Annotated in this window: 51 protein-coding genes and 1 tRNA gene (1 of these 52 only partly in view); 22 read left to right on the top strand and 30 right to left on the bottom strand. The window is 36.4% G+C overall.

The genetic code is table 11. From position 1 onward, the window contains the following. Window positions 1-27: 27 nt before the first annotated feature. Window positions 28-477, bottom strand: a complete 450-nt coding sequence (locus tag G9H65_RS01380; protein ID WP_235927433.1) for a winged helix-turn-helix transcriptional regulator — start codon at window positions 475-477, stop codon at window positions 28-30. Between the two features lie 66 nt (window positions 478-543). Here G9H65_RS01380 and G9H65_RS01375 point away from each other — a divergent pair, with 66 nt between their 5' ends. Beyond that, a complete protein-coding gene (locus G9H65_RS01375; protein ID WP_166373564.1) occupies window positions 544-1,308 on the top strand; it encodes an SDR family oxidoreductase in 765 nt (254 codons plus the stop codon). Next, the gene (locus G9H65_RS01370) at window positions 1,308-2,318 is read left to right on the top strand and encodes an NADP-dependent oxidoreductase (RefSeq protein WP_235927432.1); all 1,011 of its coding nucleotides are present in this window, start codon (window positions 1,308-1,310) and stop codon (window positions 2,316-2,318) included. The genes G9H65_RS01375 and G9H65_RS01370 overlap by 1 nt, the downstream gene beginning before the upstream one ends. 58 nt (window positions 2,319-2,376) lie before the next feature. Here G9H65_RS01370 and bla read toward each other — a convergent pair whose 3' ends face one another. The 3 genes from bla to G9H65_RS01355 form a co-directional block, all read right to left on the bottom strand. Further along, window positions 2,377-3,126, bottom strand: coding sequence for a subclass B1 metallo-beta-lactamase (gene bla, locus G9H65_RS01365; protein ID WP_166373563.1), 750 nt, complete (start codon window positions 3,124-3,126; stop codon window positions 2,377-2,379). A gap of 103 nt (window positions 3,127-3,229) precedes the next feature. Then, window positions 3,230-3,970, bottom strand: coding sequence for a GLPGLI family protein (locus G9H65_RS01360; protein WP_166373562.1), 741 nt, complete (start codon window positions 3,968-3,970; stop codon window positions 3,230-3,232). 3 nt (window positions 3,971-3,973) lie between these two features. Then, window positions 3,974-6,784, bottom strand: a complete 2,811-nt coding sequence (locus G9H65_RS01355; protein ID WP_166373561.1) for an outer membrane beta-barrel protein — start codon at window positions 6,782-6,784, stop codon at window positions 3,974-3,976. 304 nt (window positions 6,785-7,088) lie between these two features. On the opposite strand from G9H65_RS01355, the gene G9H65_RS01350 reads away from it, so the two are divergent. Then, window positions 7,089-7,682 carry a DUF7010 family protein gene (locus G9H65_RS01350; RefSeq protein WP_205753211.1) on the top strand — a complete coding sequence of 198 codons (594 nt, stop codon included), beginning with the start codon at window positions 7,089-7,091 and terminating at the stop codon, window positions 7,680-7,682. A gap of 121 nt (window positions 7,683-7,803) precedes the next feature. Here the strand turns inward: G9H65_RS01350 and G9H65_RS01345 are convergent, their stop codons facing one another. Next, complete coding sequence (locus tag G9H65_RS01345) at window positions 7,804-8,604, bottom strand: cation transporter (RefSeq protein ID WP_166373560.1); 801 nt, start codon at window positions 8,602-8,604, stop codon at window positions 7,804-7,806. Window positions 8,605-9,127: 523 nt separating this feature from the next. On the opposite strand from G9H65_RS01345, the gene G9H65_RS01340 reads away from it, so the two are divergent. The 4 genes from G9H65_RS01340 (at window position 9,128) to G9H65_RS01325 (ending at window position 13,906) form a co-directional block, all read left to right on the top strand. Beyond that, a complete protein-coding gene (locus G9H65_RS01340) occupies window positions 9,128-10,033 on the top strand; it encodes an alpha/beta hydrolase (protein WP_235927431.1) in 906 nt (301 codons plus the stop codon). A 394-nt stretch (window positions 10,034-10,427) separates the two neighbouring features. Further along, on the top strand, window positions 10,428-11,093 hold the full coding sequence (locus G9H65_RS01335; RefSeq protein ID WP_166373558.1) for a DUF2202 domain-containing protein: 666 nt from the start codon (window positions 10,428-10,430) through the stop codon (window positions 11,091-11,093). A gap of 88 nt (window positions 11,094-11,181) precedes the next feature. After that, a complete protein-coding gene (locus G9H65_RS01330; protein ID WP_166373557.1) occupies window positions 11,182-12,231 on the top strand; it encodes a c-type cytochrome in 1,050 nt (349 codons plus the stop codon). Window positions 12,232-12,235: 4 nt separating this feature from the next. Continuing rightward, a complete protein-coding gene (locus G9H65_RS01325) occupies window positions 12,236-13,906 on the top strand; it encodes a bifunctional metallophosphatase/5'-nucleotidase (RefSeq protein ID WP_166373556.1) in 1,671 nt (556 codons plus the stop codon). Between the two features lie 197 nt (window positions 13,907-14,103). Here the strand turns inward: G9H65_RS01325 and G9H65_RS01320 are convergent, their stop codons facing one another. After that, window positions 14,104-14,718 carry a class I SAM-dependent methyltransferase gene (locus G9H65_RS01320; RefSeq protein ID WP_166373555.1) on the bottom strand — a complete coding sequence of 205 codons (615 nt, stop codon included), beginning with the start codon at window positions 14,716-14,718 and terminating at the stop codon, window positions 14,104-14,106. A 309-nt stretch (window positions 14,719-15,027) separates the two neighbouring features. On the opposite strand from G9H65_RS01320, the gene G9H65_RS01315 reads away from it, so the two are divergent. The 7 genes from G9H65_RS01315 (at window position 15,028) to G9H65_RS01285 (ending at window position 23,241) form a co-directional block, all read left to right on the top strand. Then, the gene (locus G9H65_RS01315) at window positions 15,028-15,621 is read left to right on the top strand and encodes a TetR/AcrR family transcriptional regulator (RefSeq protein ID WP_166233155.1); all 594 of its coding nucleotides are present in this window, start codon (window positions 15,028-15,030) and stop codon (window positions 15,619-15,621) included. Then, on the top strand, window positions 15,618-16,022 hold the full coding sequence (locus tag G9H65_RS01310) for a hypothetical protein (RefSeq protein WP_166233153.1): 405 nt from the start codon (window positions 15,618-15,620) through the stop codon (window positions 16,020-16,022). Before G9H65_RS01315 ends, G9H65_RS01310 begins: the two co-directional genes overlap by 4 nt. After that, entirely contained in the window at window positions 16,019-17,353 is a 1,335-nt protein-coding gene (locus tag G9H65_RS01305; RefSeq protein ID WP_166233151.1) for a TolC family protein, read from the top strand. Before G9H65_RS01310 ends, G9H65_RS01305 begins: the two co-directional genes overlap by 4 nt. Before the next feature lie 11 nt (window positions 17,354-17,364). Beyond that, window positions 17,365-18,435 carry an efflux RND transporter periplasmic adaptor subunit gene (locus tag G9H65_RS01300; RefSeq protein WP_166233149.1) on the top strand — a complete coding sequence of 357 codons (1,071 nt, stop codon included), beginning with the start codon at window positions 17,365-17,367 and terminating at the stop codon, window positions 18,433-18,435. A gap of 12 nt (window positions 18,436-18,447) precedes the next feature. After that, a complete protein-coding gene (locus G9H65_RS01295; RefSeq protein WP_166233147.1) occupies window positions 18,448-21,540 on the top strand; it encodes an efflux RND transporter permease subunit in 3,093 nt (1,030 codons plus the stop codon). A gap of 382 nt (window positions 21,541-21,922) precedes the next feature. After that, window positions 21,923-22,237, top strand: coding sequence for a transposase (locus G9H65_RS01290; protein ID WP_166373554.1), 315 nt, complete (start codon window positions 21,923-21,925; stop codon window positions 22,235-22,237). Further along, window positions 22,234-23,241 (top strand): IS3 family transposase, encoded by a 1,008-nt coding sequence (locus G9H65_RS01285; protein ID WP_235927430.1) that lies wholly within the window; start codon window positions 22,234-22,236, stop codon window positions 23,239-23,241. The genes G9H65_RS01290 and G9H65_RS01285 overlap by 4 nt, the downstream gene beginning before the upstream one ends. Before the next feature lie 20 nt (window positions 23,242-23,261). Here G9H65_RS01285 and G9H65_RS01280 read toward each other — a convergent pair whose 3' ends face one another. The 4 genes from G9H65_RS01280 to G9H65_RS01265 all read right to left on the bottom strand — a co-directional run bounded on the left by G9H65_RS01280 (window position 23,262) and on the right by G9H65_RS01265 (window position 27,417). Continuing rightward, entirely contained in the window at window positions 23,262-23,735 is a 474-nt protein-coding gene (locus tag G9H65_RS01280; protein WP_166373553.1) for a helix-turn-helix transcriptional regulator, read from the bottom strand. Window positions 23,736-23,740: 5 nt separating this feature from the next. Continuing rightward, window positions 23,741-24,247 (bottom strand): hypothetical protein, encoded by a 507-nt coding sequence (locus G9H65_RS01275; RefSeq protein WP_166373552.1) that lies wholly within the window; start codon window positions 24,245-24,247, stop codon window positions 23,741-23,743. 770 nt (window positions 24,248-25,017) lie between these two features. Further along, complete coding sequence (locus G9H65_RS01270; protein WP_166373551.1) at window positions 25,018-26,130, bottom strand: hypothetical protein; 1,113 nt, start codon at window positions 26,128-26,130, stop codon at window positions 25,018-25,020. A 471-nt stretch (window positions 26,131-26,601) separates the two neighbouring features. After that, on the bottom strand, window positions 26,602-27,417 hold the full coding sequence (locus G9H65_RS01265; RefSeq protein WP_166373550.1) for an SDR family oxidoreductase: 816 nt from the start codon (window positions 27,415-27,417) through the stop codon (window positions 26,602-26,604). 69 nt (window positions 27,418-27,486) lie between these two features. Here G9H65_RS01265 and G9H65_RS01260 point away from each other — a divergent pair, with 69 nt between their 5' ends. After that, entirely contained in the window at window positions 27,487-27,888 is a 402-nt protein-coding gene (locus G9H65_RS01260; protein WP_166373549.1) for a MerR family transcriptional regulator, read from the top strand. Between the two features lie 267 nt (window positions 27,889-28,155). Here the strand turns inward: G9H65_RS01260 and G9H65_RS01255 are convergent. The 4 genes from G9H65_RS01255 to G9H65_RS01240 all read right to left on the bottom strand — a co-directional run bounded on the left by G9H65_RS01255 (window position 28,156) and on the right by G9H65_RS01240 (window position 31,977). Beyond that, window positions 28,156-28,229: transfer RNA gene (locus G9H65_RS01255), tRNA-Asn, on the bottom strand. A gap of 85 nt (window positions 28,230-28,314) precedes the next feature. Further along, entirely contained in the window at window positions 28,315-29,706 is a 1,392-nt protein-coding gene (locus G9H65_RS01250; protein ID WP_166373548.1) for an efflux RND transporter periplasmic adaptor subunit, read from the bottom strand. 20 nt (window positions 29,707-29,726) lie between these two features. Next, complete coding sequence (locus G9H65_RS01245) at window positions 29,727-31,193, bottom strand: TolC family protein (protein WP_166373547.1); 1,467 nt, start codon at window positions 31,191-31,193, stop codon at window positions 29,727-29,729. A 94-nt stretch (window positions 31,194-31,287) separates the two neighbouring features. After that, window positions 31,288-31,977, bottom strand: a complete 690-nt coding sequence (locus G9H65_RS01240; RefSeq protein WP_235927429.1) for a M15 family metallopeptidase — start codon at window positions 31,975-31,977, stop codon at window positions 31,288-31,290. A gap of 72 nt (window positions 31,978-32,049) precedes the next feature. Here G9H65_RS01240 and G9H65_RS01235 point away from each other — a divergent pair, with 72 nt between their 5' ends. Next, window positions 32,050-33,285, top strand: a complete 1,236-nt coding sequence (locus tag G9H65_RS01235; RefSeq protein ID WP_166373546.1) for a nucleoside recognition domain-containing protein — start codon at window positions 32,050-32,052, stop codon at window positions 33,283-33,285. Window position 33,286: 1 nt separating this feature from the next. Here the strand turns inward: G9H65_RS01235 and G9H65_RS01230 are convergent, their stop codons facing one another. The 11 genes from G9H65_RS01230 to G9H65_RS01180 all read right to left on the bottom strand — a co-directional run bounded on the left by G9H65_RS01230 (window position 33,287) and on the right by G9H65_RS01180 (window position 46,622). Then, window positions 33,287-34,753, bottom strand: a complete 1,467-nt coding sequence (locus G9H65_RS01230; protein WP_166373545.1) for a capsule assembly Wzi family protein — start codon at window positions 34,751-34,753, stop codon at window positions 33,287-33,289. 46 nt (window positions 34,754-34,799) lie between these two features. Further along, window positions 34,800-35,279: a UpxY family transcription antiterminator gene (locus G9H65_RS01225; RefSeq protein WP_166373544.1), complete on the bottom strand. Its 480-nt coding sequence runs from the start codon at window positions 35,277-35,279 to the stop codon at window positions 34,800-34,802. A 15-nt stretch (window positions 35,280-35,294) separates the two neighbouring features. After that, window positions 35,295-36,548, bottom strand: coding sequence for a nucleotide sugar dehydrogenase (locus G9H65_RS01220; protein WP_166373543.1), 1,254 nt, complete (start codon window positions 36,546-36,548; stop codon window positions 35,295-35,297). Between the two features lie 3 nt (window positions 36,549-36,551). Then, a complete protein-coding gene (gmd, locus tag G9H65_RS01215; protein ID WP_166373542.1) occupies window positions 36,552-37,628 on the bottom strand; it encodes a GDP-mannose 4,6-dehydratase in 1,077 nt (358 codons plus the stop codon). 129 nt (window positions 37,629-37,757) lie between these two features. Then, complete coding sequence (locus G9H65_RS01210) at window positions 37,758-39,530, bottom strand: AMP-dependent synthetase/ligase (protein WP_166373541.1); 1,773 nt, start codon at window positions 39,528-39,530, stop codon at window positions 37,758-37,760. Between the two features lie 89 nt (window positions 39,531-39,619). Further along, window positions 39,620-41,137, bottom strand: a complete 1,518-nt coding sequence (locus G9H65_RS01205) for a tetratricopeptide repeat protein (RefSeq protein WP_166373540.1) — start codon at window positions 41,135-41,137, stop codon at window positions 39,620-39,622. A gap of 273 nt (window positions 41,138-41,410) precedes the next feature. Beyond that, a complete protein-coding gene (locus G9H65_RS01200) occupies window positions 41,411-42,970 on the bottom strand; it encodes an Ig-like domain-containing protein (protein WP_166373539.1) in 1,560 nt (519 codons plus the stop codon). Window positions 42,971-43,043: 73 nt separating this feature from the next. Further along, on the bottom strand, window positions 43,044-43,886 hold the full coding sequence (locus tag G9H65_RS01195; protein WP_166373538.1) for a class I SAM-dependent methyltransferase: 843 nt from the start codon (window positions 43,884-43,886) through the stop codon (window positions 43,044-43,046). 47 nt (window positions 43,887-43,933) lie between these two features. Further along, entirely contained in the window at window positions 43,934-45,796 is a 1,863-nt protein-coding gene (gene mnmG, locus G9H65_RS01190; RefSeq protein WP_166373537.1) for a tRNA uridine-5-carboxymethylaminomethyl(34) synthesis enzyme MnmG, read from the bottom strand. A 26-nt stretch (window positions 45,797-45,822) separates the two neighbouring features. After that, entirely contained in the window at window positions 45,823-46,245 is a 423-nt protein-coding gene (gene ybeY, locus G9H65_RS01185; protein ID WP_166373536.1) for an rRNA maturation RNase YbeY, read from the bottom strand. 23 nt (window positions 46,246-46,268) lie between these two features. Continuing rightward, a complete protein-coding gene (locus tag G9H65_RS01180; protein ID WP_166373535.1) occupies window positions 46,269-46,622 on the bottom strand; it encodes a YraN family protein in 354 nt (117 codons plus the stop codon). Between the two features lie 69 nt (window positions 46,623-46,691). On the opposite strand from G9H65_RS01180, the gene lipB reads away from it, so the two are divergent. Both lipB and G9H65_RS01170 read left to right on the top strand, forming a co-directional pair. Continuing rightward, on the top strand, window positions 46,692-47,429 hold the full coding sequence (lipB, locus tag G9H65_RS01175; protein WP_166373534.1) for a lipoyl(octanoyl) transferase LipB: 738 nt from the start codon (window positions 46,692-46,694) through the stop codon (window positions 47,427-47,429). 3 nt (window positions 47,430-47,432) lie between these two features. Further along, complete coding sequence (locus G9H65_RS01170; protein WP_166373533.1) at window positions 47,433-48,167, top strand: 3'-5' exonuclease; 735 nt, start codon at window positions 47,433-47,435, stop codon at window positions 48,165-48,167. Here the strand turns inward: G9H65_RS01170 and G9H65_RS01165 are convergent. From G9H65_RS01165 to G9H65_RS01155, 3 genes are read right to left on the bottom strand one after another with little or no spacing between them, the layout of a single operon-like run. Continuing rightward, entirely contained in the window at window positions 48,154-48,789 is a 636-nt protein-coding gene (locus G9H65_RS01165; protein WP_166373532.1) for a NeuD/PglB/VioB family sugar acetyltransferase, read from the bottom strand. The two genes, G9H65_RS01170 and G9H65_RS01165, sit on opposite strands and share 14 nt — an antisense overlap. 1 nt (window position 48,790) lies before the next feature. Then, on the bottom strand, window positions 48,791-49,990 hold the full coding sequence (locus tag G9H65_RS01160) for a M14 family zinc carboxypeptidase (RefSeq protein ID WP_166373531.1): 1,200 nt from the start codon (window positions 49,988-49,990) through the stop codon (window positions 48,791-48,793). Then, window positions 49,987-51,165 (bottom strand): chloride channel protein, encoded by a 1,179-nt coding sequence (locus tag G9H65_RS01155; RefSeq protein ID WP_166373530.1) that lies wholly within the window; start codon window positions 51,163-51,165, stop codon window positions 49,987-49,989. The genes G9H65_RS01160 and G9H65_RS01155 overlap by 4 nt, the downstream gene beginning before the upstream one ends. A 137-nt stretch (window positions 51,166-51,302) precedes the next feature. On the opposite strand from G9H65_RS01155, the gene G9H65_RS01150 reads away from it, so the two are divergent. The 3 genes from G9H65_RS01150 to G9H65_RS01140 are packed head-to-tail and all read left to right on the top strand — an operon-like array spanning window position 51,303 to window position 54,951. Next, window positions 51,303-52,715, top strand: coding sequence for a DEAD/DEAH box helicase (locus tag G9H65_RS01150; protein WP_394367182.1), 1,413 nt, complete (start codon window positions 51,303-51,305; stop codon window positions 52,713-52,715). Window positions 52,716-52,724: 9 nt separating this feature from the next. Beyond that, window positions 52,725-53,426, top strand: coding sequence for a tetratricopeptide repeat protein (locus tag G9H65_RS01145; protein ID WP_166373529.1), 702 nt, complete (start codon window positions 52,725-52,727; stop codon window positions 53,424-53,426). A gap of 16 nt (window positions 53,427-53,442) precedes the next feature. Continuing rightward, window positions 53,443-54,951, top strand: coding sequence for a GH3 auxin-responsive promoter family protein (locus tag G9H65_RS01140; RefSeq protein ID WP_166373528.1), 1,509 nt, complete (start codon window positions 53,443-53,445; stop codon window positions 54,949-54,951). 15 nt (window positions 54,952-54,966) lie between these two features. Here the strand turns inward: G9H65_RS01140 and G9H65_RS01135 are convergent, their stop codons facing one another. Together G9H65_RS01135 and G9H65_RS01130 are read right to left on the bottom strand one after the other, a co-directional pair. Beyond that, window positions 54,967-55,476, bottom strand: coding sequence for a gamma carbonic anhydrase family protein (locus G9H65_RS01135; RefSeq protein ID WP_166373527.1), 510 nt, complete (start codon window positions 55,474-55,476; stop codon window positions 54,967-54,969). Between the two features lie 6 nt (window positions 55,477-55,482). Continuing rightward, window positions 55,483-55,995: a KdsC family phosphatase gene (locus G9H65_RS01130; protein ID WP_166373526.1), complete on the bottom strand. Its 513-nt coding sequence runs from the start codon at window positions 55,993-55,995 to the stop codon at window positions 55,483-55,485. A gap of 73 nt (window positions 55,996-56,068) precedes the next feature. On the opposite strand from G9H65_RS01130, the gene G9H65_RS01125 reads away from it, so the two are divergent. Next, window positions 56,069-57,671 carry the start of a hypothetical protein gene (locus G9H65_RS01125; protein WP_166373525.1) on the top strand. The gene runs 3,071 nt beyond the window's last position, so the window shows 1,603 of its 4,674 coding nt (coding positions 1-1,603); its start codon is at window positions 56,069-56,071; the stop codon falls past the right edge of the window.

Genomic DNA, 57,671 nt, shown 5'->3' with positions numbered 1-57,671 from the left:
ACCATAGTCTGCCTTTCAGAAATAATATTAACTAATCACTTGTTTCAAGTTAGAAAGCGCTGTTTTAATGTATTGTTCCTTGTCTTTTTTTACTTCTTTCAACTCTTCCTTTCGTTTGGCTGGTAGTTCATAATACTTATCAGCCCACAAATTAATTTCGACCATCAAGGGTAGTAGATCTATTCCTTTTTGCGTCAGTTTATATAAGAATTTTGCTTTACTATCCGGATGGTCTGATTTACTAATTATTCCATTTTCTTCCAGGGATTGTAGCCGAGAGGCCAAAATGTTTGTCGCTATTTTTTCTTCCGATTTTAGCAAGTCACCATATGTGCATTGCTTAGCAAACATTAAATCTCGAACGATAATCAAGGACCATTTATCTCCCCAAATATCAAGTGAACTACTTATTGGACAATCTGACCTTTTTTTACTGTTTTTCATAAATAATTTATAAATATTACTTGCGATTTGCAAGTGTTTTATTAGCTTTGCACTTGCAATTCGAAAGTGAAATTATATGATTTATAAATCAAAGACAACATGAACTTAAAAAATAAAACGATTTTGATTACTGGAGGTAGTGCTGGTATTGGACTTGAAGCCACTAAGCAATTCCTAGAATTGGGAGCAAATGTCATTATTACAGGAAGAAATCAAGCTAAATTAGATACGGCAAAAAAACTTTATCCAAGCATTATTACATTTCAAAGTGATGTCGCAAAGGAAGAAGATGCCCTAGCACTTTACAATCAAATTGAATTATTGGGAGGAATTGATATATTATATAACAATGCAGGAGTTGGAGTTATGCCCTCTAATTTAGGCATTGCCAGCAATAAACATGTACAAGGAGCCGCTTATGAGATGGACATCAACTACATTGGTGTCATTCGACTAAATAATCTATTTATGACGATGTTGAATTCAAGAAAAGAAGGTGCCATTATCAATACAACTTCCGTACTGAGTTACGTACCTTCTTTGTTAGAAGCCACCTATTCCGCCACAAAGGCAGCATTAGGATTTTATACCAAGTCACTAAGAGAACATTTACGGATCATAAAAAGCCCCATTAAAGTTTTTGAACTATTACCTCCAGCGGTAGAAACTGAATTAATTGCACATAGAAAAATCCAAAAAATGAGCCCAGAAAAACTCATTAAAGGACTTATTTTAGGTTTACAAAAAGACCAATACACGATCCGAATGGGATATACTGGCACGATGTATTTACTGAATCGATTATTCCCAAAATTGGCATTTGCTTTAGTCAATCCAAGTGATACAGAAAAATTTTTAAAATAATGACCCAGATGAAAGCGTATATCATTAATCGTTACAACAAAGAAGATAAACTTCAATTGGCTGAAGTTCCTCAGCCCAAAGCGAAAGACCATGAAGTAATAATTCAAATACATGCTTCAAGTATTAATCCCTTAGATTTTAAACTTAAACATGGGGAATTTAAACTATTCATGCCTTACCAATTTCCATTGATTTTAGGCCATGATTTTGCAGGAACCATTACTGAAATCGGACCCAAAGTTAGTCTTTTCAAAGTAGGTGATGAAGTTTTTGGCCGTCCTGCCGATTTTCACATTGGAACTTTTGCTGAATTTATTTCAGTCCATGAAAATGATATAGCTTTAAAACCCAAAGATATTTCTTTTGAAGAAGCCGCTTCTTTTCCCTTGGTGGCATTAACCGCTTGGCAAGCAATCATTGAAAAAGCCCATCTAAAAAAAGGACAAAAAATCTTTATCCAAGCTGGGTCAGGTGGTGTAGGAACCATTGCTATTCAATTGGCGAAACATTTGGGTGCCCTGGTAGCTACTAGCACCAGTGTCGCTAATTTTGACTTAGTGAAAGGTTTAGGGGCAGATGTTGTGATTGATTATAAAACACAAGATTTCGAAACGGTCCTCCAAGACTACGATGTGGTTCTGAATAGCCAAGACGACAAAACATTAGAAAAATCGCTACGAATATTAAAACCAGGTGGTAAAGTCATTTCCATTTCAGGGCCACCCGATCCCGCTTATGCAAAGGAGCTCAATCTATCCTGGATATTTAAACTGATTATATTTTTAATAAGCAATAAAATCAGAAATCAGGCAAGGAAACGACAGGTTGATTATTCCTTTTTATTCATGAAAGCCAGTGGCCAACAATTGGCAGAAATTGGAAATTTGATTGAGTCAGGAGTTATACGTCCTGTGGTAGATCAAGTATTTTCATTTGACCAAGTAAATGAAGCGATGGACTATGTTTCCAGTGGACGAACAAAAGGAAAAGTGGTGGTAAAAGTCCTTTAACTTTCTGGATTGAGTCACATAAAATTGCCGTAACCGTGTTAAAAGCTATCAATTGCAACTACGGTGTTTTAAATAATTGAATGGTATAATCCAGAAGTTCTCTTCCGCCTGTTTTTCCATGCCCTGGAATAACGAGTCGAACATCAGGATAAGTCTGTTTTATTTTCTCCACCGTACTAGACCAAGCTCCTACATTCGCATCACCCAAATACCCTTTTGTGGCTTCTAATTCTTTTATTAAACAACCCCCAAAGAGTATTTTTTCTTTGGGAAAGTACCCTACCACATTATCCTTGGTATGTCCTTCTCCAAAAAAAGTAACCGTGGTAAATGTATTTCCAAGCTTCAAATTTTGGGAATCTTTAAATCCATTTTGTGGAGAAATAACTTGATTTGCTACCGTTAATTCAATCGTACTAAAATTCCCATAGGAAGGAATTTTTTTCTCATGAAAAGATGCTAAGCCGCCTAAACAATCATCATGAAAATGGGTGGGGATAATGGCATTTATCTTACATTGAAGTTTCTCCTGAATGTATTGAATTAAGGCATCAGCCGCTTTGTTATTGGTTGGAGTATCAAACACCACCACTTCTTTAGAATCCCGTATGATCATGCCATTACAAGGAACTTTCCCAAAATCATTCGTTTGTAGAAAAGAGGTGTGGACAAATGCATTCTCAGCAATTTGAATGATTGTTAAATCATCAGAATGATATACTTCAAGTGGCCTAAATGATTCTGAAGCTGCGGGATTTTGTGCGTGTAAATTTCCACAGAAAAGTAAAGCAAAAAATATATATTTCATGAATAGATAATTACTCTAAATATTGTGTCCACCAATTTTGAAAATTTAGACCACACTATTTATAAACGTGAATTGTAATCTACAAATTAAACGACATTTCGCATTAATACCTCAGGCCCCAATAGGGATTTCGAAATCCTTTGATGGATTCTTTAATGAAATCAGCAATGATTTTATTGTATTCTGCATCCGAGATTTTCTTGCCTTTTATTTTCTTCAAATTGAACTCGTTGGTTAATTTTTTAAATTCAACTTTACTTGCAATAATTGTCACGTCTCCATCATTAATATCCAATTCCAAGATTAAACCAGGAAGTCCAAAATAGCGCTCTGGGCCTGCTTGAACAGGAATGTCTTGCGCAAACCAAGCCGTAATTGTTTGCTTTTTCACGGTATCTACCGTCACCGCTTTCATACAAATATAACCTGCCACTTCTTTAATTTGGTTCAAGATTTTCCAGTTGGGCGCGTGTAAAGAGTCGTCGACCACATAAGTCTTTCCAAGTAAATCAATATAGTCCGTAGAATGTTCAGTAGCAAAATTCTTCGTTAAGAAAAAAGTCTCTTTTCGGCCAGACCAGCCCTGCTCCGCATTTTCCTCTCCTTGCATGTACAAGCTTTGGTTTTCATTAAACGCCAAGGTCATTTTTTGTTTCCAGCCTTCATCTGAGCTTCCCCATGTCAACTTAACACGATCCTTTTCCTCAGCACTTAAATATGTTAATCGAGTTACAATATTGGCCCAAAAAGTCGTCCGTTCGTATTGAACCATTCCTTCCTTTTTACCATCTTGAGAGAAGGATGAAAAAGAAATCAATATCATTAAAATTCCTAATTGCTTCATATATTATCTTTTACGAATGGGTGAATTTAATCCTCGCATATTGTAGGTATAACTCAACATGACATATTGGGAAAGCGTTTGGGTTTTTTCAAAACTCACAAAGTTTTGAAAAGCAAATTGATTCACCCCCAGGTTCTTTTTAAATACATCATACACGGTCAATCGAATCTCGGATTTTTGAGTCTTCCCTAAATATTTGAAAACCGAAACATTCAAAATAGGCATTTCTTGGTACAAACCTCTTGTCTTATTTTCATACACTTTGTAATCTAAATTATAAGACAAAAAGGTGTTCTTCCCAAAATTAACTGTCAATTCAGAACCAAACTGATTGTTGCGAATGGTTTGCTCTGGCAAAGCTGATTTATCGTAGCTTGTATTGTTCAAACCGAATCTAGCATTCATATAAAATGTGATCCGATCACTGGGGGTGAAAGAAATTCGTGCCCCAAAACTACCTGCATTCGTATTGGTATTAGACAAAACATCATTCAAAAAGAGTGGATTTTTTGCCAAATTAAAATCCGCGTTAATATTCATCGTACTAACCGTTTTTTTCAATGGAAAACCGAAACCGAAATAACCCACATAACTCTCTCCGCCAGAAATGTTAAAAGGTTTCGTTAATACAACACCATTCGAATTGATACTTTGGCTATATATCACTTGATTTACATTGTAATTGTAGGAAAGATTTGTATATAAGTTTAGGAAATTAGCGGCATCGAATAAGTTAAATCCAGAGCTAAGGGAGTGATTAAGGCTCGGCAATAAATTCGGATTACCTACCCGTAAAAACAAGGGATTGCTATTGTCAACGATAGGTTGTAAATCCCTAATACTTGGCTCCTGAACTGATTTATCATATGAAAAAAATAAATAACGATTGTTCTTTAATTCTAAGTCAACGCCCACTTTAGGAATCCAAGCAAAATAATTTAAATCAATAGCCGCTAAATTAGGTGCAGTAGCAGAGTTTCTAAAATCGCCTGTAAGATTGAACTGCTGAGCGGCTAAGCCAACCGTTACATTTACTCCGTCCTTTGAATAACGAAGGCTAGATCCTAGTCGATTGTAAGTTAAGTTATTATCATAATATCGGCTTAAACTGTCATTTCTAATTTCTGCTCCGCTAGTGCTACGATCTGAAAGGTCGCGATTTAAACGATTACTTTGGAAACTCGTATTAAAAAATGATTCCCAAAAAAATGCCTTGGACAAAGGCTCTACAAAAAAGAGGCTTGACTTAATTTGAGTTTTATTAGAGAAGTTATTGGTCAATTGATCAATCGCCTGAATCGAATCCCGAAGCGTTGTTGCATGTAAGAATTGGCTGAGCGATTTTTGGGTAGACGTACCATCCGAATTAGCATAATTATACCCAGCACTCGCTGAAAAACTACGTCCATTCTTAGCAAATTTATGCCTAAATATGGCTGTATTTTGTAAGGAAAAAGATTGCTGTCCACTTCCGTTTGCCAATTTTGTTTGGCGGGGATAAAGGTTATTTTGAACTAATAATTGTTGGAAAATTCGACTGTTTTGATCCGCATTTCCATAAGATATTTTACCATTACTTATTAAAATAAGCGTATTCAGCGTGTCGATTGATTTCTCATAGCGCATGCTCATGCGATGATTTCCCGAGAACGTTATTTGGCTAGTGGTATCTGCTGAATTTTGAGTTTTTTCTTGAAAAAAGCGTTGGGTACTTGAGATTTTATCAATGAAACGTTCGGACTGATTAAAGTAGTAATTCGAACTGAATTTGGTCTTTTTGGTATCATAATTGTAATTGGCTCCTCCCGAATAATTTTTTGAAAAACCATCCCGTCTGCCACCTATGGGAATCCCCATTTGATCGTCTCCATCATCAAAAGTGAAGTAACGTCCGTTTCCTGAAAAACCAAAATCTGCCTCGTTTCCCCAAGAAAAAGCTTGACTACCTCTAAAATCTTGGTAATCATCAAAAGACATCCCTGTTTGATTCGTATTATTACCTAAGCCAATCAAAGAAAGCTGGTTTTTGGCATCAAATTTATTATAATTCCCCTTTATCTCTTTTCTTCCTTCGGTCGCAATACCTCCCGTAATTTTACCAAATCCTCCCTTCTTGTGGCTCTCCTTTAACTCCAAATTAATCGTCTTCTCCTTTTTCCCATCGTCAATACCCGTCACTTTAGCCGCCTCTGTTTTCCCATTAAATACTTGAACCTTTTGAATCGCATCCGCGGAAATATTTTTAGTCGCTAATTTCGGATCCGATCCAAAAAAACTACGCCCATCTACCGTCACTTTTTTTACAGATTGGCCTTGTGCCCGAATACTTCCATCTGCCTCAATCTCCATTCCTGGAAGCTTTCTTAACAAGTCCTCCACCGTTGCTCCTGGTGGTACCTTAAATGAGGCCGCATTGTATTCTATGGTATCTCCCCGAATACTTAAGGGTGCTTTCGCTGTTCTTACCACGACTTCAAACAATTCCTTAGAAATAGGCTTCATCATCAAAGCACCTAAGTCTAATATCGCTTCTTGATCCGGCTTCACATCTACTTGCAAGGGAACATAACTCACATAAGAGGCTTTCAATATATAAGGCTGGCGCTTTACACTCTTGAATTCAAAAAAACCTTGATCATTAGCACGACCAAAATTTACTAAAGAGGAGTCTTTGGGTAGCAATAGCATCACCGTTGCCTGCGACAAAGGGTGACCACTTGTATCTACTAATTTTCCATGAACTTGGATGCGATTTTGACCAATTGAGACAAAACTAGATAGTAGAATGATACTAAGAATGAATGATTTAAACATGTAGGTTTTAGGCTTTTGCCAAAAGTACCTATTATAAAAAAAATTAAAGTACATAAAATGATGAATGGTTTCCGACAAACCAATAACCCTAAATTCATCAACTAATAAAAGAAAATTTGAATGGCTAACATCAATTTTTGGGATTCCATTGATAAAATGCTGAAGTATTTGATTAAAATCGCAGGTCACATCTGCACCAAGTAGATCACGGGTTAGTATTTCTAATCCAAAAGAACAAGAATTGTTAGTAGGCAATCAACATGATAGCTGAAAAAAGAATATTCTACTTAATCCAAATCTTAACATGATAAAAAAATTAACTAACGACTTTGAAATTATGGATGACACAATCAAAAAAGCTCAATTTGATATGTGTCAAGCTTATGCAAATGGTGCTATGGGTGTCATTGTATCAGGACTAATTTGGCTAACTGCCGCAAGTATTACATATCAATATTCTCCCCATACAGGTATTTGGACACTTTTTATCGGCGGTATGTTCATTTATCCTTTAAGTATACTCTTTTGTAAGTCCATTGGACTAAGTGGGGCACATACAAAAAGTAATCCTTTGGGTAATTTAGCCATGGAAGGGACAATCCTGATGATGATGTGTTTACCTCTTGCATTGGGACTTTCCATGCAACAAAAAGAGTGGTTTTTTCAGGCAATGCTATTAATTATTGGCGGTAGATATCTAACTTTTGCCACCATCTATGGCAAAAAGATTTATTGGATTTTGGGTGCTATATTAGGCATTTCGGCCCTCCTATTATTTAAATTAAAAGTCCCAGCTTTGGGCTCTTTGTTGACAGGCTCTTGTATTGAAATTTCATTTGGACTTTTTATGTTGATATCATTTCAAAATGAAAACAAAAAAAGCAATCAGACAAAATAAAACAGCCTAATCATTACTTTTTCGCTATTAAAATTAAAACACCGCCAAGCTTTGGTTAAAAAGATCTATGAATTACATGAATCATGATCTGAATAGACAGCAGAAGCTCTTTCGCCAGGACTTATTTCGATAGATTCAATATTTTGAGAGCTCCCCTTCCCACCATAAAAAATACAATTATCCCAACAAATAGGTCCGGGTATTTTGAATTAGTCAAGTAAACCAGTACGCCAGCAACAATGACTCCAAGATTCACAATCACATCATTGGAGGTAAATATCATACTTGCTTGCATATGAGCTTCTTTACTTTTGCTTTTTTGAAGCAAATACAAACATAATCCATTACCGAAAAGTGCTAAAATTGAAATGCTTATCATGATATGAAAAACGGGCATCTCTTCAATTCCCACAAATCTTCTAATAACTTCTACAAAACCAAAAATGGCCAAGATCCCCTGAAAATACCCTGCTACTTTCGCGATATTTTTTTTAAATACCAAGGTTCCGCCCACCGCAAAAAGTGCAAGTCCGTATACAATACTATCCGCCAACATATCCAGACTATCGGCTACCAATCCCATGGAATTGGCTAAAAATCCCATCGCAAATTCAAGTCCAAAAAAGAAAAAATTGATACCTAAAACTTGCCAAAGCAGCTTCTTTTCGCTTTCTGCCGTATTGTTGATTTTTTCGTTACTATTGATTGAAATACTGTTTATAAGTGAGGTATCAAATTTTAATTCGTCAAGACGCTGAAAGATTTGGTCGTATCCATCGGTATGAAATACGGTTAATTGTCTGTTTGAAATATCAAAGTCCAAGGAATTAATGGTTATCAAATCGGCAAGTTTCATCCGAATCATTTGTTCCTCTGATGGGCAGTCCATTTTTGATATTTTAAACGTCGTTTTTTGTAACATGCGAATATTTCAAGTTAAAATCTACTACACCAATTCCGGCTCGAATAAGCCTTTCCATTCATTCCATATATTGCCTCTTGCGAAATTTCTGGAATATTCTCCAAATTAAACAATTCTCTCATGTAGCATAGTAGCACATTCTTGACATAAAGAAAAAAAGATCGTTTTTTAACCAAAAGTTCCATGCTTCTGCTGAATTTTGTTTGCTCTCTTGTGCTTCAAAAAATGCATCGATAAGGTTTTGATTCAGTTGGTGACTCTCTAAAAAATCAAGGAGTCAACTTTCCTTTCTGTTTTTATTTTGGCCTATCAAATACTTTACATATTTCCTCAATTATGTATCATGTTATATGCCACTTTAGGCATTCAAGTATTTCCACAAAAAGAATTTGTCTGCCAATAATTATAAAAGAAGTAGAAAAATTTATATATTCAAGTACTTTAAACTATTTGGAAAAAACTCCATTGCTAAACTAAAAGGTGAGATATCATGCTAAAAATTGACAAAATTCTTATTGTACTTATGCTTCAATGCTTCGCGTTGAATACGATGGCACAAGATGGCACTATTTATCCACTTGAAGCTCCAAAAGAACCCAATGCCATTCCCTTAGGCACAGGTTCCGTGAAAGATCAACCCGCACCAGAGACTTGGTTTCGCCAATGGGGAGACCCAATGGCAAGAAATATTTCTAAAGCTACCTTAACGCCCTTCTTTCCTGAAAAAGGAAAGGCAAATGGCGCTACTGTCATTGTTGCTCCTGGAGGAGGTTACCGATGGCTTTCTATGGGCAATGAGGGATGGGAAGTAGCCGAAGCTCTTGCTAAAAAAGGAATAACGGCTTTTGTTTTAAAATACAGGTTGTTTCCTACGCCAGAATCTTTGACAGATTTTACGGCCTGGATGAACCGTCCGCGTCCGGCACCACAAAAACCGGATGACGTTTCAAAAAGTAATTCTCCCACTCCACCTGTTCAAATGGATCTGTCAAATCAGCTTGAAGATGCTGAAGCAGCCTATGCTTTGATTATTAAAAACTCCAAGGAATGGGGAGTTGATCCAAATCGTATTGGAATGATTGGTTTTTCTGCTGGAGCTGGGTTAACTATGCATGCAACGTTACATTCCAAAACAATGAAACTTGCTTTTATTGGACCAATTTATGGAGGCATGGGTCCCGTGAATGTACCTGAAAATGCTCCTCCCATGTTTAATGTCATCGCCTCAGATGATTTTTTATTTAAATCCCAATTTGGAGTCATTGATTCTTGGTTTAAAGCTGGTCGACCAGTAGAATTTCATCTATACCAAAATGGTGGACATGGATTTGGTTTAGGAAATCCAAATAGAACAAGCAATCGCTGGTTTGAGGCATTTATGCATTGGTTAGATGTAAATAAATTTCTTATCCCTAAAAAAGAGGAATAAGACATCTCCAACAAAAATTAATCCAACGGAAAATCGACCTATTTAACATAGAAATGATAGGGGATTTGATATGTAAAAATGTCAAATTAGAATACTTACATTTTTGAAACTGCTAAAACAGTAGCTATGGGACGAAATACCTTTTTCTTACCTTTTGGATAGGAGTTTAATTACCCAAAAATCAGGGAGGCCTTTTAGTGTTCTTAGTGTTTTGTTCATATTTTCATTCTTGGCATAATTTCTAAGCATCTTGTATATCAAAAAAAGCTAAACATATTACCGAATTGTCGCAACCTAGCATGCCATTCTTGTCCCAATTGGGATGTCGTGTGTTTAGTCACGCCGATTGATGAATTGAAGTATGAACTTTGAGGAATACTAACATATCATTCCCATGAGAAACTTCTTGAGTACCCTGTTTTTTCTTAGTTTATTTTTAAGCTTAGCTAGTTGTGAAAAAAATGGGCCAATAGATGATCAGCAAGGTAATTTGACGGTGAGCCTAGCTACGATTCAACAATCGGTGACGGCAACACCCAAAGAACCCTTGGAAGAGGCAGAACTTGCACGCATTCTATTTATCCGAGAGGAGGAAAAATTAGCTTATGATGTGTATAAAACCATGTTTGATAAATATGGCGTCAATATCTTTCAAAACATCCCCAATAGTGAATTAAGTCATATGGAGGCCATGTTAACGATTATAAGAAAATACGGATTAGTGGATCCAATGGATACGAATCCACGAGGGATATTCAAAGATTCTACATTGCAGGCATTATATAATCAATTAGTTAGTCAAGGAAATACTTCTGTATTATCCGCTTATCAAGTAGGTGCTCTGATTGAAGAATTGGATATTCATGATTTGAATAAATCATTGGCCCTTACAAATAATCAAGATGTGAGAATTGTCTATGATTTTTTAAATAAGGGTAGCAGAAATCACCTGCGGTCTTTTTATAAAAACATTAAAAAAGCGAATGGGTCCTATTCTCCTATTTACATTTCTCAAATAGAATTTGATGCCATTGTCAATTCTGAGATGGAGAAATTTTAATTGAAAAATGAACTAGTATGGTCTCAACGAGATCAATGTTAGATTGTAATACTGAAATAAGACTAAATTCGCAGAGATAATTTAAATTATGGCTACATCAAATTCGTCAAATCGGGGAACTAATTTTATTTCCGTATTTCTCTATACTATACTCATTGCTCTTGTGGGACTATTTTCCTACTTGGCCTATAACTCGTTTGACTCCCAAAAAAGTGCTTCTTCTGATTCAACGGCTGTTTATATACAACCTGATTCTAATTTTACACATGTATGGACAGCCCCTTCAGAATGGCGAATGATGTATTTAGCACCTGAGGAAAAAGAATTGGTGTCATACGGAAAAGAATTAATAGCCCATACCTCCGAATATTTAGGTCCCAAGGGGTCTGTTAGGGCCCTATCGAATGGGATGAATTGCCAGAATTGCCACTTACAGGCGGGAACCCAGCCATGGGGTAATAATTATTTTGCCGTACAATCTACCTATCCAAAATTTAGAGCCCGTTCGGGAACTGTTGAAGATCAAGTGAAGCGAGTGAATGACTGTTTTGAGCGAAGCCTTAATGGACAAGCATTAGCTACTGAAAGCAAAGAAATGCGGGCTATTTTATCCTATATCAAGTGGCTAGGAACAGATGTTGAGAAAGGAATTGCACCCAAAGGCTCAGGAATTTTTAAATTAAAAGGCTTAAAAAGAGCGATTGACCCTGTAAAAGGGGCAGAAGTTTATGCAGCCAAATGCCAGTCTTGTCACCAAGCAGATGGCGGCGGCGTATTAGCTGAAGGTGGTCATTCCTATACTTATCCACCGCTTTGGGGATCCCATAGTTATAATCATGGTGCAGGCCTCTTCCGTATGTCGAACTTTGCGGGCTATGTGAAATACAATATGCCATTAGGAGCGACTTACGAAAAACCGCAATTAAGTGATGAAGAGGCTTGGGATGTGGCAGCTTATGTGAATTCGATGCCAAGACCAGGAAAAGATTTATCCAAAGATTGGCCAGATATTTCAGGTAAGCCGTTTGATCACCCATTTGGCCCTTATGTAGATCCATTCCCAGAATCTCAACATAAATATGGTCCATATAAACCGATCAAGGAATGGATTAAGAAACACAAAAAATCAAAAAGCTAAACCGATGAACTCTAGAAGAAAATTTTTACAAGGCGGACTACTTTCCAGTGTAGCGGCCTTATCTCCTCTAGCTTCTTCGGAAGCAAAAGAAACTAAGAAATATTCCACTCCAGCAAAGCCGAGTTCGGGTCAAATAACTATTTTACAAACAACGGACGTGCATTGTCAATTGCATGCACATGATGAATTGTTTTGGGAGAAAGAAGAGCTCGTTTTCAGAAAAGCGGGTGGTTATGCGCACATGGCCACCGCCTTAGATCGCATGAAGCAAGTAAATCCTGAGAATACGATTACACTTGATACTGGGGACATGTTCCAAGGCTCGATGCTTTCCGTGAAAACGACAGGACAGGCTTTTGTTCCCTTGTTAAATGCAATGAATTATGATCTATACTTGCCCGGTAACTGGGAAGTGGTTTATTATAAGAAAAATATGCAAAAGCTTTTGGGCGGACTTTTAGCTCCCAAAATTTGTGCCAATATGTACCATGATTTAGGAAATGGCAAGAAGGGGGAATTGATCTTTCAGCCCTATCAAATCATGCACCGTTTAGGCGTTAAAATTGGCTTCTTGGGTTATACAGATCCTTTAGTCCCGCTTCGTCAATCACCCATGTATAGTAAGGGTATTCTATACACTAAACCGGAAGAAAATCTACAAGAATATGTAACGCTTTTACGAGAGCAGGAGCAATGCGACTTTGTCATTATTCTCTCTCACTTAGGTCTTTCCCAACAAATTGCCTTAGGAAATAACCCGCATTGTGTGGGTGTTGATTATATTTTTGGTGCGGATACCCATGAGCGGGTACGTAAACCCATTCAAGCAGAGTATACGAAAATTGTTGAGCCTGGAGCTTTTGGATCATTTATTGGGAAATTAGATATTCAGGTCAAAGATGGAAAAGTCACTGGTTCTACTTATGAATTAGTCGAAGTAGATCCTAATAAATATCCTGCTAAAAAAGAGATTGTAAACTTAGTAAAAGAGTTAGAAAGCCCATTTAAATCTGAAATAGACAAAGTGTTAGGTTATAGCACCTTGCCATTGTATCGAAATTTTGTCGTTGAAAATACGATTGATACGCTCATTGTTGATGCCTTAAAATGGAAGGTAAATGCCGATGTCGTTTTGTCCAATGGATTCCGATTTTGTCCACCACGCGTCCCTGGAAAGGATGGAAAAGTAGCCATTACAGAAGGCTATTTGTATGATATGTTACCTGTAGATTCCACGATTCGGACGGCGAAAGCAACGGGCCAACAAATCATGAATTGGTTAGAAAAGGAATTGCAGAATGTATTTGCTCAGGATGCTTCATTACGTTTTGGGGGATGGTTTATTCGTTTCAAGGGAATGCAAGTTGAGTTCAAAGCATTTGAGCGAGTAGGGCATCGGGTTCAAAAAGTCAATATTGGAGGGGCGCCCTTAGAGCTTGAGAAATCATATGTATTGTGTGCTTGTGAACGAGACGGAGACCCAGAAGATATGCTTTGTCGTATGAAAGGTGTAAAGGAAGCCAAGAATACGGCTTATACGCTACATAGCATGATGAAAGAGTATCTGGCTAAATTCTCACCTGTGACGCCCACCTTACGTCATGATGCTAAAATTCTGGATGGTCCGCAGTCTTTATTGAGCCAAGTAACGGGGGTGGATTATACCTTTAGGTAATAGAAGATCATACATAAAAAATGCTTTTTACCTGTGTTACAAATCTGGTTTAAATAAACAGGGCTCTTACAATTTTTAGCGTAACAAGCTGATTATTAACGATTCTTTTAGAGTCGATAGATGCAAAACAATGCGATGATGGAGTATGTAACTATCTAGAAAATAAAGGGTTGAACTTATTGCAAATTTGTAGAAAGTTACTTTTTAATGAAACTGCAAAAAACAAAGTTTTGAACTGCTCCAGCTGGTGAAATATGGTCTTCTCGTTTGCATTCTAGATTTTTGAAACCTGATTGTTGAAACTTTTCTTTCATTTCGGCTTCATCATATTGTTTAATATCTAATCCACTACATTTTATCGGACCATCAACCGAAAACGTTCCAATGATGACCATTCCATCTACAGCATTTTTAACAATATTCAAATATTTTTCAATTTTATCTATTTCCGTTTGAAAGTGAAATGCTGCCCTGTCATGCCATACATCATACTTTTCATTTGGATTAAAATCCAAAATATCAGACACAATCCATTTTACTTTACTGGCATCTTTCCCCAACCTTTCCTTGGCTCTGAGAATAGCGGCTTCTGATATATCTAAAACCGAAATATTGCTATATCCTTCAGCTAATAAAAAATCAACCAACTTGCTATCGCCACCCCCTATATCAATAATATTTGGAGTCTTATTAATTTTAAATTTTTGTATAAACTCCAAGGAAATAGATGGCACTTCTTGCGTCCAACTTACTTCATTAGACTTCTTAGTTGAAAATATTTTTTCCCAATGCTCTTTTGTGTTTCCTATCATAAAACAAATTTCGTCAAAAGTTCAGTTTAAAAGTGAGGCTTCAATCATTCTATGATATAAATATAAAAAGGCCATACTATCAAATTATAACCCTTTTATATTTATATCTAGCTCCCATAATAGGTGGAATGTTGCGGCCGTTTTCAATATTTGAACTTGCAACTTTAAGGAAACTAAAGAGTTAACTCTATTTGTAGTTTCTTGTATTGCTCTCTGTGATGTGATATAGGAAAAGCTAAAAATTCAATTATCTTTGTAAGCGAACACTTACTTACATATATAAAATAATTTATCAAGAGGACCTTGAAAATGAAAAACAATACATTCACAGACAGGCAAATAGAAATAATGGAAGCCGCCACTTTGCGGATTGACCAATATGGCATACAAGAATTAACAATAAAAAACTTAGCGGCCGATTTAAGACTTTCTGAGGCTGCATTATACCGACATTTCAAAAGCAAAAATGATATTATGCTGGGGCTTTTGTCATATTTTATTTTTGAAATGAAAGAGCGAATTACAACAATAATCTCTAAAGAGGAAAACACGCCAACAGAACAATTAATACAAATTTTTAATTCTCAGTTAAAAACATTTTTAAAGAAACCGGCTATTGTAAGCGTAATTTTTTCGGAAGGTATTTTTCAATTTAATAAAGACCTTAGTGAGAAGGTCTCTAGTATGATGGAACTGATGCAAACTCATATTAATACCATCATAAAGAAAGGTCAAGATGAAGGAACATACAGTGAATTAACTGGTTCGGCAACTATTTCAACTATTATTATGGGCAGTATGCGTATGACAGTATTAAAATGGAAATTATCGGGGCATAAATCAAACTTAATTAAAGATGGAAATACTGTACTAAACGGACTATTAAAAATGATAGAAAAATGAAAAAAGCCTTTCCCTACTTATTAGCAATAATCGTAACAGGATTTGGACTACTTACTTTGTTTCTTAGCACCTCTTTAATATTCGATCTATTTGGTATCAGAGCAAAAGAAGGCAACTACGTTTTATTTGTAGTTTGGTCAAATTTTATCAGTAGCATTCTTTATTTATTTTCATCTTATGGGTTTGTTACATCTAAAAAATGGACTGCTAAACTATTAGGAGTTTCTACAATAATATTAAGTACTGCCTTTGTTGGATTATTTTATCATTTCAACTCAGGCAGTATTTATGAAACAAAAACAATTGGTGCAATGATTTTTAGAATTTCTGCAACACTTGTATTTACAATCATTGCTTATTTCACTATCACAAAAGAACAAATAAAAAAAATTGACTTATGAAGTTAGTAAATATTCACACACTTTTTTCCCTCCTATTATTCATACTAATAGGATTGAATTCGACACAAGCACAAGTCTGGTCGCTAGAACAATGTATTGACACAGCACAGGTTCACAATAAAAACCTGCAAATGAGTAGAAATAATATTTCTATTGGTGATCAAAAAGAGAAAGAAGCCAAAGCCTATTTACTACCAAAGGTAACAGCTAATGCGGATTACAAGTATTTTACCAATTTGCCCTACCAGTTAATGCCCTTATCAACATTTAATCCGACAGCTCCAGAAGGACAGTTTAAAGAAGCTCAATTTGGCGTTCCACACAACATCAATGCCAACTTACAATTATCAATGCCTTTGTATAATCCGCAAGTTTATGGTACTATTCAAACTACTAAAATAGCATCGGAATTGACCGAATTACAATACAAAAAAACGGAAGAACAAATCTTTTTTGAAATCTCCAATCTATATTACAATGCACAAATAGTATATAATCAATTAGCTTTTATTGAAAGCAACCTTTTAAATGCCGAAAGGTTACTAAAAAACTTTCAACTGCTCAAAGAACAATTCCTTGCCAAAGGAACAGATATAGGCATAGTGAAGTTGCAGGTTGGGCAATTAACATCACAAAAAGTAAGTATCGGCAGTAAGTACGAGCAAGTTTTAAATGCGTTGAAATTTGCAATTGGTGTTTCGATCAAACAAAATCTACAAATTGAGCCGAATATTCAATATCAAAACGCAAATGAATATTCCCCATTATCAATTTTAGATATTCATATCATAAAAACTCAAAACCGCTTATTGTCGAGTGAACTAAGCACCTTAAACAATTCAAGGTTTTTACCTTCACTAAATCTTATTGGAATGTATGGAACAACAGGTTTTGGATATGACAAGCAACCAACTGATTTTATAAAATTCTTCCCTATTGGCTTTGCAGGTATTCAGCTTTCATATCCACTATTTAATGGAACGGTCTCACAACGAAAAATTAATCAGAAAAAAATTGAAATTCAAAACAATGAAATTCGATTTGGACTACTTACTGAACAAAATAATATGCAGGTTCAAAATGCAAAAATGCAAAAAGGAGTCGCTAAAAAAACGATAGAAACAGCTACAGAACAAATCCAATTGGCTCAAACAATTTATGAACAAACGATAATTCAACAGAAACAAGGAACAGCAAGTTTAACAGATGTATTGCTTGCTGAAAATGCTTTGCGTGAAGCACAACAAAATTACCTCTCTGCGGTAATTGATTATCTAAAAGCAGATTTAAATCTTAAAAAACTAACAGGTAATATTTCAACAACTAAATAATAATTGTTACAATGAATACAAAAACGTCAATCTTAAAAAAGGCATTATACATTATCATACCATTGGTATTGATTGCCATCGTAGTAATCAAGTTGAAAAACAACAAAGAAATTACACAAAGTAAAGTTTATCAATACGATAAAGAACAAGCTATCAGTATTCAGGCAGACACCTTGCAAATTGAAAATGTGAATGCCGAAATTTCTTATTCTGGAACATTTGAACCTAATAAGGAAACGAAAATAAGTGCCGAAATACAAGGAAAGATAAATGATGTTTTAGTTGAAGTAGGAAGCAATGTGAATAAAGGGCATTCATTAATTCAGTTGGATAATTCATTATTGAAATTGCAATTGCAAACCATTGAAGTGCAAATTGAAGGTTTAGAAGCTGATGTAAATCGTCATACGATTCTTGCTAAAGCAGATGCCATACAAGGTGTCCTATTAGAAAAATCCATATTGGGATTAAAATCTGCAAAAGTGCAGAAAGCTACTTTAGTAGAGCAAATACATAAAACAACGATCAAAGCCCCTTTCAATGGTGTGGTTACTGCAAAACTTAGTGAAGAAGGGGCATTTGCAGCACCCGGAGTTCCATTACTTCAAATAACAGACATTACAAATTTAAAATTCACCGTAAATGTTCCCGAAAATGAGTTGAGCCAATTCAAATTAAATCAAAAATATTCTGTATCAGTAGATGCATATTCTGAAATTTCATTAGCAGGTAAAGCTACAATGATAGGTAGTAAAGCAAATATGGGAAGTAGCTTCCCTATTCAGTTCACAGTAAATAATACATCAGATGTAAAAATAAAATCAGGAATGTTTGGCAAGGTGAATTTGAAAAACGACATACAAGAAAAGGGAATTATTATTTCGTCCTCTGTTATTGTTGGCTCTGAAAATCAACCACAAGTTTACCTGATAAAAAATGGAAAAGCTGTCTTGCAAAACATCACTATTTCAAAAAAGATACAAAACAAATCCATTGTGTCAAGCGGTTTAAAACCAGGTGATGCAATGGTAACAAGTGGCTTTATAAATCTTTTTGACGGAGCGAAAGTAACGGTTAAATAAAATCTGCGAAAAATGAATATTACAGAAATTTCAATCAAAAGACCATCGCTTATAATAGTGCTGTTCGGCGTATTTACTTTATTAGGTTTTATTGGATATAAAAATTTAAGTTACGAATTAATGCCTGACTTTAATCAGCCAGTAATTGTAATAAAAACAGTTTATCCAGGTGCCGAACCCAACGAAGTAGAAACTTCCGTTTCACGAAAAATAGAAGATGCCTTATCCAATTTGGAAGGTGTTGATTACTTGGTTACAAAGTCATTACCGAACGCATCTATCATTATCGCCAATCTGAAATATGGAACAGATTTAGATAAAACTATGCAAGATTCTCAACGCTATATTGACAATATCCGTAAAGATTTGCCACAAGATATTTTAAGTCCTGTGATGAGCAAAGTTTCGCCAAATGATTTACCAATAATGTCCATTAGTGCAACAGGTAATTTATCTGCTACTGAGTTTTATCAAAAAATGAAAGATGATTATCTGCCACAAATTCAACAAATAAAGGGCGTTGCAGAGATTACCGTTTTAGGAGGAGAAGAAAGGGAAATACAAGTAAAAATAAATCAAGACAAACTGAAATTATATAAAATTTCAATGCTTCAGGTTGTTGAAGCAATAAATCGTTCGGGCTTAGACTTACCTGCTGGAAAAGTGCAAAACGAGAAAGAGAGTAATTCAGTTCGGTTAACTGGAAAATTTACTTCCTTAGAAAACATTAAAAACGTTCAAGTGGCAATGCCAGTTTTAGGAAGTCCCGTTTATGTAAAAGATATTGCCAATGTTATTGATGGCATAAAAGAAACGACTTCTATCAGCCGTTACAATGGTAAAAATGGAATTGGTTTGCTATTGAAAAAACAAGGTGATGCCAATGCTGTTGATGTTTCAACGTTAGTTCGAGAAAAATTCAAATCCATTGAACAACAAAATTCTGATGCAAGTGTGAAATTTATTATTGCAGATGATAGCACAGACAACACTATTGCAGCAGTCAATTCAGTTGTTTTCGATTTAATATTAGCGGTTATATTAGTTTCATTGGTGATGCTTTTATTCCTAAGAAGTTTCAGAAACTCTTTAATTGTAATTGTTGCCATTCCAACTTCTTTAGTTACAGCGTTTGCCGTAATGTGGCTTTTAGGTTACACACTTAACCTAATGACCTTACTCGCAATGTCTTTAATCATTGGAGTTTTGGTAGATGATGCGGTGGTCGTATTAGAAAATATTCAAAAACATTTAGACGGGGGGAAAGATAAAAAAACTGCTGCAATGGATGGTCGTATGGAAATTGGCTTTGCTGCATTATCAATTACATTGGTTGACGTAGTTGTTTTCTTGCCAATTCTTTTTTTACAAGTGTTTGTTGCCGATATGCTCAAGCAGTTTTCGGTGGTTGTAGTAACTTCTACGCTCACAAGTTTATTAGTAGGTTTTACGCTTACACCTTGGTTAGCTTCACGTATTGGAAAGAAAGAAGATTTACAACCAACTAATTTTTTCAATCGTTTCTTGATTTGGTTTGAGCATCAATTAGAAAATTTCACCCATTGGTATGGCAGACAATTAGGGTGGGTTTTAAGCCATAAATTAATCTTTACTGGAATTGTATTATTACTTTTTGTAATGACTTTAGGCATTATGCGACAAGGCATTATTGGTAAAGAGTTAATTTCAACTGGCGACCAAGGAAAGTTCAGAATGGCTTTAGAGTTTGACAAATCCACTTCCATTCAGCAAAATAACTTAATTGCTCAAAAAATTGAAACCTACATTATTCAACAACCCGAAGTTGCCACCGTATTCAGTAACATTGGCGGGCCAAGCACAGGTATTGGAAGTTTGGGTATTGGTTCTGCAAACAAAACAGAATTTACAATTCAATTAAAATCTAAAACGGAACTTAAAAATGTACCGACGGAAACATTTATGAAAAAGCTTCGGGAGGATTTGAAAGCAAAGTTTCCAAGTATAAATTATTCAATGGCCGCTTTAGGTTTAATTCCTCGTTCTGCACCTATTGAAATCACTTTGAGCGGAAGTAACATGGATTTGGTGATGCAAAGCGGAAATGACCTAAAAGCTATTATTGAAAAAATTCCTGGTGCTGATAACGTTCGCTTATCCATTGAAGCAGGAAGTCCCGAATTCAAAATAATTCCTGACAAAGATAAAATGCAGCGATTGGGATTAACAACCGCCTATGTTGGATTAAACCTAAGAACAGCGTTTACTGGAAATGATGATGCCACACTTACCGATAATGGGACAGAATATCCAGTGAGAATTTGGTTAAATGAATTTAGCCGGCAAAATTTTGAAGATGTTCAACAACTTTCCATTATTAACCCAATGGGATTACCCGTGGAGGTTTCACAATTTGCAACCGTTGAACAAGACAATTCTCCGTCTTTGTTGGAAAGGAAAGACCGACAACCAGCAGTTACTCTTACTTCTGACGCGTTGGGAAGGCCATCTGGAACTGTAGCAGATGATGTTGTAGCTTATCTAAAAGAAAATCCACTATCAAATGGAATACAAATGACTTGGGGTAGCGACATCAAAAGACAAGATGATAGTTTTGGAGCATTAGGTTCGGTATTGCTGATTTCATTTTTACTGATTTACCTAATTCTGGTGGCACTTTATGACAATTTTGTTTATCCATTTGTTGTGTTGTTTTCTATTCCTGTAGCAGCAATTGGAGCATTTTTTGCATTGAATTTGTCGTTAAGCAATTTGAGTTTGTTCGCCTTACTCGGTTTAATTATGCTAATGGGCTTAGTAGTAAAAAACGCTATTCTAATTGTGGATTTTACCAATCAATTAAAAGCCGAAGGCAAACATTTCAAAGAAGCTCTAATCATAGCAGGAAAAGGTCGTATGCGACCAATCCTAATGACTACACTTTCAATGGTTGTTGGTATGCTTCCTATCGCAATAGCGACAGGAACGGCAGCCGAATGGAAAAACGGATTAGCTTGGGTTATTATTGGAGGACTTCTTTCATCACTTATTTTGACTGTGTTTTTAGTGCCAATGGTGTATTACTTTGTTGATACAGCGAAAGAGAAAATAAATCGTAAAAAGTAGTTGAAATTGAAAAAGTTGCAACCGCAAAAATGTTCTTTTAAAGAAAGTTATAGTGGTTTTTAAACAAAAAAAGAGGTCGAAAATGACCTCTTTTTAAATCTAGCTCCCGAAGCTATTTATTTTTCTAGAAACCTACTCGATGATCTTACGAGAATCGCAAGAATTGGAGAAAACGATTTGCAGTAATTTATTAATTTCAAAGTCTTATTAAAAATATTGCAAATTAAACCTAAATTATTATAATTATGGAGCTGACCGGTGATAGACATCAATGGCGTTGTTTTAGAAAATAAATGGTCTTTTATGAGTTGAACCTGTACTAACCCCCTAATAGACTGGACTAAATTTTAAAAAGAGTTTAGAACCAATTAAATTAGGGAAAATGAAAAGAGAAAGAAGAGTATTCAGTCCAGAAGACCGTCTAGCTATTATTCAAGAAGGTCAAAGAGAGGGAAGTACGGTTACTTGCCGGAAGTATAATTTAGCACCTAGTCTGTATGCTAAGTGGAAGAATAAATACCTTTCCAAAGGAGTAGAAGGGCTAAAGCCTGCTTACAAGCGAGTAGATCCTGAGCTGAGAGCTTTAGAAGAAGAAAATGAACGCTTAAAAAGAATCATCGCCAGACAAGCTTTGGAAATTGAATTTAAATCAGAGCTTCTAAAAAAAAGCCCTGTGCTAATCAAGACAAGAAGATGATTGTTTTACAATACAATCAGCAGGCTCCCACACGGATGCTTTTATCTTGGTCGAATCTTCCTTCCAGCGTCTACTATTACAAGTCTACAGGCGGAAAACCGGGCGTTAAAGCGAGTTCTCACACTTGGAAACAAGATGGAGATTTGGTCGAAAACCAAGTCGTTATCGAGCAAATAAAAGACATTCTCTCCCAAGAGTTTTGTTGCTATGGTTATGAAAACATAACAGGGGAATTACGCAAACTTGACTATTACATTAACAAGAAGAAAGTTTATCGTTTAATGGATGAGCACAACCTTCTTTTAGGTAAAGTGATACGTACGAGCGGTAGACGTAAATTTGTCCAACATCGCAAGATTCAAGCGTCCTACCCGATGGAATACTTATGCTTGGACATCAAGTATGTTTATGTACACGGTGAAAAAAGGAATTTTTACCTCTTGACCATCATCGATGTTTTTTCTCGCAAAATCGTAGACCAGATTTTTCAAAAAAGCATCAAACAAATGGATGTAATCAATGCCTTTAGGCGAATAAACAACGAATACGGAATCAAAGGAGTAACCATTAGAAATGACAATGGATCACAATTTATCGCAAATAACGTCAAGCAATTTCTTCGTACAGCCGAAGCCAATCAAGAGTTTACGCACATTGCAACGCCTGAAGAAAATTCCTATATCGAGGCCTTTCACTCCATCATTCATCGAGAAGTGATTGAACGTTACGAGTTCACGGGATACTATGATGCCAAACAAACCTTATTCGCTCACACAATCTGGTACAACACCCGCAGATACCATAAAGCAATCAAAATGACTCCGAACGAAAAATGGGATCAACATATCCACATCACAAACCAAAAACGTGTCGAACAAAATTTATCTGAAAACCAACACGAAACCAGTGATGTTTTAAACCAAGATTATCAATACCTTAGACAAAATTTAAACGAAAAAACAAGCAATTATTACACAACTGTTTCTAAAAATGTGTCCAAGTAATAAGGGGTTTGTACAAAGTCCTAGTCGTCAGAATTTACTAATAAATTACGATAGTCGTATTTTTGATAGTCCTTACTTCTTTCTTTTTCTTTAGTTATTTCTATTATTTCATTTTTAACCTCAACTCTTAACCAATACTCAGGACTTAAGTGAGAGAATGAACTAAGTTTTAATACAAGGCTTGCATTTAGTTTCCTTTTGCCAACTAAGTATTTATGAAGATTACTGTCTTGCATTTCAAATAAGTCGGCTAGTCTCTTTTGTGTTACGTTAAATGTTTTAAGATATAACTTAACAAAGTCCAAGACTCTAAGCCTGTCGGACATATCTTCAGATTCTATATAATCTTCAATTTTATACTGTATAGACAATAGTTCATTTCTTAATTTTCTTTCATTTGATTGTTTTTGTGAATGAGTGGTTATGAATTCCTTTAATGAACTTTTCTTTTCTTCATTCCAAATTTCAGAAATCTGAATTTCCCTGCTTTTCATAATGTTTAATTTAGAAATTTAGTAATTAATTTTTCTCCAACTTCTGGACTTATTACCATTGTTGTTTCTTGCCATTTCAATGCACCATATTTTTGACAATAGACAGCCATTAATTTTATTTCATCATCTTTGTTTTCTTCCATGACATCAAAGGTTAACCAGCCTTTATAATGCTCAACACCAAAAATAAAACTAAGCCTACAAGCAAATGCAATCAAGCATCCAGCAACATTATCATGTATTTTGGGTTTGCCTTTATTGTGAGGAGCTATTTCAATATAAGCCATGTAAGGTTCTATTGCATCTCTCAATTGAAAGGTAAGACAACCTTCAACTACTTTGGGTGTGCTATCTGTAACTAATATGTATGTCTGGAAGTCCGCTCTCTTAGAATGCTTTTTGAAGTTAAAACGCCAGCCATCAGATATAGACGGCAGCATCAGCCCTGAGGATTTAATTATCTCTGAGTCAATGTCCTGTCCATCAACAACTCTGGTGATTTTTGCTTTCATTTTCGAATATCTATAACAAAGATATCGGATAAATTATACAATTTGTACAATTTTACTAAAATACCTGGAAGATTTATGCCAACTCTCTATTATACTCAATAGTACTAAATAGAGTATGTATTTCAATGTATTTATAAAATTAGCACTTAAACACCCTAAAGGCATAAAAATGAGAATATTACGCAATGCGCATTTTAAATATGTATTAAATTTTTGACAATTAACATATACAAAATGCGTATAGATTTTTTTTGATGGGATTGATTTTTTGGCTGGGCAACTCAAGGCAAAAAATGTAATTTGGTGCAAATTCCCGAAAAATGAAAAGCTGCTGTTAGCACTTAAAAATAAGTTTCCTCATCATTCTGATTTAGGGTTGTAAATTTGCGAAAAATGAGGTGTTGAAAATGGAAACTTGCAACCACAAAAATTGTCGCTTCAAAGAAAGATATGATGGTATTTAAACAAAAAAGAGGTCGAAATGACCTCTTTTTGATTTGTGCTCCCTTAATAGGTGGAATGTTGCAGCCGTTTTCATTGTTTGAACTTGCAAACTCAAGTAAACATAGGGCCTGATTTCATAATTAAAAAACTCCTTTAATGTAATTTATAGGGCAGTATTATCTTTAATTCTTTTATTTTCACCCTATAACCCTTGATATAAGGTAAACAACAAATGAAAGAATATTTTGCACAAATGTTTATTAGATATCCGAGTGTTTAATTTATCACTGAGCCCTCAATTTTGACAAACCGATGTTAACCACAGTTTATATTATTTCATTTAAGCTATTGTCTTTCCGCAGTAAATTTTCACTTGATTCATACAATGAAGATGCAGCCTTGTTAATTTTATCAACCGATACTTTTTTCCATTGATTAATATCTGAGTTGAAATCGGAATTGAATATCAATTTCGACAGATTTTGAATCAAAATATAATTGGCGTACGGATGGGAATTTTCCCTATCTGCTTTATTCGCTACTGACACAAATTCTGAGATTCGGTCATAAATAGTTCCTTCTGTACAATACATCAATTCAATTACCTTTGACCTGTATTCCAAATCAGAAGAACTTATGTTTGGATAATTGTTTAAATCCGTAAAATGTAAACTTTCATGTTTTAAATAAGAAACTTCAAAAGTTTCTGAATTTAAATCATAAGTGCCTTTATTACAGTATAGCGTTGCAGATTCTTTTATAGCCCAGCCACCCACTTGTGAATCGCCAAAAGTTGCAAATTCATCATATCCGTTTATGTGATAACCTTCAATAAAGACAACAGTAGTTTTTACAGTGTCTTTTGGTAAAATCACTTCATATTTTTTAGTACTTTCTTTATTCCAAATAAATATCTCTTGAAAACCATTTCGGAATTTAAACTCTACTTTAAATCCTTCTTTTTCTATTATTTCTTTCAATACAGAGTCGTCTTTAATATTCTTTAGTAAGCGATCTTTTGAAAGATTTGTTAACTTTTTGGATAGTATATAGTCAGCGATGTTATTATAAAGCGTGGAGTCTGTTCTGTTTTCTAGTTTTGGTTTCAACAGTTCAACTCGCCAATATTCACGATAAATGTTTGAAATATCATTAATTATGTCGTTTCCTGATGTATTTACAAATACTTCTTCTTTTGAAATAAAACGAGCATCCATTTTTTTCTTCCATCTTTGATAAATAATGTTCACTATCGGATTTGAGAAACTTTTTCTTTCTTCCATTTTGATAAAAGCTGTACTTACATCTCCAACACCTGTTAATGATACGATTTCTCTAAAACTTTGTCTATCGTTGCCAAAATTGTGGCTTCCATAAAAGAATAGAGCAACCAAAATTGAGATGATTATAAGTAAAATGTTTCTAGTTTTTTTCTTCATTTTGTTTTAATTCAGGCTAAAATCAAATTTTAATCCGGGTCTGCGACCATTCTCAATTCATCCCTTCCTCCAATATTGTAAAAGCTATTGTTGTTTTAGAAATCATTAGCTAACAATTTGGCTTGTTCAATCACAGTTTAAGTTGATTTCAATTCCATATCAGGTGTATAACCGTGTTTACCGAACCGCTTAATCCAAAATTAAAACCTTCCTTTTAAGTCATTAAACCATATTTCTCCTAATCCTTTTGATTTAGGATTGTAAATTTACGAAAAACGAGGTGTTGAAAATGGAAAAGTTACAACCACAAAAAATGTCTCTTTACAGAAAGAAAGGATGGTTTTTAAATAAAAAAAGAGGTCGAAAATGACCTCTTTTTGAATCTTGCTCCCTTAATAGGTGGAATGTTGCAGCCATTTTTATTGATTAAATCAATAGAACAAAGCTTTATCTAATTTAAAGGACGCTCCCTTAAAGATTGTAACTTTTTCTAACCATCAAAAAGTATAACTTATCAGAAAGCAATTTTCTTAGCACCAACAACATGGGGCCGGGTTTACCCACCGCATATCTCATTTGATTACTATTGTCAGTTGCAGATTTATAAATCATCTTTGCTACAACTTCTGGACCTTCAGCATCTTTCATTACTTTTTCGGCAGCATTATTAAACTTTTGAATAAACCCATCATATTGATTTGTGTCAGTTGGTTTAATAAATTGACGACTTCGGCCATAAAAATCAGTAACTATTGGGCCTGGCTCAATGAGTTTCATTTTAATATTAAACTGAGCTAACTCATAATGTAAGGATTCTGTAAAACCTTCCACAGCAAACTTGGTGGAGTGATAAATACTATAAAGTGGGAAGGTAATTTTTCCCCCCATACTTGAAATTTGGATAATAGTTCCGCTGCCTTGGGGTCTCATTAGTTTAATCGCCTCCCTTGTTACACGCATCAAACCAAACACATTTGTGTTAAATTGTTTTTCAATTATTTCATCAGACATTGCCTCAAAAGCGCCATCCACACCATAGCCGGCATTATTAATCACTACATCAATTTTCCCAAAATCAATTTGAGCATTTGACATTGCCGCTTTAATACTTTCAAGATTGGTAACGTCAAGAGCATACATTTTCACATTTGGCAACTTATTGAAATCGGTTTCCTTTTCTGGATTTCGTTGCGTTGCAATGACATTCCATCCATTTTGGGCGAACTCAAAAACAGTTGCTTTGCCTATTCCACTAGATGTTCCTGTTATCAATACGGTCTTTTTCATTTATCTATTGTTTTATTTTGAACAAAACTATTACGTTATTTTCAAACCTACAACAATAGAGTGTGGTCTATGGTTGACATTTATTTTTCTATCCCCTATATTTACCTTATGTTAATAAATGAGCTATCCAAAAAAACTGGGCTTTCGACACACACCATCCGCTTCTATGAAAAGTCGGGGTTAATTGAGGGAAAACAAAACGAAGCGATTAAATCGAATAATTACTTTCATTACGACGAAGTAACCGTTGAAAAATTAGAGTTCATTAGCGATGCCAAATCGGTAGGATTTACCATCAGGGAAATAGGTCAAATGATTGATGCTTGGTATAACCAAAAATATACCAAGGAACAAAAACTAGAAATTCTTGATGATAAGCTGATTTCTTTAGAGCAAAAAATGAAAGAGATAAAGGAAATGAAAAAGCAAATCATTGAATTTAAAGATGACGTCCTAAATGATAGGTGCTAGAAATCATTAATATGATATAATGATAATTAAAAGATGCAAACCACAAAACCCTCTACTGACCTCGAACCACAAAACCAACATTAAAACCTCCAAAGGATTCGATAGAACACATTTATCCTAATCCCTGTGATTTAGTGTTGTAACTTCTACGAAAAACGAGGTATAAACAATGAAAAAGTTGCAACCACAAAAAATGTCTCTTTAAAGAAAGTTGGGGTGTTTTTTAAACAAAAAAAGAGGTCGAAAATGACCTCCTTTTTAATCTAGCTCCCTCTCCTGGGCTCGAACCAGGGACCCCATGATTAACAGTCATGTGCTCTAACCAACTGAGCTAAGAAGGAATTTGTATCCTTTTGGGACTGCAAAAATAGGTGTCATTATGCATATATGCAATAAGGCCACCTATTTTTTTCTTAAAATCTTACATTATTTCTTTTCCTCTGCTTTGGCATCCTTCTTTTTCACCAATTCTCCCTCTTTCAAATTCTTAGCTACCGTAGCATATGGACCCGAAATAATCTCCTGTCCTTCTTTTAATCCAGAAATAATCTCAATATTATCAAAATCAGAAATACCTGTCTTCACTTCAACCATTTTAGCTTTTCCTTTTTCACTAATAAAGACTACTTCTTTTATCTTTTCTTTGCGCTTTTTACTTTGCTGTGCTGTCTCTTCCTTCGCTGGTTCAGCAGCTGCAGCCGGTGCATCTTTACCGTCTTTCTGAGCTACTTCTCCTCCTAATTCACGTGTTGTAACGGCCGATAAAGGAACCGTTAATATATTGTCCTTACGGTTCGTTAAAATCTCTACTGAAGCGGTCATTCCCGGCTTTAAAGGATATGATAATTTACCCTTAATCAAATCACGATATGATTCTCTCAAAACACGTATTTTCACCTCAAATTCCGTTACCGCATCTGTCGTCACCGAAGTAGCAGTACCTGATTGATTCGCAGAACTAGCAATTTCATAAACGACACCTTTAAACTTCCGCTCTGAAGAGGTAAATGCATCCACATCAATGATTACTGTATCTCCTAAACTCACTCGAGTGATATCATTTTCATTCACATTGACGCGGACTTCCATGTTATTCAAATTAGCGATACGCAACATTTCTGTACCTGCCATTTGAGATGTTCCAACGACACGCTCTCCTAATTCAACATTCAACTTAGAAATTATACCACTCTGCGGGGCATAAATAGTCGTCTTCGTTAAGTTGGTTGTTGCTTCTTTCAAGGCCGCTTCTGAACTCTTTACGTTAAAACTCGCTGCCTTCACATTGGCTTTAGCTGATTCAAGATCTTGCTTGGCCACCATGTAGGCCGACTGGAACTGATCAAAATCGGCATCCGAAATAACCTTATCGTTGTGCAATTTTAAATTACGGTCATAATCAATCTTCGATTTGCTCAAGCGGGCTTCACTCTGCGCCAAAACTGCCTTACTTTGTTCCATGCTAGCTTTCATGGCATTCAACTGTGCCTCCGCACGAGCCAATAAGGAAACATAGTTATCTGGACGAATTTTCAATAATACTTGTCCTGCTACCACAGAATCCCCTTCGGCTATATTCAAAGCAACAATCTCTCCTGAAACATCAGGCGAAACTTTAACTTCTACCTCAGGTTGTATTTTACCTGATGCTGATACTTTTTCTACAATGGATTCTTTTTTTGCTTTACCAAATTCTACCACCGTCGGATCCACTTTACCAATCCATCCTTGCTGCTTAGCAATAAATAAACCTATAAATATCACCGCTACTCCTCCTCCGATAAACAACCAAGTCCGCTTGCTATTGTTCTTTGCCATCTCTTTAAAATTATTGAAAATTAAAATGTTAAATTTTTACCTTGATAATAGTCCAAAATCTTTGTTCTAAATACAAAATCGTATTTCGATTGTACTAGAGTAAGCTTAGCTTTATCCAAATTTGTTTTTTGTAAATTATAACTCACGAAATCGATAGTACCTGCACTAAACTTACTTTCAGAAGCTCTAAAAGACTCTTCTAATGCCGATACTTGAGTAACTCCTGCTTCGTATTTCTTTGCTGAATTCAGCATATTAACATAGGCTTGCTCGATATTTTGACGTAATGTCAAACGGGCTTTATTCGCCTCTATCTCGGCATTAACCTTTTGTAAGTTCGCTTGAGATACTCGAGTTCTATTCTGGTATCTTGTAAATATTGGAATACTCAAATTCAAGGAAATGACTTTATTTTGAGTATTATTTAATTGATCAAAATATCCAACGGTAGACCCTTCTCCATATCTTGGTTGGGTAGTAGTAAGAGGATAGTTTGTCCCGCCAACATTTACATTACCTAAAGTAACTTCTTGAGTGCCCAAAACCTGTACCGATTTTAAGGCATTGGATTGATTTGCTGACCAGCTACCGCTTAAACTTAAGGTTGGTAAACGAAAAGCTTTGGCTACATCTACGCTTTTCGCAGCTCCCTGAACCCGAAAATCTGCTGCACGAACCAAAGGCTGGGCATCCACCGCTTTGGCATATATATCAGCAATGCTTAATTCATAAGCAGATGAGTTAGGGACAGGAACTTGAATACGCTCCAATTCAAATTGACTAATGGCTGAATCATTCAATAATTGCAATAATGTCAATTTGTTAATATCTAATGCACTTTGAAAACTAACCACATTGGATTCCTCATTGGCTAATTGAGCTTTTAAATCTAGCAAGGTGGAAATAGCTACGGAACCCGCATTGACTAATTTCTGCGTTCTTTCAATTTGTAATTTCGTGATATCCGTTTGCGTTTTAGAAATCGCTAATTGATCTTCTGCATTTAAAATAGACAAATAAGAAAGCACCACTTGCAAAGAAATATTCTCCCGAATGGACTGCAAATCTTCTTGGGTTGCCTTTAAGGTAAATTCTGTTTGTAAAATGTTATTCTTAAGCTGTCCTCCGTTGAATAATAACACATTGGCATTTAGACCTAAGTTATTATAATTGATATTCCTTGAATCATATCCATTGGTATATGGGTTAATACTACGTCCAAAACTTGCCGACTGGTTGATGTTTCCAGATAAGGATGGCAATTGGTTGTATTTCGCTTGTTGAAACAGAAGCTCTGCATTTTGCATGCTAATTTGATATGATTTAACATTCAAATTATGTTGTAATGCAATCTCGACAGCTTGATTTAACTTAAGCTTCACTAAGGTACCATTTCCTTGAATAGCTGTTTGTCCCAGAGATGTAAAAGCAAAGGTAAAAAGCAAGGCAAAAAGGTAGGCAGTTGTTGGGAATGATTTCCGATACATAGCTAATGAAAAGTATTTGACACAATGTTACTATTTTTAGATGGGGAGATGGGGACATTTTGGATAAACGGCAAGCCAAAAGGATAAATCCCACTTATTGAACTACTTGAAATTTTTTCTTGGCTTCTGCCCGAGAAAAAGCATTGAAATGCCACCATTCATATTCGATCGGAAGAAAACCTGCTTTTTGCATTACTTTCCGAAGTAAAAGTCGGTTTTGAATAACCTCTTTACTTAGTATTCCTTTTTCTGCCAATTCCTTTTCGGCCTTTGGATATGCCTCCTTACCAAAGTAATCAAAGGGTGTTCCCATATCTATTGCCTGACCCTTTTCATCCGCAATGGTTAGGTCTACCGCACTTCCATAATTGTGTATCGAATGTTCTTGTGGCGATGCCACATAATTTCTTCGAATGTTGGGTGGATATTGAGGTAACGCATTCCAAAGGTCCCATTGTTTAGATAAAGGTCTAGCAGCATCATAGATCAATAATCGATAACTAGGTTTTTCCTTTTCTAATAAGGATTGCGCATGGGCTAATTTAGCCACAGTTTCTTTTTGCAAAAATGCCTTTGTTAAACAACCGTAAACATTTTGATGCATAAAATTATCCGTGCTTGCATATTTTAATTCGACCAATACTTGCTTTATCACTGATTGAACTTCCACCAATCCTTGACGACCCATGTTCTCTTCGAACAAACAAGGCTTTTGCTGGGCTATGATGGGATGAAGCAACAAACAAAGGATAATTACCGATGGGAAGGAAAAAGAATAGGTCATAAAAATCAAGAAATTCCCTAAATTTAGCCAAATTTTAACTAGGCAGCACGCGCTTTCTGCAAACCTTTCTTTATGGCATTAAATTGGATTTGGTTTTTATTTTTTGGAATCGCCTTTGTGGTGGCACTTATTCAATTTTTATTTTTTGGAAATACCGAAATATTTAAAATTCTCGTAGATGGAATGTTTGATTCCGCAGAAATGGCCGTTATGAAAATTGCTCTTCCACTGGCTGGAGTCATGACTTTCTTCATGGGAATTTTACAAATAGGAGAGAAAGCTGGGGCCATACAGTTTCTTGCCAAACGAATCAGGCCTTTTTTTACTCGCTTATTTCCCGAAATACCTGCCGACCATCCTGTACATGGACAAATGATCATGAACTTTTCAGCCAATTTATTGGGCTTAGACAACGCTGCAACACCCTTTGGACTGAAAGCGATGCAGGGTTTACAAGATATCAATCCAACCAAAGAAACAGCGTCTAATGCGCAAATCATGTTTCTAACTTTACACAGCGCAGGGCCTGTATTAATCCCATTGAGCATTATGGCACAAAGAGCCATCTATGGAGCACAAGATGCTTCCGATGTCTTTATTCCTTGTTTAATGGCTACTTATGCCGCAACATTAGTGGGCTTAATGTTTGTTGCTTTTAAACAAAAAATTAATTTATTGGAACCCATTCTATTCAGTTGGCTGGTAGGGCTTACCCTTTTCTTTGGTGGAATTTTAACATATTTCAGTTCATTAAGCAAAGAGCAAATTGAAATTCAATCCAAAATATTCAGTAATGGATTGTTATTCTCTCTAATCCTCAGTTTTATAGTTGCCGCCTTTTGGAAGAAAATCGACATATTTTCCACTTTTGTAGTAGGGGCCAAAGGCGGATTTGAGACGTCTGTTAAAATTATTCCCTATTTAGTGGGTATGCTGGTGGCTATCAGCTGTTTGCGCAATTCTGGTACCTTGGATTTCATCGTAGAAGGAATGAAGTGGATGGTCAATCAATCGGGTTTAGATACTCGATTTATAGATGCCATGCCCACAGCCTTATTACATCCTGTAAGTGGTAGTGGCTCAAGAGCCATGATGATTGATACGATGAAGACGTTTGGAGCGGACTCTTTTGTAGGAAGACTAGCTTGTGTATTCCAAGGTTCAGCCGAAACAATTCTGTATGTGATAGCCTTGTATTTTGGCTCTGTGCAAGTTAAAAATATCCGATATACCCTTTGGGCAGGATTAACGGCTGATTTAGCAGGAATCATTACCGCCATTTTTGTAAGCTATTTGTTCTTTGGATAGATTAATCCAAGGGAAAACTAATAGCAATATTTCCTCCTAATGTTGGTTGAGTTAAGTTTCCTTTTTCTATACCTAGATTAGCTTTTAATATTGCTTCAGGAAATCCAGCAATGTGAATAGGAGCATGCCATAAAATACCTCCAGAGTACTGCTTTTTTACAGGAATGTATTCATTTCCAAACCAGCCAATAGCGTTGGATAAACTGGCTCTTATTTGAATTTTATTTTCCCCAAAAGCAAATTCCCCAGCCGCATAAAAAGCTTCTACGCGATTATTATCAAAATAAATCTGATTGGTAGGATTCAAGTCTGACTCAGAATCTAGTGTCAATAAGGGCGAACCTATACCTTTACCAAAATAGGTCCAACCATTTTGATAAACTCCATTATTCAAGTAATTATCAAATCCCCTTAGGTTGCTTGCATCATTAAATTCTTTCCCTCCTTGTGAAGTGGTATTTAAATATTCAAAAACCAATTTAATGAGCCCTTGATCTGCTTTTCGGGTTATAGCAATTCCATGAAGACCATCTGTAATATTGTTTCCATAATACAAAGATCCGTCTTCATAAATACTTTGTCGATAAAAGAAGATTTTTGCTTGATTCAATTCCACTTCCATGCCAAGATCTACCGTCCCCAAATGATTTCCAGAACGGTTAAAGCCATCATTATAACCATAAGTTGCTGTATCTCCTTTAACGGCATTCGATCGACCCGTTACAACCGAGACATATGTTCTAAAATCAGAAGGAACGATACCATTTTTCCCAGATACATTATATGGATCTGCATATTTTAATTTACCTCCCCACTGTACTTGATGGTTAAAACCAGCATAAAATTTTACTGGCCAAGTTGGCTTTCCAAATCGGCCATAAAATGATTTTTGATGCAAATAAAAATCCTTGACATCTTCTCTTGAATTTTCAAACCAGCCGTGTGAATAGTTTCCCTTGAATGCCAATACTCCTTTGAGAAACCCAGGTGACCAATATTCCTTCACTTGTAATTCTACTTTGGGTATGGGCAAAGCATTCCCCGACCAAATATAAGATCCCGAACTAAGTGTTGAATCTACTAATCCTTGTATTTGTTTCTGTCGCCCAGCATTCAATTCAAAAATCCCTAATTTTCCTTTCAGATACAATTCAGGGAAAAATACATCTGCTTTATTTTCACCTAAATTCACTTGAGAAGAGAAACCATATGCCCAATCAGCCTGTTTCTTGGTACGATAATCCACACGATGAGAAATACCTGCAAAACCATAAGATCCGGAAGCAGGGACAAGACCATACTGATTAGCTCGTAACCAAAGAGGATTATATACACCCCCGATTGTGCCTCCCATGCCAATAGAAAAATCTGACTTGATTTCCCGCTGAGCCCATAGAGTAGTTGAACAAATGAATAAACAAATGATTACAATACCTTTTTTTACATTCATCTGTTTTAATTGACTCATATAGTTCGTTTGGCTCATCAATTCAAAGATAGTTGAAAATTTGAAATTACTGACTTTGATTTATGTAAGCGACAAGTTCAAATCCAAGACTTTCTAATCTAAGTCGGACTTCGTGCTTATTTTTAAACCCGACCACTTCTGCCTTTTGACCTGCTAAGGCTCCTGAATCCAAGGTTACAAAATCTCCAATATTAACTAAATTACCCAAAGCCTCTACTTCGGAGTGCTCCGATAAAAAATGTTGAATTGAAACAATTTCGGAGTCTTGAATGACCGCAGGTTTGTGCAACCAATACACAAAATTGACTACCCCATTTACTTGACGAACTTGACTACTTTGCAAGGCTAGATCTATATCGACAAATATATACGACTTAAATAAAGGTTCTTCTACCCATTTTTTACGATCCGACCACTGTTTACGTTTTTTTGTCAATGGGCAATAGCATGTAATACCTTGTTCGGCTAGGCGCAAAGCAACTTTTTTCTCAACACGTGATTTTGTATATAAAGCATACCAGGCCATAGTCATGTAAACTAATTATAAACGAGCATCCACTAAAGCACGATCTAATACCGCTTTAATATCAAATAATATTCCTGAAGGCGCCTTGAGTTTACCATAATCTAAACTTAAAAACTCATCATGGGCAACCGTTAAAACGATTGCCTGATAATTATCTGACATGGTTGAAACGAGATTTATTCCGTGTTCATTTTTTACCTCTTCAGCATTAGCCCATGGATCAAATACATCCACGTCCATTCCAAAATCTGTCAATTCACGGTATATATCAACCACTCTAGAATTTCTAATATCTGGACAATTTTCCTTAAATGTAATTCCTAACATTAAGGTTTTTGCTCCTTCTATTTTGTGTCCTTTACGAATTAATAATTTAACTAATTTATTAGCCACAAAAATTCCCATGTTATCATTTACCCTTCTACCTGATAAAATTACTTGTGGATAATATCCCAAACTCTCCGATTTGTGCAACAAATAATAAGGATCTACTCCAATGCAGTGACCACCAACTAACCCAGGTTTAAAATTTAAGAAATTCCATTTTGTTCCAGCAGCTTCTAATACTTCTGTCGTATCAATGCCCATTTTATCAAATATCAAAGCTAGCTCATTAACAAAAGATATATTGACATCTCTCTGTGCATTTTCTATCGCTTTACTTGCTTCAGCTACTTTAATGGATGAAGCTTTATGCGTACCAGCTATAATAATAGAACGGTATAATGCATCTACTTGATTAGCTATTTCTGGTGTAGATCCAGATGTTACCTTCTTAATTTTTGTTAGAGTATTAATCTTGTCTCCTGGATTTATCCTCTCAGGAGAATACCCACAATAAAAGTCTTTGTTAAATGTTAACCCAGAATATTTTTCCAAAACGGGAACACAATCCTCTTCTGTACAGCCCGGATAAACCGTTGATTCATATATGACAATGTCCCCTTTTTTAAGATGGCGACCTATCATTTCAGAAGCCTTAATCAATGGGCTCAAATCTGGTTTTTTAAAATGATCGATAGGCGTTGGGACGGTAACAATAAAAATTTGATAATTGGATAAATCCCTTTCCTCTGATGAAAAGGTCAATTGCGTAGAAGATTGTAATTGTACTTCTGACACCTCATGAGTTCTATCTATTCCCCTCTGTAATTCGCTTATTCGCTCTAAATCTATATCAAACCCAAGCGTTGGATATAATTTTCCAAACTCAACTGCAAGAGGAAAGCCTACGTATCCTAATCCAATAATGGCAATACTTTGGTTCATCGATTATTTAGAAAACAATTGAATATCAGAACTCATCATATCCTTTACCAAGGCTGGTAAATCATATTTCAACTTCCAACCTAATTTAGTTTGGGCTTTCGTAGGATCACCAATTAATAACTCTACTTCCGTGGGTCTAAAATACCGAGGATCTACAGCTACCACCTCTTTGCCTAATTCTACTTGGTATAAGGGATTGTGACAAGCTTTTACCAAAGCAACTTCTTCGATTCCCGTTCCCTTAAACTCCAGTTCTATTCCCACTTCGTTAAATGCCATAATCACAAAATCGCGAACGGTAGTCGTTATTCCTGTTGCAATCACAAAGTCTTCTGGTTGCTCTTGTTGCAAAATCAACCACATGGCTTCTACATAATCTTTCGCATGACCCCAATCTCGTTTGGCATCCAAATTTCCTAAATAGATTTTGTCTTGCTGACCAAGGGCTATTTGGGATACCCCTCGAGTAATCTTACGTGTAACAAATGTTTCTCCTCGTAAAGGGGATTCATGGTTAAATAAAATACCATTTACGGCAAACATTTGATATGCTTCCCGGTAATTCACCGTAATCCAATATCCATAAATTTTAGCTACGGCATAGGGAGAACGAGGATAAAATGGCGTTTTTTCAGATTGTGGAACTTCTTGGACCAAACCATAAAGTTCTGATGTGGATGCCTGATAAATCTTTGTTTTCTGCGTCAATCCTAATAATCGTACCGCCTCCAAAATACGCAAAGTGCCTAATCCGTCTACTTGGGCTGTATATTCCGGTTCATCAAATGACACCTTTACGTGTGACATTGCCCCTAAATTATAAATCTCATCGGGTTGAACTTCTTGGATGATTCGAATGATATTGGTGGAATCGCTCAAATCTCCATAATGTAAATGAAAATTGGAGGAATCCACATGGGGATCTTGGTAAAGGTGGTCTATCCTTTGTGTATTAATCAAGGAGCTTCTACGCTTTATTCCATGAACACGATAACCCTTTCCTAATAAAAGCTCTGCCAAATACGCGCCATCCTGTCCCGTGATGCCCGTTATTAAAGCCACTTTTTGTGCTTGCGACATATAAGTTTGATTCAATAATTAAAAAGAAAGGAACTTGGGTCCCTTTCTAAAAACCTTTAACACATAAAATTACTAAAATTTCCGAGTGCTAAGGCTTATTTATTCATAGGAATCTGGGAAATATCGAATCTAATCATAAAGTCCTAGAATCAACTTTTCATATCTCGATACAATTATCTTGCGTTTTAATTTCAAGGTAGGTGTTAATTCCCCATCTGAAATGGTGAACAATCTAGGTAATAAGACAAATTTCTTAACTTGTTCGTATCGAGCTACGGAAGCCATCGTCATTAAAACTTCCTCATTCATTTTTTCGATTACTTTAGGATGTGCAATCATCTCTTCGGGCGTACTAAGCACAAGATCCTGTTGTTTACACCAAACTTGAAGTGCATTAAATTCAGGTATGATGAGTGCCGAAGGAAATTTTTGCCCTTCTCCCACCACCATACATTGTTCAATAAAGGTCGATTCCTTGAGTTTATTTTCAACCAACTGAGGAGCTACGTATTTGCCGCCAGAGGTTTTAAAAATTTCTTTTTTTCGATCGGTAATTTTCAAATATTTACCATCCACCAATTCTCCTATGTCTCCCGTATGAAACCATCCTTCAGAGTCAATAGCCTCAGCGGTGGCTGTTGGATTATTGTAATATCCCGGCATTACCGAATCTCCTTTTACACATATTTCGCCATCTTCTGCAATTTTCAATTGAACACAATCCAATAAGGTTCCTACGCAACCTACTTTAAAATCAGGAGGTGAAATTTTGGAAACAGAAATCACGGGAGAGGTCTCGGTCAAACCATATCCTTCGGCAATAGGAATACCTGCTGCCCAAAAAATACGGCTTAAGCGCGGCTGGAGTGCTGCTGAGCCCGAAGTAATGGCACGAATATTTCCACCCAGTGCTTCTTGCCATTTACTAAATATCAACTTTCTAAAAATGGACAATTTGATACTATCCAAAAATCCCAATTTTTCCATGGGATCGTATTTCAAGCCAAAATCAATGGCGGCAAAAAACAAGGTCCTCTTAATCCCTGTTAACTCATTTCCTTTGGCCAACACTTTATCATACACTTTTTCTAAAAGCCGAGGAACTGTGGCAAACATGGCTGGTTTTACTTCTTTGATATTTTCAGCTACGGTATCCAAATTTTCTGCATAATAAATGGATACACCATAAAAAACATACAAATAAATATTTGTACGCTCATAAATGTGGCACATAGGTAGAAAACTCAACACTTTATCTCGAGAATTGATTTGAAAAAAATCTCCTCGGTCCAAAGCTTTCACATTACTAATGATGTTATGATGTGTCAACATGACACCTTTAGGCCTGCCTGTTGTTCCGGAGGTATAAATTAAAGTAAGCAAATCATCCGCTTGAACAGATGCTTTTATTGGCTCCAAAACGCTGGCTTCTTTACCTTGACCTAATTCCTTTACTTCTGTCCATAAACTAGCTCCAGCAATGGGTTCAAAGGTATAAATGGATTTAATTTTGCTGTTTCCTTTTACTGCTTCTTTGGCTTTAAAGTAAAGTTCTTCATTTTCTGCAAAAATGAACTCCACTCCTGAATCCTCAAAAATGAAAGCATAATCCTCAACAGTAATGGTGGGATATAAGGGAACTGTCACCGCACCAAGTACTTGAACCGCAAAATCAACGAAATTCCATTCCGGTCGATTGGTTGAAATAATAGCAATCTTATCCCCTTGTTTGACACCTAAACTCAGCAAACCTAATGCGAGCTGTTCAATTGTTTCTAAAGTATCTGTATTTGAATAATTTTTCCAATATCCATCTTCTTTCTTGTTAAATAGGTCCGACTTGTGGAAATTTTTATAAACTTCTAATAAATCAAATACACGTGTTAATGAAGTATGTTTCATAAAAATGGTTCTAGTTTAAACAAATCTAAGATAGCCAAATCTAAAAACAAAATGTGAGAATTGGATTATTTTTTAGGATTTAGTATATATCATTCAGGGACAGCTATGTGCTTACGAATATCGTGTAAATAGATACTACTTGGATACTTGGTAATGAATTGTAAAGCTAAATCCTTGTCTCTAAAATCGGTTAATTGTAAAAAGTGAAATAGTGCATCATCACCGTATATATCTTGATCAAATCGATCATAAATATCTTTAAATAAAATTTTGGCTTGTTCTACTTGCTTTTTTTCTAATGACCTTTGAGCCATTTGATACAAGATATCATCTTCTAAACTCTGGCCTTTTTGATTTTTAAATAATTCATCCAAGGCCTTATCGGCTTCTTGCACTTTCTTTTGTTCATATAGCCATTGAATCGTAGCAAATGATTTTAAAGCCGTTTCCAAAGTATCTATGCCCGTATTGTCTTCAATAACCCAACTTAAATGCAAGGCATCATTGGCAATTTCTTTTTGAGTACTTTGTTTTAATACATCAAAATTGGCTTTTGCTAATTCGAAATCCCCCGAATAATAGTATAATTTACCCGTCTTCAATTTAGCTTCATAAGCTATCGGTGAATCTTTAACTAATTTCTCCACTTGGGCATATTGAAGTAATGCATCGTATTTTCTACCAGCATATAAATACACATCTCCTAACTCCAATTTCATCTGTGCTTGTAAATTGACATTGAACTCAGATAACTCAATCCCCTTTTGATAAACCTGTTCAGCTGAATCCAATTGATTTAATTGATACAGAAATATTCTGGCTTCAGATAAATAGGTCTCAGCAGTCCCAGGATTATTTCCTCGGTCTTTTCTTAGCTCTCGATAGGATTGAATTAAATTTGAAAACTCCGTTTTTTCAATCACCATCTTGTTCTGTATGCTTTGTTCGCGAGAAGCTAATACTAATTGTTTCCAATTCAACAATTGTGGGGAACGAGGGTATGTTTTAATCAAATAATCAAATACTTGATTTACTAAAGGCCATTGTTGACGTTGAAAACAAGCAATACCAAAATCATTAACTTCCTTTCCTCCGGTTTTAAAACGGATATCCAATGCCTTTCTCTGCATCCAAACTTTTTCCCATTGTTGATTTAAAGCATACCAATGAATGATTAATTCGACAGGATTGCCCTGTTCAGGATTAGATTGTATCAATAAAACAAGCATTTGCTCTACTTCTCGATTAGCAATCCCCTGATCTTTTAAGCCAATTAACCAATCTTTCGCTACTTCTAAGCCTTGTGTATTGACTAACTTATCAACAATTTGTCCACAATACTTAATCCATAAAGGTGCTAAATTTCCTTTAATGATTTCATTAAAGGAATAAAATGTTAAAAAAGAACCATTATTCGTGTTTTTTATAAACAATTCTTCTAACTGTTTAGTCCTTTTCTTTTCTTTCTTAATGGCAAGAATTTGATGTAGTCTATCTACAAATAAAGAATCTGGACTTTTTATAAATGCACTAGCCTGCAAAGGAAGACCATAACCTACTAGTAGGAATGCGAGAAATAAAAAAGATTTAGAAAATGTTTTCCACATGACTTATTTAAAAAAAATAAAAGTTTTATAAATCTCTTTTTTGTTTCTTATTGTTATTCACTGTGGATAAGTGGATAAGACATTTTTTGATATATAACTATCTGATAATAAATTATATATATATTTTTTACTTAGTTTATTTATGTAGATAAGTTTAAAAAACTCTGTGGATACTTCGGTAATATTGTCCACAACTTTGTTCTCTAAAATTCTTTCCACAATTTTCTTATGAATTGTTCACTTTTTTGCCCACTTATGAACAGGTTATCCACACTATTTTTGTGTATTTATCAACAAATCAGAAATCTGAAAATTAGCCTTCAGCTTTATTTTACCTTCAAAGAAATACACGGGTTCTGATTTTTTTCTAAGTTTGAAATTACCGATGTCCCAATACCCATTGTTGTTAAGATCTGCAATAACTCGGATTTGATAGATTCCAGGTTCCACGTGGATAAATTCAAAGCGCTTCATGGTTTTAATGGTCATGTATGGCTCAAATGTATCAGCTTTAATTAATTCTACTATAAAGTGACTATTTGTTGCTAGACTTGAAACCTGACCATCAATACTTCCGTAATTTTCAACATCTTGCCATTCCATCTTTTGTGTGTATGCTTGACTGGAATCAGCTTCTACACCAACAAATGCATTTTTTAAAATGTTTAATTCGAATTTTGTTCTACTAGGTAAATAGGTGTTTCTGATTATTAAATTGTTTTGATATTGATTCCATTGGAAAGCTTGATCAGGTAAAGTAAGGGTTTCGCCTTCTTCTGTTTTAAATAGTAAATTGGTTGATACCCATTGTTGTACTGGCCTTGTAAATTTTATTTGTACAGAGTCTGAAGGAGAGAGTAATTTTCCTGGTGCAGGCTTTACTTCAAAGTTTAGATCTAGCTTTTGAATTTTTTCTTTTTTGGTAATTTCTCTAAATTTTATTTTTAATGGAATTTGATATTTTCTGTCCAATGAATCGGTCATTGTTGCTTGAACGAAGATGGTGTCTGAGCTGCTTTGATTTAAGACGTAGAATCTAAGGTTTTTGTTGTCTTCTTGTTGGTAGTATAGTTGAGACTTGGGTACATTTTGAAGAACCATGGATTTGATTCCTCGGTTAAATTCGTACAAAACCGTTTTAGCTGTAGCGGTTGTTTTGCTTAGCTTCAATGAATCTTGATTTTGAATACTTATAGCAAAATGTTGCTCTTGATTTTTAACTAAATCAATGTATTTTTCAGAAATGAAATCCACTGCTTCTCTATTGGAATTATACAGTAAGTTATTATTGATGTCGTTAAATGCCGCCATGTAGTATTTCCCTCGGGCAATGTTTTCTAAGAGGTAATTTCCAGACGTATCTGTTTTAACGAAATAATATGGTTTTGTAAGCTGAATGGATAGGGTGTCATTCCAAGGATAAAGCGCCACTAATATATTTTCAGGATGTTTCTGTGTCATTAATTGCTTGACATTTCCTTTGATTTGTAGTGAGTCTATATCATTGGAAGTACTAAAAACCAGTTTGATATTTTTACCGATATTTCTTTCTGAGGCATCTTCTATGGCATTTCTAAAATTGAAGGTATAGGTGGTATTATCTTTTAGAGAACTATCTAAAACAATGCTAAGACCTTGAGGTCTTATTTTTGTTTGATAGGTTCCTACCGAAGGTGTTATTAACAGTTCTTGATTTAGGTTTCTAATTCCTACATACTCGTTAAATGTAAGTTCGATTTTTTTCCCTTTAAAATTTCGGCTTTTATTTAGTGGAATGGATTCACTGATTTTTGGGGCAAGGGTATCTTTTTTTCCTCCGGGAGGGTTAGCCATTTGGGCACAACTTTGTAGGATCAGAACGATAAACATTCCCGATAAAAAGGTAAATAGTATTATGTTTTTTAGCCTACTGAGCATGTTCGAAGATATATAAATTACTGGAATAATTTCCTTTCCCTAAGTAGGCTTTGATATTTGAAAAGAGACCTATGATAAAGGATAAAATTATTTTTTTAGAACCTCTTTGGTATTCATGGCTCATTAAGGAAATGTAAAAACTATCAAAAATTAAACCTTTTTTTTCTTTTAATGAGAATCCATATTGTTTGGCTATGGCTTGTATTGTTTCTGGTGTAAAATGATAAATATGCCTTGGTACATCATATGCTGCCCAGTATTCTTGAAAGTATTGAGCATCGTAGCTGTTGCAATTGGGTAAAGCCAATAACAATTTACCATTAGGAGCTAAGTTCTTTTTAAAGAAAGTAAAGTACTCATGTATTTCATAGACGTGTTCAAGTACATGCCAAAGGCTAATGACTTGAAAGGTATCTGATTCTGGAATATGGGTTAAATGAGGATAGATTGATTTACCTGTTAATTGTGCTGCTTTTTGAGCAGTACTTGGATCTAGTTCCATGCCATGAATGTGCCATCCTCTTTCTTGACAAGCTTGAAGGAAATGTCCCGTACCACAGCCTATATCTAATATGTTTTTGTCACCCTTTTTCTCTGATTCTATCCAATTGGTTTTTAGTTTCAGGGTGATATTTCTTACCCGTTGATACAATTGGTTTATGAAACCTTTTTCTGTATTACTATGAGAAATGTAGTTTTCTGATTTGTAATAGGGCCCCGCTTCACTTGCTTTGGGTCTTGGGTTTGTAAAGCGTAAATGACAGCTTTGGCATTCCATCACTTGGAATGTCTGATGCGAAACTGTGTAATCTTTGGCACTCAGAATTATCATAAATTCTTTGTTTGAGCAAGCGGGGCATTCTTCTAGTTTTTCCATAATTATCGACCCATGAATAAAAGTAGAATGGATACATCGGATGCAGATACTCCTGATATTCTGCTAGCCTGACCAATGGTTTGTGGTCGGATGGATTTTAATTTAATTCTAGATTCGGTGGAGAGTGTTTTAATTTTGTCGTAGTCGAAAGTATCTGGAATTTTCAAATCTTCCATGGTTTTCATTTTATCTACCATCAGCCTTTCTTTTTCGATATAGCTTTCGTATTTCACGATGATTTCAGCTTGTTCGATGACTTCTTGGGAATACGTTTCTTGAATATGCTGAATCAATGGATGTTGTAATAATGCGGAGAAGCTTAGGTCTGATCGTCTCAGTAGATTGACAATGGGTGTTCCTTCTCTCAGGCTTGAGCTGCCTTGATTTTCTAGCCAAGTATTCATCTCGTCAGGCTTTACTTTACTTGTTTTAATATGGTCAAGTAATCGGGCAACATCGCTTTGCTTTTGTTGGAATTTATCCATGCGTTTTTTTGTAGCAAGGCCTAATTCATAACCTTTTACTGTTAATCTTTCATCCGCATTATCTTGTCTCAAAAGCGTTCTAAATTCAGCTCGTGAAGTAAACATACGGTAGGGCTCGTCGGTGCCTTTGTTGATTAGGTCATCTATCAAAACTCCGATATAGGCATCCGATCTGGAGAGAGTGAATGGGTCTAATTGTTTTGCTTTTTGGTGGGCATTGATCCCTGCCATAAGTCCTTGACAAGCGGCTTCTTCGTAACCTGTTGTTCCATTTATTTGTCCTGCAAAATAGAGTCCTTGAATTAGTTTAGTTTCTAGGGTTGCTTGTAATTGGGTTGGTGGAAAGTAATCGTATTCGATGGCATAACCGGGCCTAAAAAGTTTAGCTTTTTCGAAGCCTGGGATAAGTCGAATGGCCTCATATTGTATCTCTTCGGGAAGGGATGTAGAAAAGCCATTCACATAGATTTCTACGGTATTCCACCCTTCTGGTTCTACAAAAATTTGGTGACTATCTTTATCGGCAAAGCGGTTAATTTTATCTTCTACGGATGGGCAATATCTAGGACCTAGGCCTTTAATTCTACCGGCAAACATGGGAGATTTATCAAAGCCTTTTCTTAGTACTTCGTGTACTTTGGTATTGGTATGTGTAATCCAGCAAGATCTTTGTTCTTGAATGGGGGTTTCTGTTAAATAGGAAAAACTGCTAGGGTTTTCATCTCCTTTTTGTTCTTCCATCGCTGAATAGTCTAGGCTTCTTCCATCTACTCGGGGCGGCGTGCCCGTCTTCATTCTCCCCGATTCAAAGCCTAATTGAACCAGCTGTTCTGTTAATCCTTGTGCCATGGGTTCGGCCATTCGTCCTCCCCCAAAATGCTTTTCTCCTATATGTATTAAGCCATTTAAAAAAGTCCCATTCGTGAGTACTACGGTGCGCGCTTTAAACTCAATTCCCATGCGTGTTATTACTCCACAGGCCTCGTTGTTTTTGATCAGTAATTGTTGAACAGAATCTTGCCAGAAATCTACGTTGGTATTTTGTTCTAAAACCATTCTCCACTCTTCTGCAAAGCGCATTCGATCTGATTGGCATCTTGGTGACCACATGGCAGGACCTTTGGAACGATTTAGCATGCGGAACTGAATCATGGTTTTGTCTGATATCAAACCTGACATTCCTCCAAGGGCATCAATTTCTCGTACAATTTGTCCTTTTGCAACTCCACCCATAGCCGGGTTGCATGACATTTGTGCGATGGTTTGCATATTCATGGTGATGAGCAAGACGCTTGATCCCATTTGAGCGGCAGCATGTGCTGCTTCACAACCGGCATGCCCCGCTCCTACTACAATTACATCGTATGCTTGTTGTTGCATTTTCTATTTTGTTTCACGTGAAACATTTATTGTTCTTTAAAATATAGGGCCAAATAATAATCTTCTTTGGCTGTCATAAGTTCTTTATCCTCTTTCTTTTTGTCTTTATACCCTGCTAAATGCAGCAATCCATGAACCATGACGCGTTGTAATTCACTATTTTCTGTTCCTAGTTTTTTGCCGTTTTCTTGGATTCTATCGTAGGAAATAAAGATGTCTCCTTCAAGTTTTTTGGAATCTTCCGAGTTGTCAAACGTAACAATATCCGTTAAGGTATCATGGTTTAAATAAGTTTTATTGATTTCTAACAGATAGTCGTCAGAGCAAAAGATGTAACTTATTTCTCCAATGGATTTTTGTTCTTCTGTGGCTACGGCTCTTAACCAGGCTTTATGCTTGTTTTTGTTTGGCAGTGAAAAGGCAATCTCTTCTGAGCAAAATTGTATCATGGTTTTTCATTCAAAGAGCTAATTTACAAAAAAGCATCCTCGAAATGTTCTAATTTGGTTGCTTGTGGTAAAAAAGTAATCGATATACTATCGAATCGAATCTCTTTTTCCCACTTTTGTTCTGTTTGGTATTCATTAGCAGCTTGAGAAAGCATGTTGATTTTATGTGTGTTGATTTGTTCTTCGGGGTAACCAAATCGGGTTCTTTTAAGGGATTTTACCTCAATAAAGACTAAGGTGTTTTTATCTAAAGCGATGATATCTACTTCTGCTTTGCCTGTTCTGTAATTTTTATCAAGTATTTGGTAGTGATTTCTGCGCAAATAGTCAACTGCTATTCCTTCTGCTCGTTTGCCAAGCTTTAAATGTTTTGCCATTCTCTTATCTTTGTGTGGCAAGGTATATAAGGGAATCATTCCTTTTCAATAATCCCTTGATATTATGAGATGCCTAATAAAGAAGTTCAATTTGTTGATATTGGTTTAGCCCCTTACCAAGAAACGTGGGATTTGCAGGAAGCGCTCCTGAATCATATTGCTCAAATAAAATTGAGGAATCGTCGCGAGGGATTAGTTGAGGAAAGCCCTAATTTTCTGCTTTTTTGTGAGCATCCTCATGTTTATACCTTGGGGAAAAGCGGAGATGAATCACATTTGTTGATGCAAGAGCCATTTTTGGCGAGCATTGGAGCGAGTTTTTATCGGATTAATCGCGGTGGAGATATTACTTATCATGGTCCAGGACAATTAGTGGGCTATCCTATTTTGGATTTGGAGAATTTTTATACAGATATACATTTGTATTTACGTATGCTAGAAGAAGCAATCACTTTAACTTGTCAAGAATACGGATTGACAGCAGGAAGAATAGAAGGTTTAACAGGTGTATGGATTGATCCTGAATCTAATAATGCTCGAAAAATATGTGCTCTAGGCGTAAAGGCCTCTCGCTGGATTAGTATGCATGGTTTTGCTTTTAATGTGAATACGGATTTATCTTATTTCTCGCACATTGTTCCTTGTGGTATCGCCACCAGAGGCGTAAGCTCTTTACAGCAGGAGTTAGGTCGTGAAATGGACATTCAAGAGGTAAAGTCTGCTGTTTTAGCACACTTATCGCAGTTATTCGAGTGGAATTTACATCATGTTTCACGTGAAACATTGAACCTAACCCTAAATCAATAATCCATGGAGCCTAAAAAGAATTTTAAAAACACTTTATTTATTGATATTGAAACGGTATCAGGAGAATCTGATTTTTCCCTACTTTCGGATAGAATGAAACAATTTTGGCTAAAAAAGGCGAAGAATGTGACAAATCCACAAAACTTGCCTTTGGAGGACTTGTATGTAGATCGAGCAGCATTGTTTGCTGAATTTGGCAAAATTGTAGTGATTGGAATGGGGTTTTTATATCAAAATAAAGAGAAAGAGCTCTGTTTAAAAGTTAAGACCATTGCTAATCAGGATGAAAGATCGTTGCTTTTGGAATTTATCGAGTTTATCAATGTTACTTATAAATCCAAAGAACTAACGCTGGTTGCCCATAATGGAAAGGAGTTTGATTTTCCTTATTTATGTCGTAGGATGCTAGTGAATGGATTAGAAATTCCTAAACCTTTACAGCTTCATGGCAAAAAACCTTGGGAGGTTTTGCATCAAGATACCATGGAATTATGGAAATTTGGTGATCGGAAAGTCTATATCTCCTTGGATTTATTGGCTGAATTGTTGGGAATTCCCGGTTCTAAAACGAACCTGACGGGAGATAAAGTTCATGGGGTGTATTATCACGAACATGACTTAGCAAAAATTGCTGCCTATTGTGTAGAGGACGTAGTTACACTTGCCCAATTATATTTGAGATATCATTTTTTGCAAATGGTGGAAGAAAAAAATATAGACCGAATTACATCAATTTAGCGGGATTTCCGAAGACTCTTTTTGAGGCAGGAACAGGTTCAATGACAACACTTCCCGCTCCTACTGTTGCTCCTTTTCCTATTTTAATGCTTCCTACAATGGTGCTTTGAATTCCAATAAAACAATTGGTATCTAATTTACACTCTTTCCCAATCACAGAACCAGCTCCAATTTGAACATATTCTTCAACCTGTGTGCCTGTTTCAATGATTACTCCAGCCCCAATCATGCAATGGTCTGCAAGTTTAGCTTCTGGCTGAATGATAGCTCCTGCACCGATAAAGACGCCATAAGCTAAGTTTTTAACATCAGCAATGATGGCAGATGGATGGATAGCATTCACGGGTTTCACTTGTCGGTCTTCCATGATGGTTTCAATCATCTTTTTTCTTTCAGTGGGGTTTTCTAATGCGACAAATACACCACAATTTTTCCCAATCAATCCCCAATAAGCTTCGTCTTCTGTTCCACCTAAAACGGGAATTTCGCCTATTTGTGTATCTTTTTTCTTTGGATCATCGTCTAAAAAGCCGTAGATAACTACCTCGTTTTTTTGAAAGATAGAGGCAACTTCCAAAGCAAATGGATTTACACCGATGATGATTACAGGTAAGGATGTCATATTAGGAATTGATTTTTAGCGTGTATGAATGAAGATCAAATGCCACTTGATTGTTTTTTGTTAGAAGAAGTTGATGGTATACACCCTCTTTCTTTAGCATTTTTTCTGAATGCAAATGTAAGGCTTCCCCATCGATTTCCGTTAATCCATACCAAGGACTTAAGTCTCCGATGTCTTCAAGAACCCATGCATATTCCATGGAGCCGTCTTCTTTGGCGGACTCTTGGATGTTTAAACCAATGTCTGCTCGATAAATAGGCGCATCTTGGTTTAGTGGTGCATTTTTGATGAGTATATCAAAGATTTGTCTTTCATTCGTTGGTAAATGATGATATAGAAGTGTCTCTTCTGTTCTCCAGGTTTCTGTAGCTATGGAATGAAAGGCGTCTAATAATAAACAGGCATGGTATTTTCTTAAAATTTGTTTTTCCAAATCCCATCCCGCACCTCCCGATTCCAATAATACCAAGCCATAACCTTTTCCTTGAGCAAAATCTCCAAATGCGCGCGCCTCAAACTCATCTGGCCATTTAGCTATTTTATCTGGTAATAATGGCTGTAATTGTCGGGCCATACGATTTGCGATTTTAGCCGCTCTCAGCCTAGATGCTGTCCAAGTGCCATGCTCATCTCCTGCAGTAGCGAGTAATGCAATGTGTGTTTGATGTTGTGTTTTACCAACAGAATATAAACGATTATGGTCGTGTAGATTAAAAGAAAAAATAGGTTTAATTTCATCTAGCCATCGAGCTAAAATTTTGGCCTCTGGACAATTCTGGGTTAATGCATCCCGATTCATATCGATACCCAAAGCCGTCTCTCTTGTCCATGTTTTGGCCCCATCTGCATTTAGTTGAGGAATAATGAAAACACTGACTTTCTGATGTAATTCTTTCTTGAATTGATCCCAATTTTGCTCATTTTGGGATAAAAAAAGAAAAATATCAGCTAAAGCCATGGTGGCTGTAGCTTCATCTCCATGCATCTGTGACCATGCCGCAATGTGGATTGGACCCTCTCCAAAACGGACTTCTTGGATGGCTCGACTTTCAAAAGTTTCACCTAATTTTCGGATACTGAAGAGCGTATTTTCGGACCATTCTTGAAATAAATCATGCCAAATTTTTTCTGAAAATCTGCGGCATGAAATGCGTTTTTCTTGAAAGCTGTCGTACTGATCTAGTAATAAATGAAACATCATGAATATAAAGGTTTAGGGACCCAGCTTGCCCATGCTTGATTTTTGAAAATACCATTTTTACCAGAAATGTACATTACCATGAGCGTACAAATAAAGTAACAGAACCAAGCATGAGGTCCGAATAATTCCATACCCATAGCGATGGATGTTAGAGGGGTTTTAGCTAAGCCCATATATAAACTGGTAAAACCCAGAGCTGCTAATAAAGGAATTGGTAATGAAATGATTTCATGTAATGCACTGCTTGCATGTGCTCCGATTAAGAATAAAGGAGTAGCTTCTCCCCCTTTAAATCCCAAACCTAAACTTAAGCTGGTGGCAATGGTCTTGCCCAAAGCAAAGTTGGCGGTTTCTCCAGATTCAAATGGGCGTAGTAAAAATGAGGAACCTAAGCCTATGGATTCTTGAAAAAAAGGAATTTGAAAAATAAGTAGCAAAATGAAGCCCGCGAGAATCCCTTTGAGAATGTAGTGAATGGGTAATTGGGCGAAGCTTTTAGAAATAATCGATTCTAGGCGCGAATAGAAGAGGCCTAGAAGACCTAAAAATAGGCCAATACTGGCCAATTTGACCCAAAACAACCCATTTAATTCTGGCAGAAAAATGATGGGATAAATGGTGTGATTCGTGCCCCACACGTGGACGCTCACCCAATTGGCTCCAAAAGCAGAAAAAAGACAGGGTATGCAGGAGCGAAAAGAAAGATAACCCACTTTGGAGATTTCAAGTCCAAATAGACAACCTGCCCAAGGGGTTCCAAAGACGGAAGCAAAACCTGCTGACATGCCAGCTTGCAACCAATCTCTTTTATCCAACTCGTTTAATTTCAACCAATGGGAAAATTGATGCGCAAGCACTCCCCCCACTTGCACAGCCGTTCCTTCTCTCCCAACTGATGCACCAAAGAGCTGACTCAACCAAGTGCCTAATAAAATGAATGGTCCTAAGTGCCATGCTATGTCCTCTCTTTTTTGGTTAACTCGATCAATCAAATCATTTGTTCCTAACTTACTCGGAGAATGGGGAACTTGAGAGACAAATTGAAAAGCTGCACCAAGAAGGGGCAATACATATAATAGGGCAAGATGTTCTGATCGGTAAATTTGAATCTTTTCTAATCCCCATAAAAACAAAGACGAAGCGGATCCCACGAGAAAAGAAGTGGATAATCCCATGAAAATTCTAGAAAGCCAAAGTCGGGTTGCTGGTATCAAGCTATTGGAATAATTCGCCCAAAGTTAGGGAAATAATGGAAGGATTGAAGAAGGAATGATGCCAATAGGCAGCTATTCAGTCATTTCCGTTAAATCGAATGAATTTAGCTACCTTTGTAGGGATAATTTTCTACGAAATGGTTGATTTTTTAAGCTTGGGATTGAACCCACAATTACAAAGAGCATGTGATGCCTTGGGTTATCAAGAACCTACACCAATTCAAGAAAAGGCTATTCCTTTACTTTTGGGTGGACACGATGTGTTAGGAATTGCTCAAACGGGTACTGGGAAAACTGCAGCCTATGTTTTACCTCTATTGATGCAATGTAAATATGCACAAGGACAAAATCCTAGGGCCTTAATTCTTGCGCCCACGCGAGAGCTTGTCATGCAAATTTATGAGGTGATGGTGAGCTTGGCTCAATTTACGGACTTGAGACTTTTGGCATTATATGGTGGATTGGGGCCAAAGCCTCAGATACAAGCGATAGAAAAAGGTGTGGATATCATCGTTTCTACTCCTGGACGATTCCTCGAATTATATCGAAAAGAAGTGATTATCGTTAAAGAATTGAAGCATTTGGTCCTTGATGAAGCAGATAAAATGATGGATATGGGTTTTATGCCTCAGATTCGTCAAATTTTGGAGGTAATTCCCTATAAAAAACGTCAAAATGGCTTGTTTTCGGCTACGTTTCCTGAGCGAGTAGAAAACCTATCACATGAGTTTTTGGAATTTCCTCATAAAATAGAAATCACCCCGCAAGCGACTCCCGCTAGCCAGGTGAAGCAACATGTGTTTGAAGCGCCTAATTTAAAAACGAAAATCAATGCTTTAGCATATTTTATGCAAAACGCTGATTTTGAAAGAGTTATGATTTTTTGCAGGAGTAAAGAGGTGGCCAATCAAGTGGAGAAGTTTTTGAGTAGAAAAATTTTGGCAGAAGATCAAGTTCGGGTGATACATTCCAATAAGGGCCAAAATACGCGAATCAATGCTATGCAGCAATTTAGGGAAGGCTTAGTTCGGGTTTTAGTTACTACTGACGTAGCGGCAAGGGGCATCGATATTCCTAAAGTTTCTCATGTCATCAATTTTGATGTTCCTCTGATTTATGAAGATTATGTTCATCGTATAGGTAGGACGGGTAGAGCAGCAGAAATTGGGGAATCGATCACATTTGTAACTTTGGCTGAGCGTTACCATTGGGCAAAAATCGAAACAATTATTCAACAGAAAATAGAGATAGAGCATTTACCTTCAGGGATTTATGAAGAAGACACTCCTTTTTTAGAGCAGCAAGATATGTTGCGGGCTGTGGATGATCAGCGCAAAAGAGAAGATCCCGATTTCAAAGGAGCATTTCATGAAAAGAAGTTTAAACCTCGGGCTAAGGCGGGAATAAAAGGTTCTGCAAAAGGCCCTGCTAAAGGAAATAATTCTAAGGGAAAACCTAAAAGCGCATCAAAATTTCGTTCAAATACATCCTCCATAAAAAAGAAAAGGTAGATTTGTGATATGATGCTAAGAAGAAAAGCCTATTTAATAGGATTATTATTATGTTTATCGGTTCCCACGCTTGCTGCTATGTCGGCAGATTCATTACTTAGAATACCTCGATATCAGGCACTGTTTGGTAAAAAGCCGCTAAATAAGAAAGATCAAGAAGAGGTTACGCAGATTATTACTAGTGTGGATCAAAGTTTTCCTAATCGAGCGGAAGGGGTTAAGTTTTTATCGGAAAGGGCTTGGGAATATGTCTCTGAAGGCAAATTAGATACTGCTACTTATCGTTTTAATTTAGTTCATGCTTTAGACTCGACAAGCGTGGAAGCTTATTGGGGATTAGGTGTGGTTGCTTTTCAGCGTTTGGATTTTCCTGGTGCGATTGAGTTATTGGGGAAGGGTTTACAAATCAACCCCAAGCTGAGTGTCATGCGGGTAGATTATGCCATAGTAAAACTTAGTTGCTATTTAAAAAACATGGATTGCGGTACTTTGGAAGAGGTTGATACTTTGTTGAGTCAATCTTTGCAAGAAGATCCAACGAATGCCAATGCTTGGATGAAGAAAAGTCAGGTGGCATTTTTACAAGAAAAATACGAATTAGCCTGGAGCTATTTTCATGAATGTCGGGCCTTAGATTTGACCCAATTGGATTTAAATTTCTCACAGCAACTCATGGAAAAAATGCCAGATCCCAAGGGTATTTTTAAATGATAATTAGAAAAGAGCTATGGGTATTCGTTCTTTTTTCGCTAAGCCATTTGCCTATTGGGTAGTCAACAAGTATCGGATTACGCCATCCGAGGCCATTGAAAAACAGCATTTTTGGTTAAAATCAAACATAGAAAAAGCAAAATCAACGCTTTTTGGAAAAGCTTATGGCTTGGATAAAATCCAAAATTACCTTGATTACAAAGTTCAGGTGCCCATTTTTGAGTACGAGGACATTAAGCTATATATTGAGGAAGCAGTAGCAGGTAAAAAGGATATTTTGTGGCCAGGGAAACCGGCATATTTTGCCAAAACATCGGGTACTACATCAGGAGCCAAGTACATTCCAATAAGTTCAGAGTCCATGCCCTTTCATATTTTAGGAGCAAGGGACGCTTTATTGCATTATGTGCATCATAGTGGCAATGCCTCCTTTTTAGATCAAAAATTGATATTTTTATCGGGGTCTCCTGAATTGGCACTAAAGAATGGTGTGCCAACAGGTCGCCTTTCAGGCATAGTGAATCACCATGTTCCCTCCTATTTACGAACGAATCAGTTGCCTTCATACGCTACGAATTGTATGGAGGATTGGGAAGAAAAATTAGCTGCGATTGTTCGAGAAACGAAGGACCAGCGCATGGGTTTGATTTCTGGAATACCACCTTGGGTACAAATGTATTTTGATCGATTGGAAGCACAATCAGGAAAAAAAATTGGGGATTTATTCCCAGATTTTCAAGTATTTGTTACCGGTGGTGTCAACTTTGAACCATACCGCGATAAGTTGATGCAGTCCATCGGTAGAAAAGTAGATGTCATAGAAACTTACCCTGCTTCCGAAGGATTCATTGCCTTTCAAGATTCTACGGGTGAAGAGGGATTGCTTTTATTGGTGGATGCGGGAATCTTTTATGAGTTTGTCCCAACAGACACTTATTTCTCGGCTAGTCCTACCCGACTATGTTTATCGGAAGTAGAGTTAGGAGTCAATTATGCCTTATTGATGACGACGAATGCAGGCTTGTGGTCATATTCCATAGGAGATACGGTTAAATTCGTTTCATTGGATCCCTTCCGAGTGGTGGTAACGGGGAGAATCAAGCATTTTATTTCTGCTTTTGGAGAACATGTGATTGCGGAAGAGGTAGAATTGGCGGTGAAGGAAGCGATGGAAGCATGTCCTGAAACCAAAATTGTGGAATTTACTGTTGCTCCAAACATTACTCCTAAGGATGGACTAATGCCGCATCATGAATGGTTGATGGAGTTTGATTCAGCACCCAAGGATATGGAGTTGTTTCAAAAGACCTTGGATGCGTCTATGCAACGACAAAATATCTATTATCAAGATTTGATTACAGGGAATATCCTTCAGCCTTTGCGTATTCAATCCTTGGCCAAGGATTCCTTTATTCAATACATGAAGTCAAAAGGAAAATTGGGGGGACAAAATAAGGTTCCACGTTTATCCAATGATCGAATATTAGCGGAGGGCTTATTGGGATTAAAAACGGAGAAATGCTGAATAATCGGAATATCGTTATTCAAACCAACTTGCATATTTGACATAATTCATGGCAGTTCGCATGAATACTTCGGCAGCGTCTTCACTTACAGGTTTTAAAAATTTGGCAGGATTTCCGGCATAAATACTCCCAGATGGAATACGCATTCCTTGGGTAACGATGGCTCCTGCTGCAATAATACTTCCCGATTCCACGTAGGCTCCATCCATGATGATGGCTCCCATGCCTACTAAAACGCGGTCTTCGATGGTGCAGCCATGGACAATGGCATTGTGGGCAATAGATACATAATTTCCGATAATTGTCTCCGTTTTTTGATAGGTACAATGAATCACAGCCCCGTCTTGTACATTGCTATAATCTCCAATTTGAATACGATTGACGTCTCCACGGATGACGGCATTGAACCAAACAGTCCCATGTTTCCCAATGGAAACATTTCCAACAACCGTGGCGTTGGGAGCTAACCAAACGTGTTCGCCGAACTGGGGTGAATGACCTTCTACTGCTAATATTGTTGCCATAGCTTATTAATTAGGCCATTTTCCTTGTAGTTTCATCACCTTCTCAATGACGTCTCTAACAGCACCTTGACCACCTTTAAAGGGAGAAATGTATTTAACAACTTGATGAATTTCAGGGATTGCGTCAAAAGGGCAAGTACTTAGAATTTGGGGTCTAGATAGTATTTCTAAATCAGGAACATCATCACCCATGTACAAAACTTCATCTTCGGCAAGCCCAACTTCTTCTAACCACTTTTCAAAAGTTGCGGTTTTGTTGGAGCTTCCTAAGCTGCTATAAATGTGTTGAAATTTTAGGTTTTCAAGGCGTTTTTGAACTCCAGGATGGCTTCCTCCAGTAATGACACACATTTGATAGTCAGCATGTCGAGCTTTATCAATGGCATATCCGTCGCGAATGTAAAAACTTCTAAAGTGTTCGCCTGTTTCGAGTACATGTACTTGGCCGTCTGTCATGACTCCATCCACATCAAAAACAAAGGCTTTTATACGATTAAACAGGGAAAGGACGTTTTGCATAATGGGCTTATTTACCGCAAATATCTTAAAATTTTGCTTATTTTTACTTGCTTATCCCATGGTTTAGCTGAATATGTTTCGAACCCTAATTTTCTTCGTTTTTGTTTGTTTGGGGATGAGTTTATCCACACAGGCACAAAAATTTTCCAATTCGAAAGGAGACTTTTCTACCGAAGTTAAAAATTGGATGCTACTTAGTCGAAATAAGGAAGCCCCAGCTGTAGCTGATTTGTGGATGGCAAAATGGCCTTATTCCAATCTGAATGCCGCAGAGCAAGATCAGTTTGAAAAACTGGTCAAGACCATGCCTTCCATGGGCTTTAAATCTCCTCAATTAGCTTATCTATTCATTCGATGTACAGTACAATTTAGTGATGATGCGGAAGCATTAAAAAGCCTTATTCAGGTTTGGGGTAAATTAGTGGAAAAGAAAGACTTTCGGACGGCTTTAACTTTGGCAGAAACCGTTGAAAATTGGCAATATAATCAGCAGATACCCGGCTTGGCTTCTATGTCCATTCGGGTAAAAGGTCGATTATTGGTTACATGGCCTAGTGATGTTTTAATGGCTGATTCCCTAGGACAAAAATCCGTTGATAATGATGGCTGGGATACGCCTGGTTCATCTGACATAGAAGCACCTAATGCCTCAGATAAAAATTGGCTTGTTGAGACAAAAACCGGCGGTCCTGTGTTATTATGGAAATTTCCTGAAATCAATTATAAAACAGGCAGAGATAGCCTAATTTTTTCTCCAAAAACCTTCCAATGGTCTGTCCTGAATAAGATGGGAAAAGGAACCGATGTGGAGATTGCTGGAGAATTACTCGGTTATCTGGATGCCAAATGGAAGATTAAATCGTTTGAAATTTTACCTAAAAAAGGCCAGTTGGTGGGTTTAGAAGGAGATTGGTTTCAATTTGAAAAGAATTTGGCTGGAAAAGGCAAACTAAGTTTGAAACGAAAATCAAACTCCCTTGTATTCCCCTTTGAATTTCGCTCCATTGATGTCATGGCATCTCCCATTCAAGAGAAGTCGTGGAGAGCCAATGGGCGATTATGGATTTTAGGAGACAAGCGAGGTTTGATTTCTTCTACAAGTCAAACAGCCTATTTTCAAGTCCTTTCAGATAAACAGGTAGTAGGCCAGATTAAAACAAAATTAATGTGGCTAAGTGCCGAGGGAAATGTAAACATCCCTGAAGGACAGTTTGCGGCATATATGGGGACTAAAGATACTTTACAACATCCAAGTATTCGAGCCAATTGGTACCCCCTTCAAGAGTTGTTGCATATTCGAAAAATAGACGGAGGTCCTATGGAGCGCCTATTATTTGAAGATACTTACCATCAAGTGCGAATATCTGCAGATTTAGCGATTCTACATCCACAGGCAAAAAAAGTAGACTTTTTCCGTTTATCTGGCAAAAACCAAGTACCTGCCTGGGTAGAATCCTTTGATTATTTTGAAGAAAGCAGATTGACGGCCTTACAGGGGATTTTAAATTACAATCCCTTGCGCATATTGTATAATCAAATCATAGAAACAAAAAGTCCTCAGGTTTACCTCAGGGACATTGCTGTCAAATATAAACGGGATTATGCCGCTTTGAAGTCAGGATTTATGATGTACCGAGATGCTGGTTATATCCAGTATCAGCATGAAACGGATCAAA

Origin of the sequence: Aquirufa ecclesiirivi (assembly GCF_011250515.1) — a bacterium.
Taxonomy (GTDB): Bacteria; Bacteroidota; Bacteroidia; order Cytophagales; family Spirosomataceae; genus Aquirufa; species Aquirufa ecclesiirivi.
Note: the sequence above shows the minus strand (reverse complement) of the source record. Positions and strands in the feature narration are given on the sequence as shown.

Excerpts from the sequence above, each read along its gene's own strand:
- G9H65_RS01315 (WP_166233155.1), top strand. The coding sequence starts at position 15,028 with ATGAAAAACAATACATTCACAGACAGGCAAATAGAAATAATGGAAGCC.
- G9H65_RS01275 (WP_166373552.1), bottom strand. The coding sequence starts at position 24,247 with ATGAAAGCAAAAATCACCAGAGTTGTTGATGGACAGGACATTGACTCA.
- G9H65_RS01290 (WP_166373554.1), top strand. The coding sequence starts at position 21,923 with ATGAAAAGAGAAAGAAGAGTATTCAGTCCAGAAGACCGTCTAGCTATT.
- G9H65_RS01360 (WP_166373562.1), bottom strand. The coding sequence starts at position 3,970 with ATGAAGCAATTAGGAATTTTAATGATATTGATTTCTTTTTCATCCTTC.
- G9H65_RS01280 (WP_166373553.1), bottom strand. The coding sequence starts at position 23,735 with ATGAAAAGCAGGGAAATTCAGATTTCTGAAATTTGGAATGAAGAAAAG.
- G9H65_RS01340 (WP_235927431.1), top strand. The coding sequence starts at position 9,128 with ATGCTTCAATGCTTCGCGTTGAATACGATGGCACAAGATGGCACTATT.
- G9H65_RS01180 (WP_166373535.1), bottom strand. The coding sequence starts at position 46,622 with ATGGCAAAACATTTAAAGCTTGGCAAACGAGCAGAAGGAATAGCAGTT.
- gmd (WP_166373542.1), bottom strand. The coding sequence starts at position 37,628 with ATGTCGCAAGCACAAAAAGTGGCTTTAATAACGGGCATCACGGGACAG.
- G9H65_RS01150 (WP_394367182.1), top strand. The coding sequence starts at position 51,303 with ATGAATTTAGCTACCTTTGTAGGGATAATTTTCTACGAAATGGTTGAT.
- G9H65_RS01270 (WP_166373551.1), bottom strand. The coding sequence starts at position 26,130 with ATGAAGAAAAAAACTAGAAACATTTTACTTATAATCATCTCAATTTTG.
- G9H65_RS01135 (WP_166373527.1), bottom strand. The coding sequence starts at position 55,476 with ATGGCAACAATATTAGCAGTAGAAGGTCATTCACCCCAGTTCGGCGAA.
- lipB (WP_166373534.1), top strand. The coding sequence starts at position 46,692 with ATGCCTAATAAAGAAGTTCAATTTGTTGATATTGGTTTAGCCCCTTAC.
- G9H65_RS01205 (WP_166373540.1), bottom strand. The coding sequence starts at position 41,137 with ATGTGGAAAACATTTTCTAAATCTTTTTTATTTCTCGCATTCCTACTA.
- G9H65_RS01320 (WP_166373555.1), bottom strand. The coding sequence starts at position 14,718 with ATGATAGGAAACACAAAAGAGCATTGGGAAAAAATATTTTCAACTAAG.
- G9H65_RS01305 (WP_166233151.1), top strand. The coding sequence starts at position 16,019 with ATGAAGTTAGTAAATATTCACACACTTTTTTCCCTCCTATTATTCATA.
- G9H65_RS01345 (WP_166373560.1), bottom strand. The coding sequence starts at position 8,604 with ATGTTACAAAAAACGACGTTTAAAATATCAAAAATGGACTGCCCATCA.
- G9H65_RS01355 (WP_166373561.1), bottom strand. The coding sequence starts at position 6,784 with ATGTTTAAATCATTCATTCTTAGTATCATTCTACTATCTAGTTTTGTC.
- G9H65_RS01195 (WP_166373538.1), bottom strand. The coding sequence starts at position 43,886 with ATGATAATTCTGAGTGCCAAAGATTACACAGTTTCGCATCAGACATTC.
- ybeY (WP_166373536.1), bottom strand. The coding sequence starts at position 46,245 with ATGATACAATTTTGCTCAGAAGAGATTGCCTTTTCACTGCCAAACAAA.
- G9H65_RS01325 (WP_166373556.1), top strand. The coding sequence starts at position 12,236 with ATGAACTCTAGAAGAAAATTTTTACAAGGCGGACTACTTTCCAGTGTA.
- G9H65_RS01170 (WP_166373533.1), top strand. The coding sequence starts at position 47,433 with ATGGAGCCTAAAAAGAATTTTAAAAACACTTTATTTATTGATATTGAA.
- G9H65_RS01230 (WP_166373545.1), bottom strand. The coding sequence starts at position 34,753 with ATGAGTCAATTAAAACAGATGAATGTAAAAAAAGGTATTGTAATCATT.
- G9H65_RS01240 (WP_235927429.1), bottom strand. The coding sequence starts at position 31,977 with ATGACCTATTCTTTTTCCTTCCCATCGGTAATTATCCTTTGTTTGTTG.
- G9H65_RS01220 (WP_166373543.1), bottom strand. The coding sequence starts at position 36,548 with ATGAACCAAAGTATTGCCATTATTGGATTAGGATACGTAGGCTTTCCT.
- G9H65_RS01210 (WP_166373541.1), bottom strand. The coding sequence starts at position 39,530 with ATGAAACATACTTCATTAACACGTGTATTTGATTTATTAGAAGTTTAT.
- G9H65_RS01225 (WP_166373544.1), bottom strand. The coding sequence starts at position 35,279 with ATGGCCTGGTATGCTTTATATACAAAATCACGTGTTGAGAAAAAAGTT.
- G9H65_RS01140 (WP_166373528.1), top strand. The coding sequence starts at position 53,443 with ATGGGTATTCGTTCTTTTTTCGCTAAGCCATTTGCCTATTGGGTAGTC.
- bla (WP_166373563.1), bottom strand. The coding sequence starts at position 3,126 with ATGAAATATATATTTTTTGCTTTACTTTTCTGTGGAAATTTACACGCA.
- G9H65_RS01300 (WP_166233149.1), top strand. The coding sequence starts at position 17,365 with ATGAATACAAAAACGTCAATCTTAAAAAAGGCATTATACATTATCATA.
- G9H65_RS01165 (WP_166373532.1), bottom strand. The coding sequence starts at position 48,789 with ATGACATCCTTACCTGTAATCATCATCGGTGTAAATCCATTTGCTTTG.
- G9H65_RS01335 (WP_166373558.1), top strand. The coding sequence starts at position 10,428 with ATGAGAAACTTCTTGAGTACCCTGTTTTTTCTTAGTTTATTTTTAAGC.
- G9H65_RS01200 (WP_166373539.1), bottom strand. The coding sequence starts at position 42,970 with ATGGCTAACCCTCCCGGAGGAAAAAAAGATACCCTTGCCCCAAAAATC.
- G9H65_RS01245 (WP_166373547.1), bottom strand. The coding sequence starts at position 31,193 with ATGTATCGGAAATCATTCCCAACAACTGCCTACCTTTTTGCCTTGCTT.
- G9H65_RS01310 (WP_166233153.1), top strand. The coding sequence starts at position 15,618 with ATGAAAAAAGCCTTTCCCTACTTATTAGCAATAATCGTAACAGGATTT.
- G9H65_RS01160 (WP_166373531.1), bottom strand. The coding sequence starts at position 49,990 with ATGATGTTTCATTTATTACTAGATCAGTACGACAGCTTTCAAGAAAAA.
- G9H65_RS01235 (WP_166373546.1), top strand. The coding sequence starts at position 32,050 with ATGGCATTAAATTGGATTTGGTTTTTATTTTTTGGAATCGCCTTTGTG.
- G9H65_RS01330 (WP_166373557.1), top strand. The coding sequence starts at position 11,182 with ATGGCTACATCAAATTCGTCAAATCGGGGAACTAATTTTATTTCCGTA.
- mnmG (WP_166373537.1), bottom strand. The coding sequence starts at position 45,796 with ATGCAACAACAAGCATACGATGTAATTGTAGTAGGAGCGGGGCATGCC.
- G9H65_RS01145 (WP_166373529.1), top strand. The coding sequence starts at position 52,725 with ATGATGCTAAGAAGAAAAGCCTATTTAATAGGATTATTATTATGTTTA.
- G9H65_RS01130 (WP_166373526.1), bottom strand. The coding sequence starts at position 55,995 with ATGCAAAACGTCCTTTCCCTGTTTAATCGTATAAAAGCCTTTGTTTTT.
- G9H65_RS01155 (WP_166373530.1), bottom strand. The coding sequence starts at position 51,165 with ATGGGATTATCCACTTCTTTTCTCGTGGGATCCGCTTCGTCTTTGTTT.
- G9H65_RS01375 (WP_166373564.1), top strand. The coding sequence starts at position 544 with ATGAACTTAAAAAATAAAACGATTTTGATTACTGGAGGTAGTGCTGGT.
- G9H65_RS01260 (WP_166373549.1), top strand. The coding sequence starts at position 27,487 with ATGGTTGACATTTATTTTTCTATCCCCTATATTTACCTTATGTTAATA.
- G9H65_RS01265 (WP_166373550.1), bottom strand. The coding sequence starts at position 27,417 with ATGAAAAAGACCGTATTGATAACAGGAACATCTAGTGGAATAGGCAAA.
- G9H65_RS01370 (WP_235927432.1), top strand. The coding sequence starts at position 1,308 with ATGACCCAGATGAAAGCGTATATCATTAATCGTTACAACAAAGAAGAT.
- G9H65_RS01285 (WP_235927430.1), top strand. The coding sequence starts at position 22,234 with ATGATTGTTTTACAATACAATCAGCAGGCTCCCACACGGATGCTTTTA.
- G9H65_RS01295 (WP_166233147.1), top strand. The coding sequence starts at position 18,448 with ATGAATATTACAGAAATTTCAATCAAAAGACCATCGCTTATAATAGTG.
- G9H65_RS01250 (WP_166373548.1), bottom strand. The coding sequence starts at position 29,706 with ATGGCAAAGAACAATAGCAAGCGGACTTGGTTGTTTATCGGAGGAGGA.
- G9H65_RS01350 (WP_205753211.1), top strand. The coding sequence starts at position 7,089 with ATGATAAAAAAATTAACTAACGACTTTGAAATTATGGATGACACAATC.